The organism is Stenotrophomonas sp. STEN063 (assembly GCF_056854515.1).
Genome location: NZ_JBXFWF010000016.1, coordinates 1 through 57,366, shown reverse-complemented (window position 1 = coordinate 57,366; position 57,366 = coordinate 1). Strand labels below are relative to the sequence as shown.

Annotated in this window: 48 protein-coding genes and 2 pseudogenes (1 of these 50 only partly in view); 34 read left to right on the top strand and 16 right to left on the bottom strand. The window is 62.4% G+C overall.

Annotated features, from left to right (window positions below):
• The 6 genes in view from AC1VWL_RS06450 to xerC are tightly spaced (at most 52 nt apart) and all read left to right on the top strand, a layout consistent with a single transcriptional unit that may run on beyond the window.
• A protein-coding gene (locus AC1VWL_RS06450; RefSeq protein ID WP_296247686.1) for a S9 family peptidase crosses the window boundary here: on the top strand, positions 1-939 show its end. 1,170 nt of this gene lie to the left of the window's left edge; the window shows 939 of its 2,109 coding nt (coding positions 1,171-2,109); its start codon lies off the left edge, out of view; it ends in the stop codon at positions 937-939.
• An 18-nt stretch (positions 940-957) separates the two neighbouring features.
• Complete coding sequence (locus AC1VWL_RS06445; RefSeq protein ID WP_482986150.1) at positions 958-1,380, top strand: YbaN family protein; 423 nt, start codon at positions 958-960, stop codon at positions 1,378-1,380.
• 52 nt (positions 1,381-1,432) lie between these two features.
• On the top strand, positions 1,433-1,666 hold the full coding sequence (gene lptM / locus AC1VWL_RS06440; protein WP_296247691.1) for an LPS translocon maturation chaperone LptM: 234 nt from the start codon (positions 1,433-1,435) through the stop codon (positions 1,664-1,666).
• Entirely contained in the window at positions 1,659-2,510 is an 852-nt protein-coding gene (dapF, locus tag AC1VWL_RS06435; protein WP_482986149.1) for a diaminopimelate epimerase, read from the top strand. Before lptM ends, dapF begins: the two co-directional genes overlap by 8 nt.
• Positions 2,507-3,184 carry a DUF484 family protein gene (locus tag AC1VWL_RS06430; protein WP_282269553.1) on the top strand — a complete coding sequence of 226 codons (678 nt, stop codon included), beginning with the start codon at positions 2,507-2,509 and terminating at the stop codon, positions 3,182-3,184. Before dapF ends, AC1VWL_RS06430 begins: the two co-directional genes overlap by 4 nt.
• A gap of 16 nt (positions 3,185-3,200) precedes the next feature.
• Positions 3,201-4,079: a tyrosine recombinase XerC gene (gene xerC, locus AC1VWL_RS06425; protein ID WP_482986148.1), complete on the top strand. Its 879-nt coding sequence runs from the start codon at positions 3,201-3,203 to the stop codon at positions 4,077-4,079.
• Between the two features lie 179 nt (positions 4,080-4,258).
• On the opposite strand, the gene AC1VWL_RS06420 is transcribed toward xerC, so the two are convergent.
• The 4 genes from AC1VWL_RS06420 to AC1VWL_RS06405 are packed head-to-tail and all read right to left on the bottom strand — an operon-like array spanning position 4,259 to position 8,331.
• Positions 4,259-5,491 carry an ABC transporter permease gene (locus AC1VWL_RS06420; RefSeq protein ID WP_482986147.1) on the bottom strand — a complete coding sequence of 411 codons (1,233 nt, stop codon included), beginning with the start codon at positions 5,489-5,491 and terminating at the stop codon, positions 4,259-4,261.
• The gene (locus AC1VWL_RS06415; protein WP_482986146.1) at positions 5,481-6,416 is read right to left on the bottom strand and encodes an ABC transporter ATP-binding protein; all 936 of its coding nucleotides are present in this window, start codon (positions 6,414-6,416) and stop codon (positions 5,481-5,483) included. Before AC1VWL_RS06415 ends, AC1VWL_RS06420 begins: the two co-directional genes overlap by 11 nt.
• A 21-nt stretch (positions 6,417-6,437) precedes the next feature.
• A complete protein-coding gene (locus AC1VWL_RS06410) occupies positions 6,438-7,349 on the bottom strand; it encodes a transposase (RefSeq protein WP_482986145.1) in 912 nt (303 codons plus the stop codon).
• On the bottom strand, positions 7,333-8,331 hold the full coding sequence (locus AC1VWL_RS06405; protein WP_482986144.1) for a hypothetical protein: 999 nt from the start codon (positions 8,329-8,331) through the stop codon (positions 7,333-7,335). The genes AC1VWL_RS06410 and AC1VWL_RS06405 overlap by 17 nt, the downstream gene beginning before the upstream one ends.
• Positions 8,332-9,396: 1,065 nt before the next feature.
• Between AC1VWL_RS06405 and AC1VWL_RS06400 the strand changes: the two genes are divergently transcribed.
• On the top strand, positions 9,397-10,440 hold the full coding sequence (locus AC1VWL_RS06400) for a helix-turn-helix domain-containing protein (protein WP_482986143.1): 1,044 nt from the start codon (positions 9,397-9,399) through the stop codon (positions 10,438-10,440).
• A 93-nt stretch (positions 10,441-10,533) separates the two neighbouring features.
• Positions 10,534-11,772, top strand: coding sequence for a nuclear transport factor 2 family protein (locus AC1VWL_RS06395; protein WP_482986142.1), 1,239 nt, complete (start codon positions 10,534-10,536; stop codon positions 11,770-11,772).
• A gap of 32 nt (positions 11,773-11,804) precedes the next feature.
• On the opposite strand, the gene AC1VWL_RS06390 is transcribed toward AC1VWL_RS06395, so the two are convergent.
• On the bottom strand, positions 11,805-12,593 hold the full coding sequence (locus AC1VWL_RS06390; protein WP_482986141.1) for a hypothetical protein: 789 nt from the start codon (positions 12,591-12,593) through the stop codon (positions 11,805-11,807).
• Positions 12,594-12,937: 344 nt separating this feature from the next.
• Here AC1VWL_RS06390 and AC1VWL_RS06385 point away from each other — a divergent pair, with 344 nt between their 5' ends.
• The 5 genes from AC1VWL_RS06385 to AC1VWL_RS06365 all read left to right on the top strand — a co-directional run bounded on the left by AC1VWL_RS06385 (position 12,938) and on the right by AC1VWL_RS06365 (position 20,224).
• Positions 12,938-15,904, top strand: coding sequence for a type VI secretion system Vgr family protein (locus AC1VWL_RS06385; protein ID WP_482986140.1), 2,967 nt, complete (start codon positions 12,938-12,940; stop codon positions 15,902-15,904).
• The gene (locus tag AC1VWL_RS06380) at positions 15,901-17,325 is read left to right on the top strand and encodes a hypothetical protein (protein ID WP_482986139.1); all 1,425 of its coding nucleotides are present in this window, start codon (positions 15,901-15,903) and stop codon (positions 17,323-17,325) included. The genes AC1VWL_RS06385 and AC1VWL_RS06380 overlap by 4 nt, the downstream gene beginning before the upstream one ends.
• 6 nt (positions 17,326-17,331) lie before the next feature.
• Positions 17,332-18,387 carry a PoNe immunity protein domain-containing protein gene (locus AC1VWL_RS06375; protein ID WP_482986138.1) on the top strand — a complete coding sequence of 352 codons (1,056 nt, stop codon included), beginning with the start codon at positions 17,332-17,334 and terminating at the stop codon, positions 18,385-18,387.
• A 169-nt stretch (positions 18,388-18,556) separates the two neighbouring features.
• Positions 18,557-19,162, top strand: coding sequence for a hypothetical protein (locus tag AC1VWL_RS06370; protein ID WP_482986137.1), 606 nt, complete (start codon positions 18,557-18,559; stop codon positions 19,160-19,162).
• A 147-nt stretch (positions 19,163-19,309) separates the two neighbouring features.
• Positions 19,310-20,224: a PoNe immunity protein domain-containing protein gene (locus AC1VWL_RS06365; RefSeq protein ID WP_482986136.1), complete on the top strand. Its 915-nt coding sequence runs from the start codon at positions 19,310-19,312 to the stop codon at positions 20,222-20,224.
• A 42-nt stretch (positions 20,225-20,266) separates the two neighbouring features.
• On the opposite strand, the pseudogene AC1VWL_RS06360 reads toward AC1VWL_RS06365, so the two are convergent.
• The 5 genes and pseudogenes from AC1VWL_RS06360 to AC1VWL_RS06340 all read right to left on the bottom strand — a co-directional run.
• A pseudogene (locus tag AC1VWL_RS06360) lies at positions 20,267-20,371 on the bottom strand (topoisomerase DNA-binding C4 zinc finger domain-containing protein); the annotation flags it as partial.
• Between the two features lie 74 nt (positions 20,372-20,445).
• A pseudogene (locus AC1VWL_RS06355) lies at positions 20,446-21,094 on the bottom strand (restriction endonuclease); the annotation flags it as partial.
• Between the two features lie 180 nt (positions 21,095-21,274).
• Positions 21,275-22,288, bottom strand: a complete 1,014-nt coding sequence (locus AC1VWL_RS06350) for a cyclase family protein (RefSeq protein ID WP_482986135.1) — start codon at positions 22,286-22,288, stop codon at positions 21,275-21,277.
• 231 nt (positions 22,289-22,519) lie between these two features.
• Positions 22,520-23,425 carry a LysR family transcriptional regulator gene (locus AC1VWL_RS06345; RefSeq protein WP_303747513.1) on the bottom strand — a complete coding sequence of 302 codons (906 nt, stop codon included), beginning with the start codon at positions 23,423-23,425 and terminating at the stop codon, positions 22,520-22,522.
• 149 nt (positions 23,426-23,574) lie between these two features.
• Positions 23,575-25,119, bottom strand: coding sequence for a serine hydrolase domain-containing protein (locus tag AC1VWL_RS06340; RefSeq protein ID WP_482986134.1), 1,545 nt, complete (start codon positions 25,117-25,119; stop codon positions 23,575-23,577).
• A 309-nt stretch (positions 25,120-25,428) separates the two neighbouring features.
• Here AC1VWL_RS06340 and AC1VWL_RS06335 point away from each other — a divergent pair, with 309 nt between their 5' ends.
• From AC1VWL_RS06335 to hslU, 6 genes are all read left to right on the top strand, one after another.
• Positions 25,429-25,881: a VOC family protein gene (locus AC1VWL_RS06335; RefSeq protein ID WP_482986133.1), complete on the top strand. Its 453-nt coding sequence runs from the start codon at positions 25,429-25,431 to the stop codon at positions 25,879-25,881.
• 199 nt (positions 25,882-26,080) lie between these two features.
• On the top strand, positions 26,081-26,374 hold the full coding sequence (locus tag AC1VWL_RS06330; protein WP_482986132.1) for a hypothetical protein: 294 nt from the start codon (positions 26,081-26,083) through the stop codon (positions 26,372-26,374).
• A 138-nt stretch (positions 26,375-26,512) separates the two neighbouring features.
• The gene (locus tag AC1VWL_RS06325) at positions 26,513-26,986 is read left to right on the top strand and encodes a DUF1203 domain-containing protein (RefSeq protein WP_482986131.1); all 474 of its coding nucleotides are present in this window, start codon (positions 26,513-26,515) and stop codon (positions 26,984-26,986) included.
• 308 nt (positions 26,987-27,294) lie between these two features.
• Entirely contained in the window at positions 27,295-27,507 is a 213-nt protein-coding gene (locus tag AC1VWL_RS06320; protein ID WP_481545734.1) for a DUF3079 domain-containing protein, read from the top strand.
• Positions 27,508-27,757: 250 nt separating this feature from the next.
• Complete coding sequence (gene hslV, locus AC1VWL_RS06315) at positions 27,758-28,309, top strand: ATP-dependent protease subunit HslV (RefSeq protein WP_055772387.1); 552 nt, start codon at positions 27,758-27,760, stop codon at positions 28,307-28,309.
• Positions 28,310-28,338: 29 nt separating this feature from the next.
• Positions 28,339-29,715, top strand: coding sequence for an ATP-dependent protease ATPase subunit HslU (gene hslU, locus AC1VWL_RS06310; protein WP_481615674.1), 1,377 nt, complete (start codon positions 28,339-28,341; stop codon positions 29,713-29,715).
• 306 nt (positions 29,716-30,021) lie between these two features.
• Here the strand turns inward: hslU and AC1VWL_RS06305 are convergent, their stop codons facing one another.
• The gene (locus AC1VWL_RS06305) at positions 30,022-30,690 is read right to left on the bottom strand and encodes a TetR family transcriptional regulator (protein ID WP_482986130.1); all 669 of its coding nucleotides are present in this window, start codon (positions 30,688-30,690) and stop codon (positions 30,022-30,024) included.
• Between the two features lie 231 nt (positions 30,691-30,921).
• On the opposite strand from AC1VWL_RS06305, the gene AC1VWL_RS06300 reads away from it, so the two are divergent.
• Together AC1VWL_RS06300 and smeE are read left to right on the top strand one after the other, a co-directional pair.
• Positions 30,922-32,106, top strand: a complete 1,185-nt coding sequence (locus AC1VWL_RS06300; protein ID WP_482986129.1) for an efflux RND transporter periplasmic adaptor subunit — start codon at positions 30,922-30,924, stop codon at positions 32,104-32,106.
• Between the two features lie 12 nt (positions 32,107-32,118).
• Entirely contained in the window at positions 32,119-35,265 is a 3,147-nt protein-coding gene (gene smeE / locus AC1VWL_RS06295) for a multidrug efflux RND transporter permease subunit SmeE (RefSeq protein WP_481615671.1), read from the top strand.
• Between the two features lie 255 nt (positions 35,266-35,520).
• On the opposite strand, the gene AC1VWL_RS06290 is transcribed toward smeE, so the two are convergent.
• Positions 35,521-35,772: a hypothetical protein gene (locus AC1VWL_RS06290; RefSeq protein WP_296250912.1), complete on the bottom strand. Its 252-nt coding sequence runs from the start codon at positions 35,770-35,772 to the stop codon at positions 35,521-35,523.
• Positions 35,773-35,891: 119 nt separating this feature from the next.
• On the bottom strand, positions 35,892-36,344 hold the full coding sequence (locus AC1VWL_RS06285; RefSeq protein WP_303747502.1) for a nucleoside deaminase: 453 nt from the start codon (positions 36,342-36,344) through the stop codon (positions 35,892-35,894).
• A gap of 92 nt (positions 36,345-36,436) precedes the next feature.
• Here AC1VWL_RS06285 and ubiE point away from each other — a divergent pair, with 92 nt between their 5' ends.
• A complete protein-coding gene (gene ubiE / locus AC1VWL_RS06280) occupies positions 36,437-37,201 on the top strand; it encodes a bifunctional demethylmenaquinone methyltransferase/2-methoxy-6-polyprenyl-1,4-benzoquinol methylase UbiE (protein ID WP_282270503.1) in 765 nt (254 codons plus the stop codon).
• Between the two features lie 518 nt (positions 37,202-37,719).
• The gene (locus AC1VWL_RS06275) at positions 37,720-39,654 is read left to right on the top strand and encodes a M1 family metallopeptidase (protein WP_482986128.1); all 1,935 of its coding nucleotides are present in this window, start codon (positions 37,720-37,722) and stop codon (positions 39,652-39,654) included.
• 271 nt (positions 39,655-39,925) lie between these two features.
• On the opposite strand, the gene AC1VWL_RS06270 is transcribed toward AC1VWL_RS06275, so the two are convergent.
• Together AC1VWL_RS06270 and AC1VWL_RS06265 are read right to left on the bottom strand one after the other, a co-directional pair.
• Positions 39,926-41,239 carry an acetamidase/formamidase family protein gene (locus tag AC1VWL_RS06270; protein ID WP_482986127.1) on the bottom strand — a complete coding sequence of 438 codons (1,314 nt, stop codon included), beginning with the start codon at positions 41,237-41,239 and terminating at the stop codon, positions 39,926-39,928.
• 171 nt (positions 41,240-41,410) lie between these two features.
• Complete coding sequence (locus AC1VWL_RS06265) at positions 41,411-42,037, bottom strand: TetR/AcrR family transcriptional regulator (protein WP_481615637.1); 627 nt, start codon at positions 42,035-42,037, stop codon at positions 41,411-41,413.
• An 81-nt stretch (positions 42,038-42,118) separates the two neighbouring features.
• On the opposite strand from AC1VWL_RS06265, the gene AC1VWL_RS06260 reads away from it, so the two are divergent.
• The 3 genes from AC1VWL_RS06260 to AC1VWL_RS06250 all read left to right on the top strand — a co-directional run bounded on the left by AC1VWL_RS06260 (position 42,119) and on the right by AC1VWL_RS06250 (position 44,867).
• The gene (locus tag AC1VWL_RS06260) at positions 42,119-43,207 is read left to right on the top strand and encodes an MBL fold metallo-hydrolase (RefSeq protein ID WP_482986126.1); all 1,089 of its coding nucleotides are present in this window, start codon (positions 42,119-42,121) and stop codon (positions 43,205-43,207) included.
• 290 nt (positions 43,208-43,497) lie between these two features.
• Complete coding sequence (locus AC1VWL_RS06255) at positions 43,498-44,232, top strand: hypothetical protein (RefSeq protein WP_482986125.1); 735 nt, start codon at positions 43,498-43,500, stop codon at positions 44,230-44,232.
• Between the two features lie 65 nt (positions 44,233-44,297).
• The gene (locus AC1VWL_RS06250; RefSeq protein WP_482986155.1) at positions 44,298-44,867 is read left to right on the top strand and encodes an HAD family hydrolase; all 570 of its coding nucleotides are present in this window, start codon (positions 44,298-44,300) and stop codon (positions 44,865-44,867) included.
• Between the two features lie 262 nt (positions 44,868-45,129).
• Here the strand turns inward: AC1VWL_RS06250 and AC1VWL_RS06245 are convergent, their stop codons facing one another.
• Complete coding sequence (locus AC1VWL_RS06245) at positions 45,130-46,062, bottom strand: carbohydrate kinase family protein (protein WP_282271521.1); 933 nt, start codon at positions 46,060-46,062, stop codon at positions 45,130-45,132.
• A 275-nt stretch (positions 46,063-46,337) separates the two neighbouring features.
• Here AC1VWL_RS06245 and AC1VWL_RS06240 point away from each other — a divergent pair, with 275 nt between their 5' ends.
• From AC1VWL_RS06240 to AC1VWL_RS06205, 8 genes are all read left to right on the top strand, one after another.
• Positions 46,338-47,384 (top strand): rod shape-determining protein, encoded by a 1,047-nt coding sequence (locus tag AC1VWL_RS06240; protein ID WP_005419402.1) that lies wholly within the window; start codon positions 46,338-46,340, stop codon positions 47,382-47,384.
• 156 nt (positions 47,385-47,540) lie between these two features.
• The gene (gene mreC, locus AC1VWL_RS06235; protein WP_296250934.1) at positions 47,541-48,677 is read left to right on the top strand and encodes a rod shape-determining protein MreC; all 1,137 of its coding nucleotides are present in this window, start codon (positions 47,541-47,543) and stop codon (positions 48,675-48,677) included.
• Positions 48,674-49,159 carry a rod shape-determining protein MreD gene (gene mreD / locus AC1VWL_RS06230; protein WP_282271525.1) on the top strand — a complete coding sequence of 162 codons (486 nt, stop codon included), beginning with the start codon at positions 48,674-48,676 and terminating at the stop codon, positions 49,157-49,159. The genes mreC and mreD overlap by 4 nt, the downstream gene beginning before the upstream one ends.
• A 2-nt stretch (positions 49,160-49,161) precedes the next feature.
• The gene (mrdA, locus tag AC1VWL_RS06225) at positions 49,162-51,258 is read left to right on the top strand and encodes a penicillin-binding protein 2 (protein ID WP_482986124.1); all 2,097 of its coding nucleotides are present in this window, start codon (positions 49,162-49,164) and stop codon (positions 51,256-51,258) included.
• Complete coding sequence (gene rodA / locus AC1VWL_RS06220) at positions 51,255-52,361, top strand: rod shape-determining protein RodA (protein WP_282271529.1); 1,107 nt, start codon at positions 51,255-51,257, stop codon at positions 52,359-52,361. The genes mrdA and rodA overlap by 4 nt, the downstream gene beginning before the upstream one ends.
• Before the next feature lie 467 nt (positions 52,362-52,828).
• Complete coding sequence (mltB, locus tag AC1VWL_RS06215) at positions 52,829-53,965, top strand: lytic murein transglycosylase B (protein ID WP_482986123.1); 1,137 nt, start codon at positions 52,829-52,831, stop codon at positions 53,963-53,965.
• Positions 53,962-55,281 (top strand): septal ring lytic transglycosylase RlpA family protein, encoded by a 1,320-nt coding sequence (locus AC1VWL_RS06210; protein ID WP_482986122.1) that lies wholly within the window; start codon positions 53,962-53,964, stop codon positions 55,279-55,281. The genes mltB and AC1VWL_RS06210 overlap by 4 nt, the downstream gene beginning before the upstream one ends.
• A 92-nt stretch (positions 55,282-55,373) precedes the next feature.
• Complete coding sequence (locus AC1VWL_RS06205; protein ID WP_482986121.1) at positions 55,374-56,588, top strand: D-alanyl-D-alanine carboxypeptidase family protein; 1,215 nt, start codon at positions 55,374-55,376, stop codon at positions 56,586-56,588.
• The last annotated feature ends 778 nt before the right edge of the window (positions 56,589-57,366 follow it).

Below are 57,366 nucleotides of genomic sequence, written 5' to 3'. Positions count from 1 at the left end.
GAACCGGAAACCGAATGGCTGCGTTACAGCTACACCTCGCTGACCACACCGGCAACCACCTACGAACTCAACGTCAAGACCGGCGAGCGCCGCCTGCTCAAGCAGCAGCCGGTGATCGGCTATGACCCGAGCAAGTATGAAACCGAGCGCGTCTGGGTGACCGCCCGCGATGGCGCGCGCATCCCGGTGTCGCTGGTCTACAAGAAGGGCTTCAAGAAGGACGGCACTGCTGCCCTGTACCAGTACGCCTACGGCAGCTACGGCATGTCGATGGACCCCAACTTCAACCAGAGCGTGGTCAGCCTGCTTGATCGTGGCGTGGTCTATGCCATCGCCCACATCCGTGGCGGCCAGGAAATGGGCCGCAGCTGGTACGACGACGGCAAGCTGCTGCACAAGCAGAACACCTTCAACGATTTCGTCGACGTCACCCGCGCGCTGGTCGCACAGGGCTATGCCGCCAAGGACCGCGTCGCGGCCTCGGGCGGCAGCGCCGGTGGCCTGCTGATGGGCGCGGTGGCCAACCAGGCCCCGGGCGATTACCGGGTGATGGTTGCGCAGGTGCCGTTCGTCGACGTGGTCACCACCATGCTCGATGCCAGCATCCCGCTGACCACCAACGAGTACGACGAGTGGGGCAACCCGGAGCAGAAGCCGTACTACGACTACATGCTCAAGTACTCGCCGTACGACAACGTCACCGCGCAGGCCTATCCGTCGCTGTTCGTCGGCACCGGCCTGTGGGACTCGCAGGTGCAGTACTGGGAGCCGGCCAAGTGGGTGGCCAAGCTGCGTGACGTCAACACCGGCAGCCAGCCCATCGTGTTCCGCACCAACATGGAAGCCGGCCATGGCGGCAAGTCCGGCCGCTTCCAGCGTTACAAGGAACAGGCTGAGTCCTTCGCCTTCGTGCTGGGGCAGCTGGGCCTGGCTGACTGACGCAGCCAGGTCGTAGCGATGCCTGATATGCCGCCGCCGCGTGATCCTCACGATCCACGCACGCGCCCACCGCGCCTGCGCTGGGCGTGGTGGCTGCTGGCTTATGTCAGCCTGGGCGTGGGCATCGTCGGCATCTTCGTGCCGGGGCTGCCCACCACCGTCTTCGTGCTGATTTCGGCCTGGGCGGCCTCGCATGGCTCCGAGCGGCTGCACCGCTGGCTGCTGGACCACCCCCGCTTCGGTCGTGCCATCCGCGACTGGCAGGCGCACGGCGCGGTCAGCCGCAAGGGCAAGTGGATGGCCAGCCTGACCATGCTGGCCTGTGCCCTGATCACCCTGTGGTGCGTGCCGCTGGCCTGGGTGAAATGGACCTCGATCAGCATCATGGCCTGTGTCTGCCTGTGGCTGTGGCTGCGCCCCTTGCCCCCCGGCGAACGCTGAACGGCGCGCGGCCGCGGTTCGGACTTCGCGGTCCAGTGGCTATACTCCGGGGATGAACAAGACGTCCCGTTTCCTGATTCTCATCCCGGCGGCCTTCCTGCTGCTGGGTCTCAGTGCCTGTGGCAACAAGGGCCCCTTGGTGATGCCGCAGAAGCCGGTACCGATCGAGGAACAGGAAGTCACCCCGGCCGACCAGCCCGCCACGGAAAAGACCGACCCGGCCGCCGACAAGAAGGCCGACGAAGCCATTGAAGACGGAACCGGTGGTGCTGGCGTAAATGGGTAAGTCGGCAACAGGGCGCATGCGCTTCAGCAAGATGCATGGCGCCGGCAATGATTTCGTGGTGTTGGACCTGCGTGACGGCAGCGCGCCGCCGAATGCCGAGCAGGCAGCGCTGCTGGCCGACCGCCACCGCGGCGTGGGCTGCGACCAGATCCTGACCATCGAAGCCCCGCGCAGCGAAGGCGCGGTGGCGTCCTACCGCATCTGGAACTCAGACGGCTCCACCTCGCAGCAATGCGGCAACGGCGCGCGCTGTGTGGCCGCCTGGCTGGTACGCGACGGCGCCGCGCAGGGCGACGACTTCATCATCGACAGCCCGACCCGTACCCACGCCGTGCAGCGCCTGGCCAATGGCGAGTACGCCGTGGCCATGGGCAAGCCCGAGTTCGAGCCGGAACAGATTCCGCTGCTGGGCTTCCCGCGTGCGCGCGAGGAATACATGACTTCGCTGCAGGGCGAGAACGTGCGCTTTGGCGCCGTATCGATGGGCAACCCGCACGCTGTGCTGGAAGTCGGTTCGGTCGACGCCGCACCGGTCGAGCGCGTAGGGCCCTTGCTGCAGCAGAACCCCTCGTTCCCGGAATCGGTGAACGTCGGCTTCGCCCAGGTGATGGATGCCGGTCACGCCCGTCTGCGCGTCTACGAGCGCGGCGTTGGCGAGACCCTGGCCTGCGGCAGCGGTGCCTGCGCAGCGGCGGTAGTGCTGATGCAGCGCGGCCGCCTGCAGCGTGATGCACTGATCTCCTTGCCCGGTGGCGACCTGCGTATCCAATGGCCGGCAGACGATGCCGAGATCGTGATGTCCGGCCCGGCAGCATTCGTATTCGACGGAGAGTGGATGGGATGAACGACACAGTCGAGAAAATCGGTGCCCATGAAGTTGCAGCCTGGCTGCGGCGTCATCCGACCTTCCTCAAGCAGTTTCCCGATCTGGCACTGACCATGGTGGTGCCGCGCGACGACGGCCCGACCGCCTCGCTCGCCAGCTACCAGTTGGAAGTACTGCGCGACAAGAACCGTGAACTGTCGCGGCGCTTGGCCGACCTCGGCGCCAACGCACAGATCAACGAGCGCCTGGCCGTGCGTACCCACCAGCTGACGCTGGCGCTGATGCGCCAGACCAGCGCCGCCGACACCCTGCGTGCGATGGCCGCCTCGCTGGAAGAAGATTTCGCCGGCGACCTGGTGCGCATCGTCTCCTTCGACGACGTGCCGGAACTGGCCGAAGCACCGTGGCTGCAGGTCATCGCCAAGGACGACGCCAAGCTGGCGCCGTTCCACGACTGCCTGCAGGACGGCGAGCCCATCTGCGGCCGCCTGCAGCAGGAAAAGAACGACGTGCTGTACGGCGAGCGGGTCAACGAAGTGTCGTCCACCGCACTGTTGCCGCTGCCGGGCGTTGGCCTGATCGCGGTAGGCAGCTACGACCCCAACCGCTTCTATCCCGGCATGGGCACGCTGTTCCTGCGCATGATGGGCGAATCGCTGGTGACGGGCCTGCAGCGTTTCCGCAGCGCTTGAGTGGAGTGACGCGGCGATGAGCGCCGTCCAGGCATTCCTGTCCTATCTGCAGGTCGAGCGCCGCATGTCGGCGCACACGCTGGACGCCTACCAGCGTGACCTCGCCGCGCTCACGCAATGGTGCGAAGCGCATGAAGTATCCGACCCGCAAACCCTGCAAGGCGATCAGCTGCGCGAGTTCGTCGCCAGTGAGCACCGCCGCGGCCTGTCGGCCAAAAGCCTGCAGCGCCGCTTGTCGGCCTGCCGCAGCTTCTACGCCTGGCTGCTGAAGAACAACGTCATCGACAACAGCCCCGCCGCCGGCCTGCGTGCGCCCAAGGCACCGCGCAAACTGCCGCAGGTGCTGGACGCCGACGAAGCCGTGCAATTGGTCGAACTACCTACCGACGCACCGCTGGGCCTGCGCGACCGCGCGCTGCTCGAACTGTTCTATTCCTCGGGCCTGCGCTTGAGCGAACTCTGCGCCATGCGCTGGCGCGACCTCGATACCGCAAGCGGCATCGTGCTGGTGCACGGCAAAGGCAACCGCGAACGCACCGTGCCAGTCGGCTCGCATGCAATGAACGCATTGCAGGAATGGCGCAAGGAAAGCGGCGGCACCGGCGAGAAACCGGTATTCCCGGGCCGCAGCGGCGGCCCGATAAGTCAGCGCGCCGTGCAGATCCGCATCAAGCAACTGGCGCAACGCCAGGGCCTGTTCAAGAACGTGCACCCACATATGCTGCGGCATAGTTTCGCCAGCCATATCCTGGAATCCTCAGGCGACCTGCGGGGCGTGCAGGAGCTGCTGGGGCATGCGGATATTGCGACCACGCAGATCTATACGCACCTGGATTTCCAGCATCTGGCCAAGGTTTATGATGCGGCGCATCCAAGGGCGAAGCGGAAGAGTTGAGTATTGCAAAAATCCGTCCGTGCCAGGAGAGTGGGGGCGGCGTAAGTCTACTGATTCCGCTGTTTGTACGCTCCAGAGTTGGCTGTTGATAAATGCTGCGCAATTATCTCGGAAAATCACGGCGGGGCGCTATTTGTTTCAGATTCCGGCTGTCAGATGAAAGGAGTCCGCTTGTCGACTTACTTTCGAGCTGCACCACCAATAGCGAGTAGTACTTTGCGCCATCCTGATGAGTGGGTGCTTCCGCATCTTTTTCTCTGGGCTACCTCGCTTCCCTCTCCCCGCAATACGGCTTCGGAGAAGAATTTAATTGTAATGTGACGAAGGCCGATGGATGAGGTAATAACCAGGATTACTGAAAGCGCGACTTCCCAATTGGATGCTGTGTCCGAAATGACGCGAAGCGGCATTGCGAAAGGCATTGTTGGCGGGAAGAAGGAAAGGGCAACGATAAAGCCGTTGTCAGGTTCCTTCGCGCCGCCGAGGCAAAGAAGAAGGCAGCTCATTGGCAATAGAATCAACGTATTTCTTATTGGAGAGGTGGGGCTTGGAAGTAGTGCTGAGACAACGGAAAAGACAAGGCTCCAGAGCAGCAGGCCAAGTGCTCCGCTTGCTAGCGCCATCAATAGCTGAGGCCAGTCTCTCGCCACTGCTTGGATATGGGACATATTTACGATTCCCAGCATGGTCGCTGCAATGGTTCCATATGTGGCGTAACAGGCCATTGTCTTGAGTCCGTGCAGGCCGGCCGCGATTATCTTTCCGTCTATCCAGACCGCTGGCGTAATGGCCGCCAAAATAATTTCGCTGATTCTTCCAAACTTCTCGCCTGCTATTCCTTGCATTATTATGGCGAGGGCAGAGATGACTCCCATGACCGTCAATATCATTGTGCAGATGGAGATCGCGTAACTCCTGGAGTCGGCGGCTTCCTCGGTACCTTTTATGGTGTACTGTATCAGTTGAGGAGGGCGGGCGATCTTGTTGAATTGTTCCTCTGATATCCCTTCGCGTTGCGAGCTGATCTTTACATGGATTGGTGTAAAGCTCTCCTTAAGTGCATCCTGCCAGTGCACGGCGTTGTTTGTGTAGAGTCGATACACTGATGGTTCTTGCTCCGTCAGCAGGCCATCCAGCTCGCCGTTATCAACTTTTCTGAAGGATTCTTCTAGAGCCCCGGGGGCGACTGGGATGAAATTGAATCGCTTGGACGAGGAGTGTGTAAGCAGGTGATTGCCCGAGGTCTCAATTCCAATATTGATGCCAGTGGGTGTCGATAGCAGCATCAATGCGTCGCCGCCAAAACGAATAATCGCTATCAATACGAGGATAGACAGGCTGATGATCTCTCCCTTCATATCAAAGAACTTCATAAATTCGAAGCGCGCCACATCAAAGACTCTACGGTCCATTCTGGACTCCGGATCGGTTGGATGTTATGGCGGATATGTAAGCCTGGTGGAGGTCGGGCCGCGTGAATTCGACGTCCAAAATCGTGTCGTGGCGGCCTATTTCTGCGAGCGCCGCAGTAAAAGATTTGAGGCTTATGGTTTGGAAATCGATTGTTAATCGATTATCTCCTTGCGCCGTCAGCCTATGGGGAGGGAGATTGCTGAAGTCTGGAGCGGGGCCTTGCTTGATTAGCACAGTGATGGATCGTTGTGAGAGTTCTCGATTCTCAGTGCGGGGCTTTCCAAAGCCACTCATCATTGAGGTACGTCCGCTCTGAATGAGTGCCACGCTCGAGGCAATTCGTTCAACAAGTGCGAGCTGGTGAGCGGAAATTAGAATCGCGGTACCGGCTCCTGCGTGCTCAATCAGTATGTCAGAGACGAAGTCCTGATTTATAGGATCCAGGCCGGAAAACGGTTCATCAAGTACGAGAAGGCATGGGGAGTGCATCAGGCATGCAGCAAGTTGGAGCTTTTGCTGATTTCCTTTGGACAAGGACCTTACCTTCTCATTTCTTTTAGGATGTAAGTCGAGGCGGTGGAGCCAATATTCCAGCAACTCGGGAATTTTCGAGGTTGCAATCGCACGTAAGCGCGCCCAGTACTTCAATAGCTCGGCCACGTTGACGTCTTGGTATAGGCCGCGTTCTTCGGGTAAGAACCCAAGCTGCTCTTTCGGAAGTGCGTTGTGGATGATTTGACCACGCCATCGAACCCGCCCGGCATCCGGCCGAGTAAGGCCGGCTACGATACGAAATGTCGTCGATTTTCCAGCGCCGTTTGGCCCGATGAGCGCTACTATGCTGCCCTGCTCAACGACAAGCGATGCGTCAGCAATAGCCGCAGTATTGCCAAAGCTCTTCCTTACTGACTCAATCTGTAGCAATTCAGCACCCCTGTTCGCGATTCAATTGAGAGCTTCGATTTCCACCGTTCGAACCTGGCGCCAGCCGCGGAGAAACGCGGAGTCACTTTTGCGCACCAACGACCATATCTGTAGAGCTTCTTCTCTTCCCGAAGCAGTATTGGCTAGTGCATCAAATGCGGCGAGGCGAATGCGCTCAATCTCGTGCCTCGTGGCTATATGTCTGAGGATTTCTTTGTGCTCGTCGCTTCCCAGGGCCGCTGCTGCGCCGAATATAGAGCCTGCCGATGTGCGGTTGATGAGTGCCGCGATTTTTCCACTGTTCAAGTCAAATGCATATTGATCCATCATGGAAGCTCTTATGGAGTTCTCCATAATGTTTAGAGAAACTGAGAACGAGGCGGGTGGCAATTGGTTGTGGATATCGGTGAAGGCGCGATAGAGGAGGATCTTGCCTCTGGAGAGGTTGCTTCTTTCAATATACCGAAGGTTGACTTTTTCACCCTTAATGCCGTCGCATTCATTGTAGTCGTACTCGTAGTAATCGCTGCTATAGCCTGGGCCGTGGTAGCCAACGGTCAGGAAGTTGAAATTGTGATCGTGCGGTTTGTTGTAGAAAAATGGATCGGTGCCGCTGGTCTTTACCATTTGATCGGCGATGGCAGGCCACAGGCAGGCTCGCAAGAAGAACGGCTGCCCCCTTCGTTGTGGAGGATAAATCATGAAAACCTGTGCAGAATAGCTATTTGACGTCTGGAGGTTGCGATAATCCCTCAGTTCAGAACAAACCATTTCTGCAAGGAATTCTCTGTTGTTGGATAGCTGTTTCAGAGCTGTTGACGCGGAAGCTAATGAATCTTGGTCCATAGGTTGAATTTTGTTTTCAAACAGGAATTCGACTAGATCCCCGAGCTCGATTGAAGTGCTGTCGTCGGAATCAATTGCTATCGGCATTATTGTTCGCCTTGATCAATGCGACGGTTTGGAGGGCCGCTTCACGGACTTGCGGGTGCGGGTCGTGATCCGCCAAGTGGCTAACAAAAGGGGTTGCTGAGGAGGGGGCCATGACAAGGGCTTCCCGCATCGCATGCCATCGAACGAAATGATCTGGGTGCTCAGTTGCTATAGCGATCAGGTGGTCCACACCCATGCGCCAGTCCAGTTCTCGAACGAGAGTTGCGAGAAGCTGTGCGCGGGAGGATTTCATGTCCGCTGCAGTAAAGGAATGAAGTTTTCCTTCCATATCGTAGTGAACATTGACCGCTGTCCTCGGGGTGTTGCGAGTTGCAATGGCGAATACGACGGGAGACTCGCAGCTTGCGATGGACATTCCCGTACATCCGCCCTCAAGGAAAAGCGTGTCGCCGTCGGTGATCTTTTTATCTGGCAGCTGATGCATCTCGCGAAAGGAAAGAGGGTCTTTGCGATTAAAAGGTTCTGCTTGCCAAAGATTGAGTGTGGCATTCCCTCCTTTTATAAACCTGATGGATGAGTCCGTACCTTGCATGGTTATGCCGGACACTCTGGTCTTGTTCTTTTGTGCCTTCTTGATCCGGTGTGCGGTTGGTCCAATCGAAACCAATGAGACGCGCAGCTGGTCGCTGTCAAATAGCACAATTCCGGTGAGTGCTTCGCTGTCGATTGTTCTCGCTGTAGTGGCGTAGAGTGGCGTGCTTGCGAATCGGAGTAGTTCCTCCGAAATCAGTGCCTCGATTCGTTCCTTGGAAACTAGAGATGCCGCTTCGAATAGTTTGGCTTGCACCGCATCTGTGCTCTGTTCGCCAGTCAATGATTCAGCGATTGATCTCATCGCGTCGAGTACACCGAATGAGTTCAATCTTCCCTCCAAACCAAGCGCCTGGCTTGAGAGTCTGAAGAAAGTCCTTTGGTTGCTGAGGTTGCTGCATATGGCTAGAACTTTTTCTGGATTCTTCATCGTACTATTCGCTTCTCCGAGCCGACGCAGGTGTGAGCCTGCGCCGGCGGTTGTCTAGCGGATCTGTTGATTGATGAAGACACCAGCCACGACTCCGAGTGCAAAACACGCTGGACCAACCGAGTCATCAAACCCAGTATTGCCGTGAATCGCGACGTCTTGTGCGAGTGCTGGAAGGGTATATGTATTTAGCATTGCTAGCTCCGTTTATTGGCTAAAGGACGGCTACGATTACCATGACGACAACGGTGACTGGCTCGAGGGTCGACTCGAGTAACGGGCTGCCATTGATACCCACGTCGACCGGCAGGCTCGGTATGGGCAAGGTTATTGCGTGCTGCATTGGATCCTCCTTTCGAAAGGGGCTTTCCTGAGCGTCGCGAGCATGAGGCCAGCAGGAGGCGGTCACTGCGACGTACTTGTTTTATATGCGTGGCGAGGATTTCGCAAAGTAGGTGAAGCCGATTCTGTATACGGTGGATTCGTGCTGTTGGGGCGTGTAACTCTTGCATTTCAAGTGGTTCTCGTCACGGCGGTGGGTGATTCCCACACTAATTTGCTGGGTTATCTTTCCTGTGATTGATCCGCAGTTCTTACTCGTCCGCGCGAATTCATGGAGATCGTTCGACACCGTGCTTGTAGTGCTCGCCGCGTTCTGCGTGCCGTCTGCGTCCGAGCAGACGACGTTTATTGGCGCTGGCTCCGCATTTTTAGATCAGGCGTTGCTGGTAAATCGATGGCAGGTATGGGGGCGGAGATTGCAGAATCGGCGGAGCCAAGCCATTCAAAGGTCCGTAGCTACTTTTCTGACGAGGCGGTCGCTTGGCGTTTCACGCGAATCGAAGCGGAGTGCTCAAAACAATCGCAGGACCTGTAACTCCGCTTCCATCTGGATCGCAGCAGTGAGGGGCTTCGATTGATCAGTGGCTTTGGGCTCAATCTCAGGGTTTGCGGGCTGGTCTTGACGCCTGCCATCCCCAATGACGGCATAGCCAGAAGCGGACATACTTTTACGCGCTCAATCCAACCAGACCCATCCGCTTCCTTCCGGGCACCCACGAACCCATGCTGACCTCCTACCTGCTGTTCTTCTTCGCTGGCCTGGGTGTCTTCAACGGTGCGGCGTTGTCGCTCTACCTGCTGTGCCGAAAGCCCGTCAGAGCTGCCCAGCGTTGGTTGGCGGCCTTGGTGCTGATGCTGAGTCTGCGCACCGGTAAGTCCCTGCTGTTCTACTTCTGGCCGGACATCTCCAAGCTGGTTCTGCAGGTCGGTTTAACCGCTTGCTTTTTCATCGGTGTCTGCCTGATCGGTTTCGTGCGGGCCTGGCTTGATCCCGATGGCCTGCGAACCAAGAGCGATGCGGCAATCGCCTTGGGCCTGCTGGTGCTGGCGACTGCCTTTGGTGTCGCCTGGCCCTATACCGAGAACGTCTGGCTGTGGGCTGGTCCGGTGTGGGCGTCCATCCAGGTGATCTGGCTGGTATGCCTGCTGGTTGCAGCGGGGCTGTTCCTGCGCGGCGGCAAGCAAGGTCGGGCCGATGCGGCGCCCGGTGCGCTGAGCCGCAGCCATGTTGTCTCGGTGATCGCGGGTGTGGGGGTGATCTGGCTGGCCTATGCCACCGCGGGGCTGACCTCTTATATCGTCGGCGCGCTGTCCTTCTCGCTGGTGCTGTACCTGAGCATCAGCGTTGCACTTGCTGGACGTAAGCCTGCTCCAGTCGCCGAGCCTTACCGCGACCGCAAGATCGCGCCCAGCGAAGCCGAGGCGACGCTGCGTGCCCTGCACGCGCTGATGGCCGACGAGGGTCTGTACAAGGACGCGGGCCTGACCCTGGCCAAGCTGGCCAAGCGGCTCAACATACCCTCGGCTCGGTTGTCGCAGCTGCTCAACGACAACCTCAAGACCGCCTTCAAGCCCTACCTGGCGCAGGTCAGGATCGAGGCCGCCAAGCAGTTGCTGCGCGCGCAGGCGTCGGCATCGATGGACGATGTGGCGGAGGCGTCCGGCTTCCTGTCCACCTCCACCTTCTACAGCAGCTTCAAGAAGGTGGAAGGGACCACGCCTGCGGCGTGGCGGCAGGCTCAGTCGCGCTTGGCGGCCGACTCCTGAAACGTGTTTGGTGAGTCCGTAAACACGCTTCAGTAATTTGATTCATAAAGGAATTTCGCAGACTTCGGGGTACCCATCCTGCGGAGTCTTTTCATGTCAGTAACGCGTTCCAAGCCGGCCACTGCCGGTGTGCTATCGCTGCCAGCACGCCTCATCCGATGGTTCGCCGTGGCCAGCTTGGCGCTGTGGTTCGGCGGGCTTGCGCATGCCGATCCGGTCGCGGACCAGCGTGAGATATCGGTGGTCATCGAGGACTATCTGCGTGGCAGTTCCTACAACCAGCGCGATCGGCTCAGCCGCGCCTTTCATCCCGATGCACGGCTATACCTGAGCCAGGGCACGGACGGCATGCGCGAGGTGGGCATCGCCGAATACAGCAGCTGGTTCGGCAAGAACGCGGGGCAGTTCAATGGCCGTGTCGGCCGCCTGCTCGGCATCGAGGTGGAAGGCACCATCGCCACTGCCAAGGCGGAGATTCTGGTCAGCAAGGACCAGGCGCGCTACGTTGACCTGTTCCTGTTGAAGAAGCTGGAAGGGCGCTGGCTGATCATCAGCAAGACCGCCACCCGCGAAACCGCACCCGCCCATGGCCGCCAGGTACTGCTGGCGGTGTCGAGCGTGGACACCATGCCCGGCACCCGCCTGAGCGCCGGCAACAGCTTCTCGGAGCTGATCCATGCCTATGCGGGCTTCCGTGAGGCCGGCTACGGCGTGCAGTTCGTCAGCCCCGAAGGTGGCGCCGTGCCGCTGGCCTACATCGACACCAGCATCCGCGAGCACAAAGCCAGCATCTATGACGCCGACCTGATGTGGGCGCTGGCCAATACGCGCCGGCCCGACGAGGTGACTGCCAGCGACTACGCCGCGCTGATGTATATCGGCGGCAGCGCCGCGATGTACGGCGTTGCCGAGCATCCCGGCATGCAATGGTTGGCGGTGCGCATCTATGAGCAGCGGGGCGGCATCGTCTCGGCCGTCTGCCACGGCAGTGCTGGGCTGGTGAACCTGACCCTGTCCGACGGCACCGCGCTGGTCAGCGGAAAGCGTGTCACCGGCTATCCCGATGCCTACGAGGACATGAGCGCTGCGTACTACAAGACCTTCCCGTTCTCGATCGAGCAACGCCTGCGCGGAAGCAAAGGCCAGTTCAGCTACGGCGCACGCGGCACATCGCATGTGGAAGTTGATGGCCGGCTCATTACCGGCATGAACTGGGAATCCACCCGTGGCGTGGTGGCAGCGATCATCCAGCGCTTGGAGCCGAAGCTAAAACCGGGGTCAGAGTCGGGTTGTTTGGGGCCAGATTGCGACGCTAGGCAAGCAACATTGTGACGATGCACCGCGCACGAACCAATACGGCGCCTTCAGTCGATAGCTGGAGGTGACGCCGTGCTACTCGTTGGCGCATAGAGGCCGTCATAGCCGGGTATCACTCCAACTGCCGGCAGGTAGCCCCGCTTGTTGCCGACGTGCCGATTGTCCGGGATCGAGGTGATACCGCATTCCGGCACACAGATCCAGGCGGTGCCGGCCGGCCCGCGCACATAGAGGCTGTGTGGATTCAGGTCGGACAGCAGGTATCCGGCTGACTCATGGTCGGGTGCCGACTGTCTGCCTTTCTCGCGACTGGCATGGACGTTCCCCAGCAGCGCAATCACTGCGGGCAAGGCGTTGTGTGCTGCCCTGATGCGCGTGGCCATGCCGGCGTCCCTCGATCCCGGCATGCCATCGTCGATGGCCAGCACGCTGATTTTCGCGCCTTCAGTACGCAGTGATCGCAGCCGGTGCAACAGTTTCAGCATGGCCGCGCTGGATCGCCCGTCCTGGGGCTGGCGTGTCCAGAATTGGCTGGCTAGAAGTGCCGTCTGATCCGCATCGGAGCCCTTGCTTGTCAGGAAGTTGTCGAGGCTTTCCTGCTCTTCGATTGGAATCTCCAGCGCGACTACCACTGGATTTCCTGACGTTGCGCTGGCGCATGCCAGGTCGCCAATCAGTGCTGATGCCTCGTTGGTGCCGTGGACCTCACCCACCAGCAGCAGGCTCGCAGAGGGCATGTTCAGGGGCCAGCTGCACGCGGCGTCTTCGTTAGCACGGGCGACGTCATAAACGGCCGCAGCAAAGAAAAAGAGCAGCAGCAAGAGGAGTGACTTCATGTCGTGACCTTTTCTGTTGGAGTACCTGCGATCAGCTCGTCACTGTACACGCCAGCCGCCAACGAGCGCGCTTGGTCGAAAGCAGGGTGCGCGGTGTTATCGGCAAGGCAATCACACTTGCTCAGTTGCCGCATTAGCGGCAGACGTAAGTGCCCAATGCCTGCAGTGGCGCCCCGCCGTGAGCGAGATAAGTGGCTGACAGCGGTACTGACAGGTTTCACGAGAAATGTCTCAAAAAATGCGGTGCCATGGTTATATCAGCTATGCGCTATGGCTTAATCGGTCCGCGCTCGCGGTGACTGGAGGCATCGCGTGCATCTCGCCCTAGCTATGAGTCAGTCGATATGGATATCCGACACTCGGCACTGCTCGCCTCATTGGCGTCGTTGTCGCACCGTAATCGTTTGATCCAACTGCAGGGCCCGCATGACGGCCTGGTAGTGGAACGTTTTGAGGGCCAGGAGAGCGTCTGTGGCGACCATCGCCTGCGGATCGACTGCCTCTCCACCGATGCCTTTCTGGACATCGATCCTTGGCTCGAGCAGCCGCTGACTTTGCAACTGCGGGCAGCTGACGGCTCGCTGCGGCAATGGCATGGCTTGTGTTCCGAAGTCGCACAGCTCGGCAGCGATGGTGGTTTGGCCCGTTACCAGCTGGTGCTTGAACCGTGGACCGCCTTGCTTCGCCTGCGCCGCAACGCTGTGATCTTCCAGGACGTGGACATTCGCGGGATCTGCGAGCGGATTTTTGCCGATTACCCGCAAGCCGCGTATCGCTTCGATGTGGAAGCGTTGCCGCGCCGGCCCATCACTACGCAGTACCGGGAGACCGACTGGGAATTTGTTACACGCCTGCTTGCCGAGGCAGGCTTGGCTTGGCGCATCGAGCAGACGCAAGGCGGCGAGGGCGCACACACGCTGGTGATGTTCGGGCCGCAGGCGGAACTTCCTGACATAGGTTCGGTGCGCTTTCATCGCATTGCCGCAAGCGAATCCGCCGATGGCATCAGCGCATTTTCCGAACGTCAACAGCTGGTGGCCAACAGCAGCACGGTTGCTAGCTGGCACAGCGAGCAGATCAAAGCCGTCTCAGCGCAGGCCACTGCCACAACCGATGATCTGCCTGCGCTTGAGGTCTATGTGCAGCCACGCGCTGGCCGTTTCGCCGAATCGAGCTGGGCGCAAAGTGAAGCGCAGGCACGGCTGGATGCGTTGCGGGTGTCGCAGGTGCTGTACAGCGGTAGCAGCAGTGAGCGCCGATTGGCAGCTGGCAGTCGCTTCAGGCTTGTCCAGCATCCACAGCATGAGGCGCAGGCTTTCCAGCTGCTGGTGGTGCACCACGCGGCGGTCAACAATCTGGAAAGCGGTATTGCCGAGCTGCTGGGTCACAGCGAGCTGGAGCGCGGTAGCTACCGCAACCAGTTCGTTGCCACCGATGCTTCGGTTGCAATTCGAGCGCTGCCGCAAGATAAGCCCAGCCTGCAAGGCCCACAGACAGCACGGGTGGTTGGAATTACCGATGCCGCGCTCAGCCCCAATCGCGACCATCAGGTGCGCATCCAGTTCAACTGGCAGCGCGGCAGTGCGCCAAATCCGGGCCGCCTGAGTGACACCGGCAGCAGCCAGCCCGGGTACGCGCCCGGCGACCAGATCAGCGGCAGCTGGGTGCCGGTTGTCGAATGGGTGGCCGGGCCAAACTGGGGCACTGCATTTCTGCCGCGCATCGGCAGCGAAGTGCTGGTGGAATTCCTGCACGGCGATATCGACCAACCGCGCATCACCGGCCAGCTGTACAACGGTGAAGTCGACCCGCCGTTCGGCGGCGGTATAGATGCGCATGCCCAGCATCCCGGCGTTCTCAGTGGCCTGCACACCGAAGCACATGACGGCAGCGGCACCCAGCAATGGGTGATTGATGACACGCCCGGCCAGCTGCGTACGCGCCTACACAGCTCGCTGGCCGATAGCCGACTGGAGCTTGGCTACCTGATCCAGCACCAGAACAAAGCACGCGGCGCACTGCGCGGCGAAGGCTTCGAACTGGCAACGCAGGGCTGGAGCAACGTACATGCCGGCGAAGGCCTGCTGCTGTCAGCCAGCACCCAACAGCACGCCGCGTCCACCGTGATGGACAACGCCGAAGTCGTCGCCCAACTCAAAGGCGCCGAGCGCAGCCTGGAGCAGATGCAGCAGACGTTGCAGCAACAGCAAGTGCCCGGACTGTCGGCATGGCAGAGCACCGGCCTGCTGCGCGAGCTGGCCGACCCGCGCGCCGACGGGAGATTTGCAGGCGAGGTCAACGGGCAATCTCCGTTCAAACCCAGCGATGGGCGCAACCCCGGTGATGAGCCTGTTGAGCGTCTCGCCAAACCAATGCTGCTGGCCGAAGCGCCCAATCACATCGCATGGACCACGCCAGCAAGCGCCATCGCCTACGCAGGCCAGAATCTTCAGCTCGCCGTACAACAAGACCTGCACACCAGCAGTGGCGAAACCATCGCCACCGTCTCCGGCGGACAAGTTTCGCTGTTCGCACAAAGCGGCCCGGTGCGCGTGATTGCCGCCAATGGCCCGGTAAGCCTGCAGGCGCACGACGGGCAGTTGGAGCTGCTATCCGATCAGGCAATCACCATCACTGCTACCGATGCCCGCATCGATGTGCTCGCGCAGAGCAAGGTGGTGCTGCAGGCCGGTAGCAGTGCGATCACCTTGGAAGGTGGCGACATCACCTTCAGTTGCCCCGGGGAGTTCAAGGTCAAGGCTGGGGATCATCCGTTCCTTGGCGGTAGCGTGGCCGCCGCGTCGCTGATGCCGTTGCCAGTTGGTCTCAGTCCCAAGACGCTTGAGCTGAAGTACACCTACAAAGATCTCAAGCCAGTGGTGGGCGCGCCGTACACGGTTCTGTTCGACAACGGAACGCGCGCAGAAGGCCACCTGGACGACAAGGGTGAAGCCGTCGTGCAGAACCCACCAGGTCCTGGAAAGGTGGTGTTCGGCTATGACCAACGTGAGGCGTTCGTCCATGCCCTGCGCCCGCCCAATCCGATCTATGGCTTTGTCCCAGCATCGGTTGAGGATGCACAGCAAGCGTTGGAGCGCTACGCGCAAGCCGAGAAAGCGTACATGGATGACAACTATTTCCCTGATGAGGTGGCTGCTATCTACAACGGCGACCAGCAGTACGAAGACCTGGTCAGCGACTACGAGTACTTCGGTGAAGTCGAAGAAGACGCATGCGGCGACGGAACGCCGGGGACGCATTCCGAAGTTCTACTGGATGAAACAGGTGCGGATGCCGAGGGCAGGAAATGAGTGACAACATAGCGCTGGCGAATGCGGAAGATGACACGCTGGCTGAGATCATTTCCTGGGTGCAGGAAGTCGTGGAAGGGCGTGGCGAATCCGTTGCGCAGATGGTCGTCAGCGTGGTGCTGGGGTGCCTGCCGTTTGTCGGCCAGGCCATTGATGCCTACAACATTCTGCGCAGTCTGTATGGGCTGGTTCGCTCTCCCTCCAGTTCTGAGGGTTGGATAATGATGTCGTTGTCGCTGGTGGCCATTGTTCCAGGCTTCGGTGATGCATTGAAGAACGCATTCATCATGATGCGCAATGGCAAGATGATGGGCAGGGTGCTGGACAGTATTCCCAGCACGGTTCGCGGCAACGTCGAGCAATGGTTCCGGAAACTTGATTGGAATAAGTACACCGATGAGATGGTGGCAACGGCCAACAAGATTCTCGCCGGGATGGTCGATGTACTGGACTCCCGGGTCACAGGCTTTCTGCTAGGAAATGCCGGCGTTCAACGTTTGGTGAAGCAGCTCAAGGATCTGCAGGAAATAGCATCGAAGCAGATCGAGAGTGCCATGGATGTGCTGCGTCAAGCCCATCAACGGGCATTGCGCGACCCATTGCCCACTACCACAGCAACCACGCCACGCAGCACAACCGCGCAGCGAACCCCCACGCCGGGTAGTACGGCACCGGGCTCAGTGCGAACCACCACCTCTGGCACCGGAACGCCTGCTGCGGGTACGGCGACCGCCAGCAAGCGCCAAAGTGAGCGCTCAACATTGAGTCGTTCGAACCTGGGTGTATCGGGTGAGCACATTGCTGATTACTACTTTGTGCGTCGCCAGCGCAATCGTCGCAAAGTGAGCTTCAACGGCAATCTCTTCGAGATGCAGCAGCCAGGTCATCAGGGCATCGACCATGTATGGCATGGCTCACGCTTACCGCATGGTTATCGCGTCAGTGATACCAAGGGCACCGGCGGGCCGTTCCATAAGCTGGAGACCGCAAAGGCGGTGTTCGAAGCGCTGGAATATGGCATCGATGCCTATCTTGGTGAAGAGGATGAAGCTCGGGCGCGAGGAGCTGTTAATCCAAAGCCAACGCGAGCCGGAAAACAGATGAGTCATATGTGGATTGCGGAGAAGATATCCAGTGCTCAGTTATTGGCTGCGAGCTCAGCGGAGCTAGTTCCTAAGATTGAGATATGGAGGCGGAACGAGTTCAAGCTTGGTGTGTCGACTGATATTGATGATGACGGCGTTTTTGGTCGCAGCCTGGCGAGATGTCCGTACGACCGAAGCATTATCACTGTTGTTGGGCCAAATCATAATCTTCATGAGGGCAGGCCTGGAGGAAAAAGTCCTCGCTGTGCAAAGCCGGCGGTATGCCATCAGATTGCAACAGAATTCGTATTGCCAAATTCAATCCTTTTGAAGTGAGAGCTGGTGACTAATATTGAGAGCCCGGATTGGAAGCGCTGGTCAGAATGGAAGGTTTCTGAGCCCGGCTTCGCGCAGCGTCGTGAGGTTTACTTACGACACTCGGTCTACACACGTCGTTTTGGTAGCAAACTTGGCGGGATAGCCATGGTCACTACCGATCTCCCAAAGCACGCAGCAAAGGCGCGCAAGGGGGGGCTGATGATCTCCACGCAGCAGCGTCTGTGGGATGTCTTGGACTGGATGAGCATGCAGTACTCAGCAGGTGCTCCGGTGGAGCAGCTGGCCGAGATCTGGCCGTATGCGCTGCAGTGGGCAGAAGAGTACGGTCGCTTCGACAAGGCTTACGACGACTCGCCGGAGAACACTTCAGGCGACCGCATTCCGCATGCACCTCTGGTCTCCGAGAGCTACTGGATAGTTGCCCTCCGTCTTGTCTGCTTCGGTCTTTTGACCGGCAACGCCTCGAAGATGCCGCGAGTGATGGCGTTTCTCGACTACGTCAATGCTGAGCTTGATATCCATGATGGGTTGTTGGAGCGGTTGGTTGCCCCTTGGGCACCCGGGCGGCCGATTCCGGATACCGCAACCCGCCATCTGCCGTATCGCAAGCTGTTCAAGGTGTTTGCGGCCGCTCCGTCCGAGCGTCCTGCGCTGATGGCCACGTACCTGGACGAGTGGTATCACGCCAGCCGGCGCGAGCCCTATATCGACCAGCACGGTGAAGGTGACATCGCTTTTTACGGTTACTGGTCTTGGGAGGCGGCGGCGACCACCTTCGTGCTAGGCATTGACGACAGTAGTTATCGCGATCTGCCGTTCTATCCGAAGGATCTAGCCGATCTTGCGCGACGGATAGCAGCCGGTGAACAGGTCGAGGTCCGCGTGGAACGCGTGCCGGCAGGAAAATCATGTCCGCAGGCAGGCTGGTGGTACACCCCGGCACAAGGCACTCGCCGTTACTTCAAAAAGGACGATGTATTCCCATCCATTGAGAGCAGCGATTGGGGCGACACGTTCTGGCTGTGGGCGAGCGATCAGTCGGCACCGAGTATTGGCTGAGGGGTGGAAGTGAGCACCTTCGGCAACTGGTTCGGTGCGAACAAGCACGTCTGGCACCGCAACGCCTGCTGCGGGTACGGCGAACGCCAGAAAGCGCCAAAGTGAGCGATCAACATTGAGTCGTGCGAGCCTGGGTGTATCGGGTGAGCACATTGCGGACTACTACTTTGTGCGTCGCCAGCGCAATCGTCGCAAAGTGAGCTTCAACGGCAATCTGTTTGAGATGCAGCAGCCAGGTCATCAGGGTATCGACCATGTATGGCATGGCTCACGCTTACCGCATGGTTATCGCGTCAGTGATACCAAGGGTACAGGCGGGCCGTTCCATAAGCTGGAGACCGCAAAGGCGGTGTTCGAGGCGCTGGAATACGGCATTGATGCCTATCTCGGTGAAGAGGATGAGGCACGGGCGCGAGGGGCTGTGAATTCAAAAGAGACACAAGCTGGCAAGCAGATGAGTCATCGGTGGATAGCAAAGAACATATCCGGCGCGCAGTTGGTGCCGGGGAGCTCTACCGATCTCGTGCCAAAAATTGAGATTTGGGAAAGCAATAGCTTCAAGCTCGGGGCGTCGTCACAGCTTGGCGACGATGGTGCCATCAATCGGAGGTTAGCAAGGTGCCCCTACGATCGAAGCATAATTACTGTCGTCGGAGCCAACCACAATCTTCACGAACGTAGGGCTGGAGGAATGAATCCTCGCTGCGCCAAGGCGGTGGTGAGTCATCAGATCGCCACCGAGTTCGTGTTGCCAAGCTCGATTCTTTTGAAGTGAGGTCTGATTATTAATATCGAGAACCCAGATTGGAAATGCTGGACGAAATGGAAGGTTTCCGAGGCTGCCTTTGAGCGACGTCGCGAGCCGTATTTGCGCCATCCGGTCTACTCGGGCCGCTTTGGCAACAAGCTTGGCGGACTTGCCATGGTTACCACGGATCTACCTAAGCACGTCGCCAAGGCGCGCAAGGGCGGGTTGATGACATCCACTCGCCGTCGGCTCTGGGATACCTTGGATTGGATGAGCATGCAGTACTCCGCCGGAGCGCCTGTGGAGCAGCTGGCCGAGATCTGGCCGTATGCGCTGAAGTGGGCGGAAGAATATGGCCGCTTTGACAAGGCATACGACGACTCGCCCGAGAACATTTCAGGAGACCGAATTCCACATGTCACTATCGTGGATCAGGAGTATTGGATCGTCGCCCTCCGTCTTGTCTGCTTTGGGTTGCTGACCGGCAACGCCGCGCAGATGCCGCGGGTGATGGCATTTCTTGACTACGTCAACGCCGAGCTTGATATCCATGACGGGCTGTTGGAGCGACTGGTTGCCCCTTGGGCACCCGGACGGCCGATTCCGGATACCGCGACTCGTCACCTGCCGTATCGCAAGCTGTTCAAGGTGTTTGCGGCCGTGCCCGCTGATCGCCCTGCGTTGATGGTCACCTACCTGGACGAGTGGTATCACGCCAGCCGGCGCGAGCCCTATATCGACCAGCACGGTGAAGGTGATATTGCCTTCTACGGCTACTGGTCCTGGGAGGCGGCGGCGACCACCTTCGTGCTGGGCATCGACGATAGTAGTTATCGTGATATGCCGTTCTATCCAAAGGACCTGGCCGATCTGGCGCGCTGGATTGCGGCCGGCGAAAAGGTTGAGGCGCGGGTAACCCGTGTTCCAGCGGGGAAGTCGTGCCCGCAGACGGGCTGGTGGTATACCCCGGCACAAGGCACTCGCCGTTACTTCAAGAAGGACGATATATTCCCATCCATTGAGAACAGCGATTGGGGTGACACGTTCTGGCTGTGGGCCAGTGACCAGACCGCTCCACCGATCGGTTGATGGTCACTCGTGGCTTCGTGGCAACAGTGGAAGGTGGAGCCCTTAGCTGCTGCCTCTGCACTTTGGGAACTGGCTGCACCCAAGGAAATCCTCGCCGGTGCGTCTGTTGGTCCGTTGTACGAGCGGACTTCCACAGCGTGGGCAGGCTTGGCGCTGTGGGGAAGTATCAGCGGGCGATTGCGTCCATGTCGGTTCGCTACGTTGATCTGGCTGACGCCGTGGCGCATCCGTCTGCTGTGCGGCCTGGATCAACTCCAACAGCTGCTCTCCACTGATCAGTTCAATAGGCTTTCCTCTGGCGAATGCCGCCGCGTCCGAGGTATAGCTGCCGATGCAGACGATCTTCACTGCCTGCGCCTGATGGTGGGAAAGAAGTCCCGCCATCTCACGCACCACGCTGACGCCTACCTGTTGGCGCTTCCACTGTTTGCATTGCACCAGCGTGCGCTGCCCGTCCTTGCGCAGGATGAGATCGATGCCGCCATCGGGCCCGCCCAGCCCGGTCTCTTCCACTGCATGGCCCGGGCGACGGAATGCCTCGCCTACCAGTTACTCGAACTGGCGCCAGCCGCCGGCTGCCAGGCTTTCGAGCGTGGTGCGCGTGTCCAGGAAGCGGCGGCGTTTGCGGGCATTGAGGTAGGAGACCAGTGCCGCGATCCAGCAGATGGCGAGCAGTACCCATGCCATCGGCGCGAAGACTGGACTGGATTGTTGGGCAAAGCCTTGCGCGAGCATGCCGCCTTGAAGGGACACGAACCACTGGATGCCGTAGCGCACCAGGATGAAGCCGATGATCCCTGCGAGGATGCCTATCGGCCACGGCATGGTTGCCAATGCGCCGATAGGAGATTGTTTTGTTCTGCGTCCCATGCGACCCCCCTGTTCCAGAGGGCAACTTAGCGCTTGGATTGGGTGTTGTCAGCAGGTTGGTCGATTTGTAGGAATGCGGTGTAAGGCGCGAAGCGGGTTGTGTTGGGTGTTTGGCAGCGGGTTGCGCTGGTGGTGTTTTTGCTTCGCGGCTTACGCCGCTCCCACAAATGCGGTGGGGCGTTATCGGACTGGCAGCGCTATCGGGCGCAGCGGGGCTGCGTCACCGCCGCGGATCTTCAATGGGCCGCCGATGAAGGCGAACTCGTAGACCTTGTCGCGGGCCAGTTCGTCCAGCGCGATCAGCTCGATGATCGGTGCGCCTTGCTGGGCCAGCAGGTAGGTGTGCAGCGGGACATAGTCATCGGCCACTTCCGAGGGGAAGGTCTCGAAGCTGAGGTTGTCGGCGCCCACGATCATCGCGCCGCCATCCTCGACCAGAAAACGTGCGGCATCCAGGCCCATGCCCGGCGGGTTGGCCATATAGGCCTTGGGTTGGTTGAACAGCTGCATGCGCCCGGTGCGGATCAGCACGATGTCGCCTTGCTGCAGGCTGACCTTCTGCCGACGCAGTGCATCCTGCAGGTCCTGGCGGGTGACGCGGTAGCTGTCTGGCAGCATGTCCACGCCCTTGGCGCCGGCGACGTCGATCAGGATGCCGCGGGCAACCAGCGGTGGGAACTTCTCGATGCCGGTGACCTTCCAGCCGCGATCACCGAGGTGCTTGCTGGCCTCGAAGCCGTTCCAGATCTTGCCGTGGATGCCGAAGTGGTTGAGCGCGTCGATATGCGTGCCGGTGTGGCTGTACATCGAGAATGCGGTGCCGGTGTAGCTGCGGGTGATGTTCATTGTTTCGCCCACGCCCATCGGGTCATCGATCACCGTGCCCTGCGGCGTGTGGGTCATCCAGAACTGGTAATGCGGATCGCCGGCGTCCTGCCAGCTCGGCATGCCGACGTAGTAATCGGTGGCCAGGTCGTAGACCTTGCCGCCGCTTACCCGCGACAGGATCGCCGCACGTGATGCATCGGTGATCAGGTTGAGCCGGCCGATCTCGTCGTTCGGGCCCCAGGGGCTGACGCCGACCTGCTGGCCGGAGGGGAGTGGTACGGCCGTGGTCGACGGGTGGGCCGCCGAGGGCAGGGCGGTGGCGGCCAGCAGCAGGCCGAGTGCAGCGGTGAGGTAGCGAGTGTTCATCGGAAAAGCTCTGTGCGGGGAACGACGCGATGGCGTCGCAACAGGCACGCGGTGGCGTGCACGGGTCTCCGTTTTGCAGCAGGGCCGCCACGCGCAATGCGTCGGCTGTCGGTCGCGTTGCTGGCAAGGGCAGCGCGCCGACATCAGGCCCGGCTCAGCGGGAGAACGCAGCTTAGGTAGCTGCCGCAGCGCGAAACAGCGGCTGCCGGGCAGCTCAGTATTCGCTGGACGTCAGCAATCCAGGCCGGCGCAGCGCGGCAGGGCGTCGTGCAGGAAGTCGATGAAGGCGCGCACCTTGGGCTGCAGGTGGCGTTGGGTCGGGTAGACCGCGTAGACGATGCGCTGCGGGTAGTGATGATCCGGCAGCACCTGCTGCAGCTGGCCGCTGGCCAGGGCGGGCGCGGCCAGGAAGGAAGGCAGTGCGCCGATGCCGGTGCCGGCCACCAGCAACTCGCGCAGCAGCAGGCTGTTGTTGGCGCTGACGCGGGTCGGCTGGGTTACCGTCACCTGCCCATCGGGGCCGTGCAGCGGCCAGCTGCCGGGCGAATCAGACAGGCTGTAGGCCAGCAATGCGTGCTCACCCAACTGCGCCACGGTGGTCGGCGCTGGATGCTGTTGAAGATAGGCGGGCGCAGCGCACAGCACCTGCTGCAAGGAGGCCAGGCGGCGTGCGACCAGGCTGGAGTCGTGCAACTCGGCGCGTATCCGCAGCGAGACATCGAAGCCTTCGCCCACGGCGTCCACCACCCGGTCTTCCATCACCAGGTCCAATGCCAACTGCGGGTGCGCTGCCAGGAACCGTGGCAGCAGTGGCGACAGCGTGCTCAACGCGAACGAAAGCGGTGCATTGACCCGCAGCCGCCCGCTGACCTCGCCGCTCTGCTGGGCGATGCCGCGTTCCAGCGCATCCAGCTCATCGAGCAGGCGGCAGCACTCCAGGTAATAGGCCTGGCCGGTATCGGTCAGGCTCATGCGGCGCGTGGTCCGCTGCAGCAGCACCACGCCCAGATGCGCTTCCAGCGCACGCAGCTGCTTGCTCAAGCCCGCCGCCGACATGCCAAGGTCCTCGGCCGCACGCGCCAGGCTGGCACGCTCGACAATCCGCCGGAAGGCACGCATCAGGTTGAAGGAATCCACGGCAAGCCTCACGACAGAACGCGCACAGGGTAAAGAAAACCGGGGTCAGAGTCAGGTTTGAAGGCTGCAGGGATTTCTTTCAACAGTCCTGCGTGATGCCGATAAGACCGGGCAGCCGTGCTCGCTATCGACGTTCCGCCAGCGTAGTCCTACTCCTGTCGCGTCGCTTCATAGGTGCTGCCGCCTCGTTGCAAGGAGAAGCCGCCGGCCTTGTTGTCGGCTCCCAGCTGGAAGTCGACCGTCATGTCACTGGCGGTCATGAAGAATCGGCTTTTCGATTGTGCAAGCAGCTCCATGCGAGCGGCCCCGAACAGGTCGCTCTGGAAGTACAGCCGGTCGCCTTCGGCGGTGACATGCGCTGGCGTGCCCAGCAACTGGTAGGCGCCGGCGACGGCGGCATTGGCTGCGGGATCGGCGGCAATGGCGGCCCTCTCGACGGGCTTGAGGTCGGGCCAGCCGTATACAGTGGCAACGCTGGCCACTATCTCGTCAATCAAGCTGCCGCCGTTGTCGCTGTTGGTCATCACCACTACACCTTGCCCGGTGTGGGTGTAGCCATAGAACTGTGCGCGGAATCCATCGGTGCCACCGGAGTGCCCGAAGCGGATGCCTTCGCCCACCTTGTTGATGAACAAGCCCAGGCCGTAGTCGCCCAGTTCGGGGCGAAGCATGGTGCTGGTCATGGCGCTGGAAAGTACCTTGCCCGACGTTCCGTTTTGCGCACGCTGGATATCGATTACGAACCTGGCCAGATCGGCAGGCGTTGTCCATAGCGCAGCGGCGGCCGATTCCGGATACAAGTGCCAGTTGCCGACGACCGCCGCTCCATCACTGTGATACGCAGTGGCAGCCCGCGTTTGCCATGCAGGCGGAAGCGTCAGCGCGAAGGTACTGTCGTGCATTTCCAGCGGATCAAGGACGAGCGCCTGTAGCAGCTCAGGGAAGGGCTGCTTGCCTGCCTCGATCATCATCAGCTGAGCCACGCTGTAGCCGCCACCGGAATACTTCCAAGCGCTGCCGGGCGTGGACTCGACTCTGACTGGGTCCGAATTTGCCGGCGCTTGCCCTTCCAGTACCTGCAGCAGCGAGGGGACCGGCTTGTCCCGCGCGTAGCCATAGAAGCCATGCACGGTCATGCCGGCGCTATGGTTGAGCAGCCTGCGTAGCGTGACGGGGCTTTGCCGGGTGAACTGGTTGGCGGGAACCTGCCAGGTGTGGAGCTGCGTGTTCGCATCGACGTCGAGCGATAGCTTGCCCTGCTCGACCAGCCGCAGCGCGGCCATGGCGCTGACCGACTTGCTGATCGACCCGGCCTGGAACAGCGAGCCAGCTTGGGCAGGTGTGTGCTTGTTGGTATCGAGCTCGCCATAGGCGCGGGCCCACTCGACGCGCCCGTTGTTGATGACGGCGATGCTGACCGCGGGAACCTTGTGGAATGCCATGCGCTCGCTCAGGCGCATGGCCTGGATCGGGGCGTCTTTGACGACGACGGGTGTGAGAAGGGTTTGTTCGACCCGGGCGATGCGGGCCTGAACCTCCGGCGCGCTGTCCTGCCCCGGTGCCGCATCAGCCGGCGCGCGCGCCAGGGTGCAGGGTGCAAACAACAACAGCGTGAGCGCAGCTACAACATGGCGGACCTGGAGGCTGCGGGCGCGGCCAGACGGCGGGCTTGGGGCAGTAGCTGCGTGGTGCATCGTCAGTGGCTCGTTGGAGGTTGGGATCTGGTGTCGAGGATTAGTTGAGGGCAGGGCCCTTGGCAAGTGCAATGCGACGTGGGTGCGGATGGGGGAGAACGGCATTGTTGCGGATGAGCTTGCGTGGCCGCTGCGCCGGGGAAGCGGCCGTGGCCCCGCTGGCGCTTTGATCACGGCGGCAAGCTGCTTTCCCTCCTTACTGACGCCGTGGGCAGGAGTGCCTTGGCTTCACTGCTCAGGGTGTAGGCTCGCTCAAGGTCGCAGCTTCTGTGCTGCGCATCGTTTGGTTTCTGCAGCCGAGGAGCACGCATGACGGTCAAGCGCATGGATAACGTGGGTATCGTGGTCGCGGATCTGGATGGCGCCATAGCGTTCTTCCTCGAACTGGGACTGGTGCTTGAGGGGCGCATGCCGATCGAAGGTGAGTGGGCCGGGCGAGTTACTGGCCTACGCGACCAGCGTGTCGAGATCGCGATGATGCGCACGCCCGATGGCCACAGCAGGCTTGAGCTCTCCAGGTTCGATGCGCCGGGGATCGCCTCCGATCACCGTGGGGCGCCGGTGAATTCCCTGGGATACCTGCGCGTCATGTTCGCGGTGGAGGACATCGATGACACGCTTGAGCGGCTCAAGAAGCTGGGGGCGTCGGTGGTCGATGAGGTGGTCAACTACGAGAACACCTATCGGCTGTGCTACATCCGTGGTGTTGAAGGCATCCTGATCGGGCTTGCCCAGGAGCTAGGGCTGCGGGCAGCCGAGTGAGCGTCGTGTGTTGGTGGCAGGGGCCTGTGCCTTTCAGGTCGTGCCAGCAATCCCCACGCTCCAGCTCATCAGGCGACGACGACCTCCTGCCGAACGTAGCAACCGTTTGAACGGGGTGATATGGACGCGCTGTTTGATTGACGGCAGGTTTGAGTGCTGTGACTATCCGCCTGTTCATCATGGCTACCAGGGTTCCACCATGTCTGGCTTGCTCGGCGGGTTGATTGAAGGCGTTGTGGATGTTGTTACAGATATCTGGCTGTTGCGCAGGCAGCGCTCGGGCCGAGGTCGCTCGGCAAACTCCATTGCCAAGGATGCGACGGATATCGTGGTGTTCAATCTATGGGCGCTATTGTTCTCCGCCATCGCATTGGCCTGCTTTTCGGCGATGTTCTTTGTCATGAAGCTGCCGCTGTGGATCAGTCTGGCACCGGTGGCTGCGGTGATTGCCTATCTCGTATACCGCTGGTTTGTGTTGGTACGTGCTGAGTAGCGGATGCACAAAGTAGATGGGCGATGGTTGGGCGTGGAGTTTTCCGTCCGGTCGGCCATTGGATGCTGCGTCTGATCATGGCGAGCAGCAGCCCGCGGAGGGTGGGATGTTGCGGTTCCTTGATCCATGGAATGCAGCATGTCGTCCTTCCTGTTGAGCGGTTTGAGTCCCGCACTGTTCGCCGAGCTTTTCCAGCTTGATGATGCCGCGCTTGATGCGCGGCACATCGCTCGTGTCACTGCTACTGGGGCATCAGGATTTCCCTGCCGGGTCAGTCTCGCTGATGCAACGGAGGGAGAGGAACTGTTGCTGCTTTCGTTTCAGCACCAGGCAGCGGATTCGCCGTACCGGGCGAGTGGTCCGATTTTTGTCCGGCGCGGTGTGGCGCGTGCGGAACTGCAGGTCAATGAGGTGCCGTCGCAGGTGCAGCGTCGGCTGATGTCTTTGCGGGCGTACAGCGCGGAGGATCGGATCACGTTTGCCGAAGTCTGCGATGGAAGAGACGTTGGCGAGTGGCTGCACGATGTATTCGAAGATGCTGCTGTGGCGTATGTGCATCTGCATTTTGCACGTTATGGTTGTTTTGCGTGCCGGGCGGACCGGGTGTCGTGAACCCAGCTGTTGTTTGTAGGAGCGGCGTAAGCCGCGAAGCAGATGGTTCGTCAGGTTGCGGGTGTTTGCGCGATCTGTAGGTGCGGTGGTTTCGCGGCTTACGCCGCTCCTACAGGGTGGCTGTTGGATTGCCTGGAAGGCCTCTGCCGAGCATGGCTCGGCACTACAAGGTGGTCGGTGGGGGTCTGTGAGGAAGGCCTCTGCCGGGCATGGCTCGGCGCTACCGCGCTTGGGCTTGCTTGATTTTCGTCAAGGTGGGCATTGCCTTGGCGGCGCATGGTTGCTGTCCTGGAGTGGAGATTTCTGCGATGGCAAAGCCATTTCCGTTGAATCCCAAACATCCTGAGCGGATCTGCTGGGGCTGCGACAAGTATTGCGCGACCGATGCGCTGGCCTGTGGCAATGGCTCTGGGCGCACGCAGCATCCGGCGGAGCTGCAGGGCGAGGATTGGTATCTGGCGTGGGGTATCGAGCCGGAGCCGGGGCGGCCGGGAAGGGCGGCGCTGGAGAAGAAGTTGTAGGAGCGGCGTGAGCCGCGAGGCGGGTGATTTGTCAGGTTGCACGCTTTCCTGTGGTTCCAGTGGTGTTGGCTTCGCGGCTTACGCCGCTCCCACAAGGTGATCGGTTGGATTGCTTGGAAGGCCTCCGCCGAGCATGGCTCGGCACTACATGGGGTGTCGGTTTTCTGAATGGTGGCTGTCGCTGGTGGGGGGAGGCTTGATCGCGGCGCAGACCGGCCCCATTACCGGTGAACAGTATTCCGGAGGCCGTATGGACCCCAGTCAGAACCCGAACGTGTTTCATGCCACCACCATCTGCTGCGTGCGCCGCGGCGAGCATGTGGCGATTGCTGGTGATGGTCAGGTCACCCTGGGCCATACGGTGATGAAGGGCAATGCGCGCAAGGTGCGCCGGCTTGGCCGCGATGGCCAGGTGCTGGCGGGTTTTGCAGGTGCAGCCGCTGATGCGTTCACCTTGTTTGAATTGTTTGAAGCCAAGCTTGAAAAGCACGGCCAGCTGACCCGCGCTGCGGTGGAGCTGGCCAAGGATTGGCGCACCGATCGCCGCTACGGCAAGCTCGAAGCGCTACTGGCCGTGGCTGATCGTGAAACCTCGCTGATCATCAGCGGCACCGGCGATGTGATCGAGCCGGAGGACGGCATCATCGCCATTGGTTCCGGCGGCTCCTACGCGCTCAGTGCGGCACGGGCGCTGCTCAAGCACACCGATCTGGATGCACGTGGCGTGGCCACCGAGGCGATCAACATCGCCGGCGGCATCTGCATCTACACCAACACCAACGTCGTGGTGGAAGAGCTCTGAGCTCTTCGGCCATCAAGCGCGAGTACCCCATGAGCCACAAGATCGAAGTTTCCTCCGCCACCATGACCCCGCGCGAAATCGTGCAGGAGTTGGATCGCCACATCGTCGGCCAGCACGACGCCAAGCGCGCGGTCGCCATCGCGCTGCGCAACCGCTGGCGCCGCATGCAGCTGCCCACCGAGCTGCGCAACGAAGTGATGCCGAAGAACATCCTGATGATCGGCCCGACCGGCGTCGGCAAGACCGAAATCGCACGTCGCCTGGCCACGCTGGCCAATGCGCCGTTCGTCAAGGTCGAAGCTACGCGGTTCACCGAGGTCGGCTACGTCGGCAAGGATGTGGAGCAGATCATCCGTGACCTGGCCGATACCGCCGTCAAGCTGTACCGCGAGCAGGCCAAGGTGCGCGTGCGCACCCAGGCCGAAGAGAAGGCCGAAGACCGCATTCTTGACGCATTGCTGCCGCGTCGCAGCGTCGGCATTGGCTTTGATCCGGAAGCGGCACGCAATGAACCGTCGGCTGCCGATAACGAAACCCGCATCAAGTTCCGCCGCATGCTGCGCGCTGGCGAGCTGGACGAGCGCGAGATCGAACTGGATGTCGCCGCCAACGTCAGCATGGACATCATGACCCCGCCGGGCATGGAGGAAATGGGCCAGCAACTGAAGTCGATGTTCGCCAATCTCGGCACCGCCAAGTCGAACAAGCGCACGCTGAGCATCAAGGCGGCGCGTCCGCTGCTGATCGAAGAAGAAGCCGGCAAGCTGGTCAACGAGGACGATATCCGCGCTGCTGCGGTAGAGGCCTGTGAGCAGCATGGCATCGTCTTCATCGACGAGATCGACAAGGTCGCCAAGCGCAGCGACGCTGGTTCGTCGGGTGGCGATGTCTCGCGCGAAGGCGTGCAGCGCGATCTGTTGCCGCTGGTGGAAGGTTCCAATGTGTCGACCAAGTACGGCACGGTGAAGACCGACCACATCCTGTTCATTGCTTCCGGTGCGTTCCATCTGGCCAAGCCGAGCGATCTGATTCCCGAGTTGCAGGGGCGTTTCCCGATCCGCGTGGAGCTTGGTGCGCTGAGCAAGAATGATTTCGTGCGCATCCTCACTGAGCCGAAGGCGGCATTGACCAAGCAGTACGAAGCGCTGTTGGCGACGGAAGGCGTCAAGGTCAACTTCACTGCCGAGGCAGTGGATCGTCTGGCGGAGATCGCGTTCCAGGTCAACGAGCGGCAGGAGAATATTGGTGCGCGTCGTCTGCACACGGTGCTGGAACGCTTGCTGGATAGCTTGAGCTATGAGGCGCCGGACCGGGATGGCGACAGCATTGCGATCGACCCGGCGTATGTGGACAAGCACCTGGGTGAGCTGGTGAAGGACCCGGACCTGAGTCGCTATATTCTGTGATGGTTGGTTTGGGTTGGTGAGAAGCGGCGGCACGATGGTGCCGCCGTTTTTTTTGCGTGTGTTTTGGTTGTTGGTATTGCGAGCAAGGCCCTTGCCCAGCATGGCTCGGCACTACCTGTGACCAGCGGTGCCGCGGCCTTGGCCCTCCCTTTGCCGCAGGCAAGGGGAGGGTTGGGAGGGGTGCTTTGCTTGTGCGTCTGCATTCGCTTGCTTCGCGGCTTACGCCGCTCCTGCAAGGCTGCTGCGGCTCTGTAACCTTGCTCGGTACGGCCTCTGCCGAGCATGGCTCGGCACTACAGGGCTGGCTTAGTCTTCGTCTGGTGGTGGCAGCGGCGAAGGATCTGAGCCGGGCTCGAATACACCTGGCTTCACGTAGTGCGCCATCAGCGCGTCCAGCATCTCGCGGCTGTCACGTTCCAGGTCGAACTGGGTGGGTTCGAGCATGGCGCTGTACAGCACGCCGGTCAGGCCTGCATGCAGGATCCGCGCGCTGCTTGCGGTGTTCACGCCATCGCGCAGCTGGCCCAGGTCGCGCGCGCGCTCAAGTGCACGGCGGAAAATCGCCATCTCTTCTTCAACGCTGTCGTGTTGCAGCTGCTGCATTGCCAGGCTTTCGGCGGAAAGGTCGTTGCGCAGCATGATCTCCATCATCTCGCGCAGCTGTGGATCGTTGGCCAGTTCGCTCAAGGACACCAGCATCGCCGAACGCAGGTCCAGGATCGGCGTGTTGCGCAGGGGCGAGTAGGTCTGCTGCAGGCGCTTGATGAACGGCACGCGCTCGCGGTTGATCATCGCCTCCAGCACTTCGGTCTTGTTCTTGAAGTGCCAGTACACCGCGCCGCGGGAGACGCCCGCGCGCTCGCCGATCGCCGCCAGCGAGCTGCCGGCAACGCCGTGTTCATGGAAGCAGGCCAGCGCGGCATCGAGGATGCTTTCGCGGGTGGCTGCTGCCTCTTCTTTGGTCTTTCTGGCCATTGCTCTGTGCAAATGCTGGATGAAACCGACCTGAATTGTACGCGTTTACAAACATGCGTGTATGTATGTATATTTCCACGGCTTGCTCTGCAGGATGGCCGTGATGTGTGCGGCGGTGGCGGTTGCCACCGATGTACCCGTAACGTATGCGGTACGGAAGGATATGCCTCGGCATACCTCATGTTCCGCCCGATCCTCGAGCGCCACTTTTCCTCATTGAGCTCCTCTCCCATGCCTGCTATCAGTCGCTACCGTCTCGTCGCGCTTTCCCTCGCACTATCCGTCGCGCTCGTTGCCTGCAAGGGCGGCGGGGAGCAGCCGCAGCAGGGTGGGCCGGGTCAGGTCACCGTGGTCACGCTGAAGCCTGAAACGGTCACCTTGACCCGCGAACTGGCCGGCCGTGCCAACGGCTACCAGGTCGCCGAAGTGCGACCGCAGGTCAGTGGCATCGTCGCCAAGCGCCTGTTCACCGAAGGCAGCGTGGTCAAGGCCGGTGATGCCCTGTACCAGCTGGACGACGCCGCCTACCGCGCCCAGGCCAACAGCGCCCGCGCGCAGCTGGCCCGCGCCGAGGCCACTGCCAGTGCCGCTCGCCTGGCGGCACGCCGCAGCAGCGAGCTGGTCAAGTCGCGGGTGATCAGCGTGCAGGATGACGAGAACGCACAGGCCGCGTGGAAGCAGGCCGAGGCCGACGTGCTGGCCGCCCGCGCATCGCTGGATGCGGCCAACGTGACGCTGGGCTATGCCCGCATCACCGCGCCGATCAGCGGCCAGATCGGCAAGTCCTCGGTTACCCAGGGCGCGTTGGTCAGCGCCGGCCAGGCCGATCCGCTGGCCACCATCAACCAGCTGGACCCGATCTATATCGACGTCACCCAGTCCTCGGCCGAGCTGCTGCAGCTGCGCCGTGAACTGGCCGCCGGTCGCCTGGAGGGCGCCTCCGAGCTGCCGGTCGACATCGTGCTGGAAGACGGCAGCACCTTTGCCCACAAGGGCAAGCTGGAGTTCTCCGAAGTCAGCGTTGACCCGGCCACCGGCAGCTACGCCATGCGCGTGCGCGTCGAGAATCCGGATCAGGTGCTGATGCCGGGCATGTTCGTGCGTGCGGTGCTGGGCAGTGGCGTGCGTCCGAATGCGCTGCTGGTGCCGATGCAGGGCATTGCGCGTGATCCCAAGGGCGACACTTCCGCGATGGTGGTGGATGCCGAGGGCAAGGTTGCCGTTCGCCCGGTCAAGGTCAGCCGCACCATCGGCGACAAGTGGCTGGTCGAGGACGGCCTGAAGGCTGGCGACAAGGTCATCGTCGAAGGCCTGCAGAAGATTGGCCCGGGGATGCCGGTGCAGGCCACCGAGAAGGGTGCCGAAGCCGCCAAGCCAGCCGCCGCGCCTGCCGCGGCGCCGGCTGAAATGCAGTAAGCGGAGAACTACATGGCACGCTTCTTCATCGACAGGCCCATCTTCGCGTGGGTCATCGCCATCATCATCATGCTTGCCGGCGCGCTGGCAATGCTCAAGCTGCCGATCTCGATGTATCCCGAGGTCGCGCCGCCTGCGGTGTCCATTTCCGCCAGCTACCCGGGCGCTTCGGCCAAGGTGGTCGAGGACTCGGTGACGCAGATCATCGAGCAGAACATGAAGGGCCTGGACGGCCTGATGTACTTCTCCTCCAACAGCTCCTCCAACGGCCAGGCCAGCATCACCCTGACCTTCGAGAGTGGCACCAACTCCGACATTGCCCAGGTGCAGGTGCAGAACAAGCTGCAGCTGGCGATGCCGCTGTTGCCGCAGGAAGTGCAGCGCCAGGGCATCAATGTCGCCAAGTCCAGTTCGGGCTTCCTCAACGTGCTGGGCTTCGTTTCCGAAGACGGCAGCATGGATGAGAACGACATCTCCGACTACGTCGGTTCCAACATCGTCGACCCGCTGAGCCGCGTGCCGGGCGTGGGCTCGATCCAGGTGTTCGGTGGCAAGTACGCCATGCGCATCTGGCTGGACCCGACCAAGCTGCAGACCTACAAGGTGTCGGTTGACGAGGTCACCGCCGCGGTCAAGGCGCAGAACGCGCAGGTCGCCGTGGGCCAGTTGGGTGGTGCACCGGCCATCAAGGGCCAGCAGCTCAACGCCACCATCAATGCGCAGGACCGCCTGCAGACGCCGGAACAGTTCCGCAACATCGTGGTGCGCACCGAAAGTGACGGCTCCACCTTGAAGCTGGGCGATGTTGCCCGCGTCGAGCTGGGCGCTGAAACCTACGACTTCGTTACCCGCTACAACGGCAAGCCGGCCTCCGGCCTGGCCATCACCCTGGCAACCGGCGCCAACGCGCTGGAAACCGCCGAAGGCGTGAGCAAGACCCTGGACGAACTGAAGGCCAACTTCCCGGCCGGCATGAAGGCGGTGATTCCGTACGACACCACCCCGTTCGTGCGCGTGTCGATCAAGGGCGTGGTCAAGACCCTGCTCGAGGCCATCGTGCTGGTGTTCGTGGTGATGTACCTGTTCCTGCAGAACTTCCGCGCCACCCTGATCCCGACCATCGCCGTGCCGGTGGTGTTGCTGGGTACCTTCGGTATCCTCGCGGTGCTGGGTTTCTCCATCAACATGCTGACCATGTTCGCGATGGTGCTGGCGATCGGCCTATTGGTCGATGACGCCATCGTGGTGGTGGAGAACGTCGAGCGCATCATGTCCGAGGAAGGACTGTCGCCGCTGGAAGCCACCCGCAAGTCGATGAGCCAGATCACCGGCGCGCTGGTCGGCATCGGCCTGGTGCTGTCGGCGGTGTTCGTGCCGATGGCCTTCATGAGCGGCTCCACCGGCGTCATCTACCGGCAGTTCTCGGCGACGATCGTGTCGGCGATGGCCTTGTCGGTGCTGGTCGCCATCGTGCTGACCCCGGCCTTGTGCGCCACCATGCTCAAGCCGCTGAAGAAGGGCGAGCACCACGTTGCCCACAAGGGCATCTCGGGCCGCTTCTTCAACTGGTTCAACAACGGCTTCGACCGCACCAGTGGCACCTACCAGCGTGGCGTGCGCGGCATCCTCAATCGCCCGGGCCGTTTCATGGCGGTGTTCCTGGCGTTGGCGGTGGTGATGGGCCTGCTGTTCGTGCGCCTGCCCAGCTCGTTCCTGCCCAATGAAGACCAGGGCATCCTGATGGCGCTGGTCAACGCACCGGTCGGCGCTACCCAGGAACGTACCCTGGAGTCGATCTACAAGCTGGAAGACCACTTCCTGAAGAACGAGAAGGACGCGGTTGAATCGGTGTTCTCGGTGCAGGGCTTCAGCTTCTCAGGCATGGGCCAGAACTCGGGCATGGCCTTCGTCAAGCTCAAGGACTGGAGCGAGCGCAGTGCCGACCAGGGCGTTGGGCCGATCACCGGCCGCGCGATGGCAGCACTGGGCCAGATCAAGGACGCCTTCATCTTCGCCTTCCCGCCGCCGGCCATGCCGGAGCTGGGTATCGCCTCGGGTTACACCTTCTTCCTGAAGGACAACAGCGGCGCCGGCCACGATGCGCTGGTCAATGCACGCAACCAGTTGCTGGGCATGGCCGGCGAAAGCAAGCTGCTGGCCAACGTGCGCCCGAACGGTCTGGATGACACCCCGCAGCTGCGTCTGGACATCGATGTGGCCAAGGCCGGTGCGCACGGTCTGTCGCTGGACACCATCAACAGCACGCTGGCCACCGCCTGGGGTTCGAGCTACGTCGATGACTTCATCGACCGTGGCCGCGTCAAGCGCGTCTATGTGCAGGCCGATGACGGCTTCCGCATGAACCCGGAAGACTTCAACCTGTGGACGGTGAAGAACACCTCCGGCGAGATGGTGCCGTTCTCGGCCTTCGCCAGCCAGCGTTGGGATTACGGCTCGCCGCGCCTTGAGCGTTACAACGGTGTCTCCGCGCTGGAAATCCAGGGTGAGGCCGCACCGGGCGTAGCTTCGGGTGATGCGATGCTGGAAGTGGAAAAGCTGGCCAAGCAGTTGCCGGCCGGTTTCAGCATCGAGTGGACCGCCGTGTCCTACCAGGAACGCGAGGCCGGTTCGCAGACGCCGCTGCTGTACACGCTGTCGCTGCTGATCGTGTTCCTGTGCCTGGCTGCGCTGTATGAAAGCTGGAGCGTGCCGACCGCGGTGCTGATGGTTGCCCCACTCGGTATTCTCGGTGCGGTGCTGGCCAACACCATGCGTGGCATGGAGCGCGACGTGTACTTCCAGGTGGCGATGTTGACCACCGTGGGTTTGACGTCGAAGAACGCGATCCTGATCGTCGAGTTCGCCAAGGAGCATCTGGAGAAGGGTGCGGGCGTGATCGAAGCGACGATGCATGCGGTCCGCGACCGTCTGCGTCCGATCATCATGACCTCGCTGGCCTTCGGCCTGGGCGTGTTGCCGTTGGCAATCGCCTCCGGTGCGGGTTCGGGTGCACAGCGCGCCATCGGTACCGGTGTGCTGGGCGGCATGGTGGTTGGCACCTTGCTTGGCCTGTTCTTCATCCCGCTGTTCTTCGTGGTGGTGCAGCGCTTGTTCAACCGCAAGCAGCTGGCCAGGAACGGCGACCTGCCGCAGCAGTAACGGGCCAGGGTAGAGACAAGCAAAAGGCGCCGAAAGGCGCCTTTTGTTTTTGTTTGTGTTTTTTTTGTAGGAGCGGCGTAAGCCGCGAAGCCGGGTTTCGTCAGGTGACCCACATCCTGGTGATTTCAGCGATGCCAGCTTCGCGGCTTATGCCGCTCCTACAAACCTGGTGGGCTACCGGTGAAGCCCCTGCCGAGCATGGCTCGGCACTACCGAAATCGGGGCAAAAAAAAACCGGGCCAGGCCCGGTTTTTTTTATGCTTCGTTGACCGCCAGCTCAAGTAACTGAGCCTTCTCAACCGCGCCCAAGCGTTGGGCAAATACCGCCAGGCGGTTGCAGAGCTCGGCCTGATGTTCCGGATATGCCGCTACCAGTTCACGTTGAACCTGTTGGTAGGCATCCCAGAACGGGGCCGAGCAGCGATGTCGTGCGTACTGCTGTCGCAATTGCTCCCCAGCACGCTGGAGGGATTGGCGACTGCTGTGTTGGATGGGCGTTGTATACATCGCTTCACCTCGATGGCAGTGCCCCTGTACCCCGAGCATAACGCTGTTTTTCTTACGATCTGGCTACAGCGTCTAATTTCCCTATGAGATTAATAGGGATTTGTTCAGATAACGTCACGTTATTCGCCGATATCTTCATTCCAGACATCCGGGTTCTCGGCGATGTAGCGGCCCATCATCTCGATGCAGCTGGCGTCATTCAGGTCGATGACGTTCACGCCGTTCTCGCGCAGCCAGTCGATGCCGCCGGGGAAACTGACCGATTCCCCCACCACCACGGTACCGATATTGAACTGGCGGACCAGGCCGCTGCAGTACCAGCACGGAGCCAGGGTGGTGACCATGATGGTGTTGCGGTAGCCGCGCTGGCGGCCGGCCTTGCGGAAGGCGTCGGTTTCGCCATGGATGGATGGGTCGCCTTCCTGGATGCGGCGGTTGTGGCCGCAGCCGAGCAGGCGGCCATCGTTGTGGTACAGCGCCGCGCCAATCGGGATGCCGCCTTCGGCCAGGCCCTGGCGGGCTTCGGCGATGGCGGTTTCGAGCAGGGCGCGGTAGTCCGGGGTGGTGATCATGCAAGGTCCTTGTGGTGCCGTGGCGATCATCATAGCGGCCGGATTCAGCCTGCTGGCGGCGCAATCGGGCTGTCGGTGCGATAATCGACGCCATGAGCGAATCCCCCTACAAGACCGGCACCACCCACTTCGGCTTCCGCGATGTACCGGCCAAGGACAAGCAGAAGCTTGTCGGCCAGGTGTTCACTTCCGTGGCCGACAACTACGACCTGATGAACGACCTGATGAGTCTGGGTATTCATCGGCTGTGGAAGCGCTACTTCGTCGCTACCGCGCAGGTGAAGCCGGGCGACCGCGTGCTGGATCTGGCCGGCGGTACCGGTGACATCGCCGTGCTGCTGAAAGAGCGCATCGGCGCCGAGGGCAGCGTGGTGCTGGGCGACATCAACGCCGGCATGTTGTCGGTGGGGCGCGACCGTCTGACCAACCGCGGCCAGGTATCGGGCTTCGAGTGGGTGCAGCTCAATGCGGAGGCGCTGCCGTTCCCGGACCAGAGCTTCGACCTGGTGACGATTTCCTTCGGCCTGCGCAACGTGACCGACAAGGAAGCCGCGTTGCGCGAGATGTACCGCGTGCTCAAGGTAGGCGGGCAGGCGCGCGTGCTGGAGTTCTCGGAAGTGACCGTGGATTGGTTCAAGCCTGTCTACGATTTCCATTCGTTCAAGGTGCTGCCGAAGCTGGGCAAGCTGTTCGCGCGCGGTGATGCCGACAGCTACCAGTACCTGGCCGAGAGCATCCGCAAGCACCCGCCGCAGGAAGAGCTGAAGGCGATGATGAGCGAGGCGGGTTTTGGCCGCTGCCATTACAAGAACCTGAGTGCGGGGATTGTGTCGATTCACTCCGGTTACAAGCTTTGAGGCTTGCTTGCTGGGTGGATTGAGGAAAGGCGGCCATTGGCCGCCTTTTTCGTATGCGGGTGGTGGTGCTGGTTGTTGGTTTTGCCTTTTGCCTTTGCCTTTGCTGGTAAGGCCCCTGCCGAGCATGGCTCGGCACTACATGGGACGGCCGGTCTTGCCTCTGCATTAGCCCTTCTCCCGCTCGCGGGAGAAGGGTTGGGATGAGGGGCGCTTTTGCTCTTGCTGGTAAAGCTCCTGCCGAGCATGGCTCGGCACTACATGGGACGGCCGGTCTTGCTTCTGCGTTAGCCCTTCTCCCGCTTGCGGGAGAAGGGTTGGGATGAGGGGCGCTTTTGCTCTTGCTGGTAAAGCCCCTGCCGAGCATGGCTCGGCACTACCTTGGCCCTCGAGCGGGAGCTGATTCACGCATTCCGGCAGCTTCCGCAAAGCCTGCGGGGTGCCGCTTGCCGCACCGCCGCATCCGCCACGGTCTTTCGGGTTTAAAATCAGCGGTTATCCCCTGAACCGGTTCCAGATCAATGCGTTCTTCGTTCCTGATGCTGCCCCTGGCCGTGGCGCTCGTCGCCGGCTGTGCCAAAGAACCCGCAGCCCCCACCGTCGACCCCGTCGCCCAGAAGCCCGCCGCCGCCGTGAATACCGTCAGCCGCAGCCACGATGAAAGCTCCTACGCTGAACCCGAGAAGGTCGTCATCAAGGACGTGGCGCTGGACCTGAAGGTCGATTTCGACGCCAAGCAGATCGGCGGCACCGCCACCTATACGCTGGAGTGGAAGGACAAGGCTGCCAAGCAGCTGCTGCTCGATACCCGCGAGCTCAGCGTTGAAAAGGTCGAGGCCCTCGCCGCCGATGGCGCCGCCACCCCGCTGCAGTTCGTGCTGGCGCCGGCCGACAAGGTGTTCGGCAGCAAGCTGAGCATCGAAACCCCGGCCCAGCCGACCTCGGTGCGCATCACCTACCACACCGCGCCGACCGCTTCCGGCCTGCAGTGGCTGGAGCCGTCGATGACCGAGGGCAAGAAGCTGCCCTTCATGTTCAGCCAGTCGCAGGCGATCCACGCCCGTTCCTGGGTGCCGTTGCAGGACACCCCGAGCGTCCGCTTCACCTATAGCGCGCACGTCACCAGCCGCCCGGACGTGATGGTGCTGATGAGCGCCGACAACGATCCCAAGGCCGCACGCGATGGCGATTACGCCTTCAAGATGCCGCAGCCGATTCCGTCCTACCTGCTGGCCATCGCTGCTGGCGACCTGGTATTCGAGCCGATCTCCGAGCGTTCCGGCGTGTGGGCCGAGCCGACCATGGTCAACAAGGCCGTCAAGGAATTCGAAGACACCGAGAAGATGATCGGTGCCGCCGAGAACCTGTATGGCGAATACCGTTGGGGCCGTTACGACATGCTGGTGCTGCCGCCGTCGTTCCCGTTCGGTGGCATGGAAAACCCGCGCCTGACCTTCGCTACCCCGACCGTCATCGTTGGCGACAAGTCGCTGGTGTCGCTGGTCGCGCACGAACTGGCGCATAGCTGGTCCGGCAACCTGGTGACCAACGCCAGCTGGAAGGACATCTGGCTCAACGAAGGTTTCACCACCTACGTGCAGGGTCGCATCACCGAAGCGCTGTATGGCGCCGAGATGGCCGAGATGGAGCGCGAGATCGACCAGACCGACCTGCTCAACGAAGTGAAGGACATGAGCCCGGCCGACCAGGCGCTGGCACTGCCGCCGCTCAATGAGCGTGATCCGGACGATGCGCTGAGCCAGGTGGCTTACGTCAAGGGCGCATGGTTCCTGCAGTTCCTGGAGCAGCGTTTTGGCCGTGCGGTGTTTGATCCGTTCCTGCGTGGCTGGTTCGACGACCATGCCTTCCAGAGCGCCAACACCGACCAGTTCGTCGAGTACATGAAGAAGAACCTGCTGCCGAAGAATCCGACGGCGGTCACCGATGCCGAGCTGAAGGCATGGCTGGAAGAGCCGGGCATCCCGGCGTTCGCCAGCAAGGCCCGTTCGCGCAACTTCGCCGTGGTCGACACCGCACGCATCGCCTTCCTGGGCAGCGACGCGCTGCCGAACAACCAGGTGACCCGCGAGTGGAACACCCAGGAATGGGTGCGCTTCATCGATGGCATGGGTGAGAAGCTGCCGGTCGAGAAGCTGGCGCAGCTGGACAAGGGTTACCACTTCACCGGTACCCCGAACGGCGAAATCGCGATGCGTTGGTACCCGCTGGCAATCCGCAGCGGCTACACCGATGCACAGGCTGCTGCCGGCGAGTTCATCCAGAAGGTCGGCCGTCGCAAGCTGGTGCTGCCGATCTACGCTGAACTGCTGAAGACGCCGGAAGGTCTGGCCTTCGCCAAGGACGTGTTCGCCAAGGCCAAGCCGGGCTACCACCCGATCACCACCGCCTCGGTGGAAGCGATGATCGCCAAGGCGGAAGCTGCGCCGAAGCAGTAATCGGTTGTAGCGCGGGATAAGACAACGGCGGGCGCAAGCCCGCCGTTGTTGTTTGTGCTGTTGTTGCTTTGCTTTGCTTTGCTTTGCTTCGCTTCGCTATTGCTTTTATGCCGTCATCCTCGCGAAGGCGGGGATCGCTCTTTGCTTTGGCTTTTGATCTAAGCCAAAGCAGAAGCAAGAGCAAAAGCAAGAGCGATTCCCGCCTTCGCGGGAATGACGGCATCCAGGGCAAAGTCCAAAAGCCAAAACCAAAAGCCAAAATCAAGGGCCTTTAGTTTCCAGCCTTCCCCGCAACAACCGGCAATCCCTTCAACACCGACTTATCAATCTTCGCCGCCACTCCGACACTGCGGCCAGCAAGATTGACCACGCTGTACTGCACCGCCACGCCCAGTACCTGGGTAGCCTGCGACATATCGAGTCCATGGGACTGGCGCAGCCACTGCAGCATCCCCGACGTCGCCAGCCGCAGTGCATCGTCACTGGAGCCTGCCTGCCCCAGCGTCATGATCTGCGTCGGCGATTCCACGCGTGGCGTGGCGATGGACTGCTTCTTGATCAGTTCCACTTTCAGCACCGCGTCCAGCGATGTCTCCAGCGCCCATTGGCTGGTCTCACCGTCGCCCTGCAGGGCGTGACCGTCGCCGACGTACAGCAATGCGCCGGGTTGCTGCACCTCCAGGTAAACCGTGTTGCCTTCGACCACGGCGTTGAAATCCATGTTGCCGCCGAAGTCGCTGGTGTCGCCGGTGGAGAACGGCGGATAGCCAAAGCCCGGTGCCACCGCGAGACCGCCGAGCATCGGCTTGACCGGGATCTCGAAGTGCTTCAATGCACCGCTGGCCCCTTGCGGGCGGGCCATGCCGCGTACGCGGTCCAGTTCCCAGCGCACCGGCTTGCCCAGCGTTGCGGTCTCGGTGGCGATGCGCGGTGTCTTCAGTCGGCCAACGATGCCGTCGAGGCTGTCGGCGTAATCGCGGTTGAGTTTCAGCGAGCTGATGGTGATTGCCAGCGTGTCGCCGGGCTCGGCACCGGCGACAAAGAACGGCCCGACCTGCGGGTTGCCGAACAAGGCCCGGGTGATGCCGTGTTCGTCGACGCCACCGGAATCCAGGGTTTTGGTCCGCACCGAATCGCCAGGCCAGATCACCAGCGCCGGCGCGCGGTCGGCGCTGAAGGTATTGGAGTAATCGCTGGGCGTGAAGTCGTGCAGGCGCGGTGCCTTGTCCGGCCGCGCTGGCACCCGCCAGGCGCTGAAATCATGCGTTGCACGCGCGCTGCGGTTGTTGGTGTCCGGCTCGTCGCTGCGGCCCTGCATGCGGCTGCCATCGATGCGGCCATCGTAGTGATAGACCTGGCCGTCGCTGCCGGTGGCGGTGAACTTCAGCTGCGCGCCGTTCAAGCTGCCGCTGATCGGGTCGCCCCCCAAGGTTCCGCTGACACGCGTGCCTTGCACGTCCAGGTCCAAGGTCTGCCTGGCGCTGTTACCCCATAGGTCAGTGGCCAGTATCCATTGGTCGGCGGCGAGGGCGTGGAGCGGTAGTACGGACAACAACAGCGAAGACCATTTCAGTGAGGTGCGCACGTTGCGTGTGTCTGCGAAGGGCCCGGTGGGCGTGTTCGCGGAGTGTACGAACGGGCAGGCTGCCGTCGCAGTGTCAAAGGTAACTACATCTGTAGTCAACCTGGTCGTTCGTGCGGCGGGGGATGATTCCTGCAGCAGGCTGCTGGCTGCCGGAGTGGGCGTGCGCTGCACTCAGGGCGTGAGCGCGCGCACCGCCAGGAACATGTCCACGCAGTCGTGCATCACCCGCTGCTGCGCGCTGGCGTCCAAGGGCGTGGCACCCATCGCGATCTGTGGCCAGAACGCGAACGCCTTGACCATGCCCTGCAGCTGGTGGGCGGCGTCGGCCGGGGCGATGTCGTCGCGCAGGCGGCCGTCGGCCTGTGCGGCGCGGATCCACGTGGTCAGGCCTTCTTCCTTCTCGGCCAGCTTGTCCATCATCACCCGTGCCCGTTCCGGTGCATGCACCAGCTCGGCCATGGCCACTCGCGACAGGTCGATGAAGCTGGCGTCGCTGAGCAGGCGCAGTTTCTGCGCGACGAAGGCCAGCAACTGCTCGCGCAATGGCCGGGCCGGATCGTAGGCCAGCGCGTCCAGCGATTGGCTGGCCTCCCACAGCTGCCAGAGGATGGCGGTGAACAGCTCGTCCTTGCTGGCGAAGTGGTTGTAGACCGTGCGCTTGGACACCTCGGCGGCGGCGGCGACGCGGTCCATGCTGGTGCCGGCAAAGCCCAGTTCGCGGAACTCGGCCACTGCCGCGCGCAGGATGGCTTCGCGTTTGCGGTCGGTCAGGCGGAGAGGGCGCTTGGCGTCGGTCATCCGCTCATTTTACACCGTTCAGTTTACTTTCCTTGAGATGGAAGTAGACTCGCCAGTGTACTTTTACCGGCAAGCCCAGCCATGAAGCGTCGCCTGCCTCGTTTCCTTCTCCCCATTACGGTGTTGATCGCCATGTCCATTGGCTTGTTGACCTGCGGTGCGCATCCCGCCGCTTCCTATGACCAGTCGCCGCAATACGGCGAGGGGCGTTTCCACAACGTGGCCAAGCAGGCCCCGCTTGGTTTCGTGCGTGGCGTGAAGGTGTGGTGGCGCTTCCTGTTCGACAAGCCGGCCGATGCCACCCCGCAGGTGGCGATTCCGGTGCATGCCTTGACCCGGCAGGCGCTGCTGGACGCGCCGGACGATAGCCTGTGGCGGCTGGGCCATTCGACCATGCTGATGAAGCTGGACGGACACTTCTGGTTGACCGATCCGGTGTTCTCCGAGCGGGTGTCACCATTCTCGTTCATGGGGCCGAAGCGCTTCCATGCGCCGCCGTTGTCGATCGAGGAATTGCCAGAGATCACCGGCGTCATCATCTCGCACGACCACTACGATCACCTCGACCATGACGCGGTGTTGGCGCTGGCGCCGAAGGTGCGGCACTTCGTCACCGCGTTGGGCGTGGGCGATCGCCTGCTTGCCTGGGGCGTGCCGCAGGAGAAGATCACCCAGCTCGACTGGTGGCAGGAAACGCGAGTGGAAGGCTTGAAGATCGCAGCCACGCCTGCACAGCATTTCTCCGGTCGCGGGCTGTCCGACGGCAACCGCACCCTGTGGGCATCGTGGGTGATCGATACCGGCCGCACGCGGATCTTCTTCAGTGGCGACAGTGGCTACTTCGACGGCTTTGCGAAGATCGGTGAGCGCTATGGCCCGTTCGATCTGGCGATGGTCGAGACCGGTGCTTACGACGAACAGTGGCCCGGCGTGCATATGCAGCCGGAGCAGAGTCTGCAGGCGCACCTGGATGTACGCGGCAAGGTGATGATGCCGATCCATAACGGTACGTTTGACCTGGCTTTGCATCCCTGGACCGAGCCGTTCGAGCGGATTACCGCACTGGCGGCGGAGCAGGGCGTGGAGCTGACCGCGCCGCAGATGGGCGAGCGTCTGGATATCCGTGCGCCTGCGCCTTCAACGTATTGGTGGCGGGTGGGCGGGGAGTGAGGGCTGCGGTGGTAGTTGTTGCCGTTGATGTTGCTGTTGCTTCCAGTGCCGTCATTCCCGCGTAGGCGGGAATCGCTCTTGTTGTTGCCCTTGCCTTTGCATTTGCTGTTACGCGAAGCCAAAGAGCCAGAGCGATTCCCGCCTGCGCGGGAATGACGGCTTAAAGGCAGGGCAAAGCAAAAGCGCAGGCAAGCGCGAATGCAGAAAAGGATCGTGCCTCCCAATCACCAACATGCTCTAAAGTGAAGCCCATCGCGCTCACCACGCGCCCCGTTCACTGGAGCTGTTTGATGAAACCCCTGATCCTCGGCGCCCTTTGCGTCTTTGCCCTGACTGCCTGCAGCAACCCGGAGGCCGAGCGCCAGCAACAAGAGGCCGCCGCCGCCCAGGAGCGGGCCAAGCGCGAAGCGGACGCCGAAGGCATCGGCAAGCTGTACGACGCGGCGATCACCGCCACCGATTGGGAGAAGGCACGCATCCACGGTGCCGCCTTGCTCGATCAATTCCCCGATTCGGAAACCGCCAAGCGCATCGAGCCGGGTTTTGCCGAAGTCCGGGAGAAGGCGGCTGCGGCCAGCGAGCTACGTCGCATGCAGGCCTTGTGGAATTACAACCAGGTGCCGGTCAAGGGCGGTACCCAGCGCTCGGCGGCGATCTACAGCAAGGACCGCGTGGAAGTGGACAGCACCGGCGCCAAGCAGGTGAACCTGGTGTTCCGTGATCACCCGGAGTGGAAGCGCCACGCCTATCTGGTGCTGCAGTCCAGCGACTTCGCCAAGGCCTGCTACCGCGCCTGCCAGGTCAAGGTCAGCGTCGATGGTGCGCCGGCCCGCAACATGGCCGCGCATCGCCCGGATACCGATGAGGCCATTGCCATGTTCATCGATGACAACCGCGGCCTGTGGCGGCAGGCACGCAAGGCCAAGGTCATCGAGATCGAGTTCCCGGTGCTGGCCGGTGGCACCCGCAAGGCGGTGTTCGAGGTTGGCGGGCTGGATGGCAGCCAGATGCCGAACTGGGATTGAGGTCGGTGCTCGCTGATACGGCGGGGCGTTGCGACGTCGCCGCCAGCCGTCATTGGGTGTTCGACATGGACGGCACCCTGACCGAGCCGGTGCATGACTTCGAATTGATCCGGCGTGAGCTGCAGATCCCATCCGGCGCGGACATTCTTGAGCATCTGGCCAGCCTGCCGGCGCAGCAGGCTGCTGACAGCCATGCCTGGCTGATACAGCACGAGCGGGAACTGGCCGAAGCGTCGGTCGCGGCGCCGGGGGCGGTGGCCCTGATCCGCGCGCTGCATGCCGATGGGTGCCGCTTGGGCATCCTTACCCGCAATGCGCGTGAGCTGGCCGAAGTGACCCTGACGGCGATTGGCGTGGCGGAGTGCTTTGCCGTCGAAGAAATCATCGGCCGCTGGGAAGTGGAGCCCAAGCCGTCGCCGGCTGGCCTGCAGTTCTTTGCCGAGCGTTGGCAGGTGTTGCCGGCGCAGATGCGGATGGTCGGGGATCATTACTACGATCTCGCCACGGCGAAAGCGGCGGGTGTGCCGGGGGTCCTGGTCAATGTGCCGGATGATCCGTGGCCGGGCATGGCGCAATGGCAGCTGCGTGACTGTGCGCAGTTGCTGCAGCAGTGGCGGGCTGGAGAATCCCGGTAGAGCCGAGCCATGCTCGGCTGGGGCGTTACCGGTAAAGCCACTTGTAGGAGCGGCGTAAGCCGCGAAGCTGGCATGCCATCAGATTGCCCAATTCACCTGCAATCCAGCATCACCAGCTTCGCGGCTTACACCGCTCCTACAGATGTCATGCGGCCTACGTATGGCCGGGAAGGCCTCTGCCGAGCATGGCTCGGCACTACGGTGTCGCGAGGAATGGTCAGACGCCATCACACAAAAAAAACGGCGCCGAGGCGCCGTTTTCTTAGAGGCCGTAGCCGAATTGCTGCTTGAACTGGTCGTTGAACTCGGCGAAGTCGAAGCGCTGGTTCTGCGTGCCTGGGTGTTCCACCTTCAGCGCGCCCATCAGGTTGCTCATGCGGCCGACGGTCAGCCAGTCCATGCCCTTCTCGATACCGAAGATCAGGCCGGCGCGGAAGGCGTCGCCACAGCCAGTCGGGTCGACCACGCGGCGCTCGTGCGCCGGCGGGATGTCGAAGCTCTTTTCCGGGGTGTGGATGATGGCGCCGCGCGGGCCCTGGGTGGTGATGTAGGCCTTGGTCCGGGCGACGATGTCGGTCTCGCTCCAGCCGGTGCGCTGCTGCAGCAGGTTGGACTCGTAGTCGTTGACCACCACGTAGTCGGCCTGCTCGATGAACTCGCGCAGTTCCGGGCCGTTGAACAGCGGCAGCGCCTGGCCCGGGTCGAAGATGAAGGGAATACCGCATTCCACGAACTCGGCGGCGTTCTGGATCATGCCTTCGCGGCCGTCCGGGGCAACGATGCCGAAGGTGACGCCCGGCACGTCGCGCACGTGGTTCTCATGCGAACGCATCATCGCGCCCGGGTGGAAGGCGGTGATCTGGTTGTTGTCGTGGTCGGTGGTGATGAAACACTGCGGGGTGAACATGTCTTCCAGCACCCGTACCTGGCTCAGGTCGATGCCCATGCGCTCGAAGTGCTCACGGTACGGGCCGAAGTCCTGGCCCACGGTTCCCATCGGGATCGGGCTGCCGCCCAGCAGCTTCAGGTTGTAGGCGATGTTGCCGGCGCAGCCACCCAGTTCGCGACGCATGCGCGGCACCAGGAACGACACATTCAGGATGTGCACCTTGTCCGGCAGGATGTGGTTCTTGAACTGGTCCGGGAACACCATGATGGTGTCAAAGGCAAGGGAACCACAGATCAAAGCGGACATTGCGAACAGGCCTATACGTAAAAGGAAAAAGCCGCCGCGCACGCGCAGTCGACCCGGCGCGACTGCGCGCCAAAGTGCGTAAGGTTACCGGCTGCGGCGGCCCACGGCCACAAGCAAGGATGTACCGCAGCTGCCCGGAGTGGTTGAAAGCCCAGAATTCACTAGGATTTTCCTTGCTCGGGCGGGGGTGGGTTGATAGGCTAACTGCCCTCATTTTCTGCCCATTTTTTCGCCAACCGGCGTGGGCGCGACACCCCCTCAGGATCACTTCCCAGATGTTCAAGAAGCTGCGTGGCATGTTCTCCAATGACCTGTCCATTGACCTGGGCACGGCCAACACCCTTATCTATGTGCGCGGCCAGGGCATTGTGCTGAACGAGCCGTCGGTCGTGGCCGTGCGTCAGGACCGTGCCATCGGTGGCACCCGCTCGGTGGCTGCCGTCGGCGCCGAGGCCAAGCAGATGCTCGGCCGTACCCCGGGTCATATCACCACCATCCGCCCGATGAAGGACGGCGTCATCGCTGACTTCACCTACACCGAGGCGATGCTCAAGCACTTCATCAAGAAGGTGCACAAGTCGCGCGTGCTGCGCCCCAGCCCGCGCGTGCTGGTCTGCGTGCCGGCCGGCTCCACCCAGGTGGAGCGCCGCGCCATCAAGGAATCGGCCGAGGAGGCCGGTGCACGTGATGTGTTCCTGATCGAAGAGCCGATGGCTGCTGCGATCGGTGCCGGCATGCCGGTCACCGAGGCGCGCGGTTCGATGGTCATCGATATCGGCGGTGGCACCACCGAAGTTGCGGTCATCTCGCTGAACGGCATTGTCTATTCGGCGTCGGTGCGTATCGGCGGCGACCGTTTCGACGAATCCATCACCAATTACGTGCGCCGCAACCACGGCATGCTGATCGGTGAAGCCACCGCCGAGCGCATCAAGGTGGAGCTGGGCTGCGCCTACCCGCAGGCGGAAGTGATCGAGATGGAAATCTCCGGCCGCAACCTCGCCGAGGGCGTGCCGAAGATGATCAAGATCAGCTCCAACGAAGTGTTGGAAGCCCTGCACGAGCCGCTGTCGGGCATCGTCTCGGCGGTCAAGCTGGCCCTGGAGCAGACCCCGCCGGAACTGTGCGCCGACGTCGCCGAGCGCGGCATCGTGCTGACCGGTGGCGGCGCCCTGCTGCGTGACCTGGACCGCCTGATCTCCGAAGAAACCGGCCTGCACGTGCAGGTGGCCGACGATCCGTTGACCTGCGTTGCCCGCGGTGGCGGTCGTGCGCTGGAGCTGGTGGACATGCACGGCAACGAGTTCTTTGCGCCGGAGTGATCCGCAGGGAACAGGGGCTGGGGAATCGGTAACGGGGGGCAGAGTGCCCTGCAGCGCGTTCCGCTCTCCAGCATCCATTTCCCGGAACCCTCGGCGTGACGCCAGTCGCGCCGTTTCCATACCTGATTCTTCCTTTCCCATTCCCAGCCTTCTGTCGTGCCCCCTTACGCCGGTCCTCCCGTAGCCTCCCGTCAGGGGGATGCCAGCAGCACGCTGCGTCTGCTGGCGTACCTGGCCTTGGCCATCACCTTGATCGTGCTCGACGACCAGGGCGGGTGGATGTCGCGCCTGCGCGCCCAGGCCAATGTGCTGGTGCAGCCGATCTGGGCCCTGGCCGGTGTGCCGGGCCGGGTAGGGGCGTCGGTCAAGGACAACGCGGCCAGCCATAACCAGCTGGTCAGCGAAAACCGCGAGCTGCGCAACCAGCTGCTGATCGCCAACGCGCGCCTGACCCGCCTGCAGACCGCGGCGCTGGACAACGCACAGCTGCGCGAGCTGCTCAACGTGGCCGAGCGCAATGGCCTGGACGTGCAACTGGCGCCCATCCTCGATATCGACCTGGATCCGGTCAAACAGCGCCTGGTGCTGGATTCGGGCAGCCGCGCCGGCGTGCATGTCGGCCAGGCAGTGATCGATGCCGGTGGCCTGATGGGCCAGGTGATCGCGGTGACGCCAGCGCATTCGACGGTGCTGTTGCTGACCGATCCGGACCATGCGGTGCCGGTGGCGGTGGCACGCAATGGCGTGCGGCTGATTGTCTACGGCCGTGGCGACCGGCTGGAACTGCGTGATATTCCGCTCAGCGCGGGCGTGGAAGTGGGCGATGAGATCGTCACTTCCGGTCTGGGTGGGCGTTTCCCGGCCGGATTCCCGGTCGGCAAGATCCTGAAGCTGCGTCCGGACGACACCCACGCCTTCCTGGTCGGCGAACTGGAACCGGCGGCCAAGCTGGACCGTGGCCGCAACGTGCTGCTGCTGCGTTCGGTACCGGCGCTGCCGCAACTGCCCGACAGCACTGTCATCGAATCGGCGCCGGAAGCCGCGGCCGCGGGCGGTCCATCCGCCGCCCCGGTCAACCGCATGGGCGCGCCGGCTGCCGTTGTTCCTGCCAGCGGCAACGCCAGCACCCCTCCGGCTGCGGCGGCCACGCAGGCCCCGGCCAGCACGCCAGCGACCGAGCCGGCAGCGGCAGGCCAGGCACCCGTCCCGGCGACAACGCCAGCCAACGAATCCGCAAGCCCGGCAACACCAGTGACCACTGACAACCCGACCCCGCCGCAGGTGCGCCCATGAGTCGCCTGCGCACCAAGGGCTGGGTGATGCCGGTCAGTTTCGTACTGGCCTTGCTGCTGGCGCTGATTCCGCTGCCCGAACTGCTGTTGCCGGCGCGTCCGTATTGGCTGGCGCTGGTGCTGGCCTACTGGGTGATCGAAACCCCGGACAAGGTTGGATTGGGCTTCGCCTTCTGCATTGGCCTGCTGGCCGATGTGATGTTTGGCGGCATTCTGGGTGAGCAGGCGCTGCGGCTGGTGGTGATGGCCTTCATCCTGCAGCGCTTCCGTGCGCGCATCCGTTTCTTCCCGCTGTCGCAGCAGGCCTTGGCGATGGGCGGGCTGCTGTTCAATGACCGCGTGATCGATGCTGCCATCCACCTGCTGGTGGGCGAGCCGATGCTGCCGTGGAGCTACTGGGTGGCACCGCTGCTGGGCATGGCCTTGTGGCTGCCGCTGTATGTGCTGCTGGATGCGGTGCGGCTGGGCAAGCGCGGGCGCTGACGATGGCGCCGCGCCGCCAGCACAAGAACACGCATGCGGAGGCCGAGCAGTTCCGGCGGCGTGCCGCGATCGGCTTCCTGGGTGTGCTGCTGACCCTGGGTTTCCTCGCCGGCTGGTACTTCAAGCTGCAGGTGCTGGACCACGACATCTACGCCACCCGCTCCGAGGCCAACCGCATCAAGGCGCGGCCGGTGGTGCCGGGGCGTGGCCTGATCTACGACCGCAACGGTCGCCTGCTGGCCGAGAACGTGCCTGCCTTCCGCCTGGACGTGACCGCCGACAAGGTCGCGGACATGGATGCCACCCTGGCCGGGCTGCAGAAGATCTTCTCGCTCAGCGAGGAGGACATCGAGCGCTTCAAGCAATCGCGCAAGGCGCGCCGTGGCTTCATGCCGGTGACGTTGAAGCTGCGGGTCAGCGACGACGAGATGGCGCGCTTCGCCGTGGATCGCTGGCGCTATCCGGGCGTCGAGCTCGAGCCCTACCTGACCCGGCGCTATCCCTACGGTGATCTGTTCGGCCACATCATCGGCTACGTCGGTCGGGTCGATGACAAGGACCTGGAAGAACTGGGCGAGGGCAATGCAGCGCTGACCCACATCGGCAAGTCCGGGCTGGAGCGTTTCTACGAGACCCAGCTGCGCGGCAAGATCGGCTACGAGCAGGTCGAGACCAATGTGCAGGGCCGTGCGATCCGCACGGTCGGGCGGGTGCCGGCGCAGTCGGGCACCGATCTGCGGCTGTCGATCGATGCCGACCTGCAGCGCGCCATGGTGGCGGCGTTCGGCGAGCAGGAAGGCTCGGCGGTGGCGATCGATCCACGCACCGGCGAAATCCTGGCCATGGTCAGCCTGCCGTCGTTCGATCCCAATCTGTTCGTCAACGGCATTTCCCACGCCGATTTCAAGCTTCTCAACGAGAACCCCTCACGGCCACAGTTCAATCGATTGGTGCTGGGCGGCGTGGCGCCAGGTTCGACGGTGAAGCCCTTCCTCGGCCTGGCCGGCCTGGACAGTGGTTTGCGCAGGCCGGAAGACAAGATCCTGTCGCGCGGCATGTTCTACCTGCCCGGCGTGAGCCGTGGCTGGGGTGACGCCAACCGTGGCGGCCATGGCTGGACCGACCTGCGCAAATCCATCTCGCAGTCGGTCAACACCTATTACTACCAGCTCGGTATCGACATGGGCATCGAGCGCTATGACGACTACATGGGCAACCGCTACGGCTTCGGCCAACCCACCGGCATCGATCTGGCCGGTGAGATCGGCGGCATCCTGCCGTCGCCGGCAGCCAAGCTCAAGGCCAACAAGGAACGCTGGTATCCCGGCGATACGGTCAATGCCAGCATCGGCCAGGGCCTGTGGAAGGTGACGCCGCTGCAGCTGGTGCGCGGGGTTGGTGGCCTGGCCACCGGCCAGTTGCGCACGCCGCATCTGGTGATGGAGCAGCGCGCCGGTTTCGACCACGATTGGGCGCCGACGCAGCAGCCGGCGAGCAGGCCGATAAGCCCCAATCCGGCCAATGTGCAGGCAGTGCGCGAGGGCATGATGGGCACCATGCAGCCCGGCGGCAGTGGCTGGCGCGTGGCTGCCGGTGCGCAGTACCGCATGGCGGGTAAGACCGGTACCGCGCAGGTCATCAGCCGCAAGGGCACGGCTGCGTTGAACCCGCGCAGCCTGCCGATGCACCTGCGCCATCGCGCGCTGTTCGTTGGTTTCGCACCGGCCGAAGAACCGGTGATCGCGATTGCCATCGCGGTGGAAGGCGGTGGCTACGGTGGTTCGGCCGCCGCGCCGATCGCCCGCAAGGTGTTTGATGCCTGGTTGCTTGGGGTGATGCCCGAAGGCTTGCAGCCGCTGGATGCCGAGCGCGGCACGGTGGCGGTGGGCGTGGCGACCTTCGATACCGAAGATGCCAGCTGGCGCGCGCGCGGTGAGCTGGTAGCACCGCAGTTCGCCGATCTGCCGATCATGGTTGGTGCTCCGGCACCGCTGCCAGGCACGCCGCCGCAGCCAGTGCCCGAGGCGCTGCCCGGTGTTGCGCCGGCAGCTGCACGTCCGGCGCTGCCGGCGTCAACCTCAGCGGAGGTGCGCCGATGAGGGATTTCCTGCGCTGGGCGTTGGAGATGGGTCAGCGCCTGACCCGTGGCCTGGACTGGCCGTTGCTGTTTGCCTTGCTCGCCTTGATGGTCATTGGCCTGTCGGTGCTGGACAGCGCCGGTGGCAGTGGCCTGGTGATGGCGCAGGGCGCGCGCTTCGCGGTGGGCCTGGTGGCGATGTGGGCGATCTCGCGGGTGTCGATCCTGCGCATCCGCGCGTGGACGCCGATGATCTATGCCTTGTCGATGCTGCCACTGCTGGCGGTGTTCGTGCTCGGCACCGGCAAGTACGGACGGCAATGGTTGAACCTGGGCCTGTTCTACCTGCAGCCGGCCGAGTTGTTGAAGGTCAGCCTGCCAATGATGGTGGCCTGGTATCTCAACCGCATGCCCTTGCCACCGCGTATCCCGGTGGTGCTGGTGGCAGCGGTGATCATTGGTGTGCCGACCGGGCTGGTGATGTTGCAGCCCGACTTCGGTACCGGCGTGCTGATTGCCGCCAGCGGTGCCTTTGTATTGTTGCTGGCCGGCCTGCCGTGGTGGTGGGTGGGCGTGGGCGTGGGCGGTGTCGCCGCGGCCGCGCCAGTGGCCTGGTTCTGGCTGCTGCGGCCGTACCAGAAGGACCGCATCATGATGTTCCTCGACCCGGAGAGCGATGCGCTCGGTGCGGGTTGGAACATCATCCAGTCCAAGATCGCCATTGGTTCCGGTGGGCTCACCGGCAAGGGCTGGGGCTTGGGCTCGCAGTCGCACCTGAACTTCATTCCCGAACAGACCACCGACTTCGCGTTCTCGGTACTGAGCGAGGAGTACGGCTGGATCGGAGTGGCGGTGGTGCTGGCCTTGTATCTGTTCGTGATCGGCCGCTGCCTGTGGATCGCGGTGGATTCGCGCGATACCTACTCGCGGCTGCTGGCGGGCGCGACCGGTCTGGCGTTCTTCGTCTACATCCTGGTCAATGGCGGCATGATCTCCGGCCTGTTGCCGGTGGTGGGCGTGCCGATGCCGTTGATCAGTTACGGCGGTACCTCGGCGGTGTCGTTGCTGGCCGGCTTCGGGTTGGTGATGGCGGTACGTGCGCACCGGCCGGTGCACGGCGGCTAGCGCAATGCTGTTGCGTCGATCGTCCATTTATCCGCGGCAATATTGTGAGCTTTGATCCAGATCAAACACCTGGCTTTACCAAACCTTCACACTACGCCCCGTCACCGGCGCGCTGTCCGCGCTGTGACTGCCGGCTCGCCGTATGGGGCAGTTGGCAGGTTGGCATCTGGCGGGATGACGGGGGGAGCCGTCGTCCCGGGTCCCCCGGACGCTGACGCGAGTGTCGGTCATCTCAGCGGGATGGGGAGATGACCGACGCTCCTTTTTTTGCCTGGCCGGCTTGGCCACGATCCTTTCCGGGCCAGATTGCCGGTCCACAATCGGCGGCATCGCCTTGCCTATTCATCGAATAGCGTGAATCCGAGGGGCTTCGGTGCGGATCGGCGTAGCGTATTTTTCGCTTCAATCCTGTTGTGTTTCATGGTGTTATTGCAGGAAATTCATCTTTGACCTGCTAATCTCGCCCGATGATTAGACGCGCCCTGGTTTGTTGCCTCACCCTCGGCATGGTTGCCTGCGCAACCCAGCCGAAGACTCCTGCACCTCTGCCGGCCCCGGCGGAAACTCCGGTCAAGCCGAGTACCGGCCCGGCCGAAGCCGTACCCGAGGCCAAGACCGCGTTGCCGCCGGTCGACCTGACGCCGGTGCCATTCGAAACCGCCCGCGCCAACTTCGTGCGCGATACGGCGGCCAAATACGGCATCGACCCGGCCTATATCGAAAGCACCCTGGCGCAGGCGCAGATCCGCGAACCGATCATCGCCGCGATGTCGCGTCCGGCCGAGCGGGTCAAACCGTGGAACGAATACCGGCCGATGTTCATCACCCAGGCCCGCATCGACGGTGGTCGTGCCTTCCTGGCCGAGCACCGCGATGAGCTGATGCGGGTGCAGGAACGCACCGGCGTGCCCGCCGAAGTGATCGTCTCCATCATTGGTGTGGAAACCAGCTACGGCCGTAATACCGGCAACCACCGCGTGCTCGACGCGCTGTACACGCTGGCCTTCAAATACCCGCGTACCGGCGACCCGGCCAAGCTCGAGCGCGAAGTGCGCCGCGAACTGTTCTTCCGCGACGAGCTGGCCAAGCTGTTCGAGCTGAGTGCGCTGGAGAAGCTCGACATCACCACGCTCAAGGGCAGTTACGCCGGGGCGATGGGCATGGGCCAGTTCATGCCGTCCAGTTACCTGGACTTCGCGGCGGACGGCAATGGTGATGGCCGGCGTGACCTGTTCAACAGCTACGACGACGTCTTCTCGTCTATTGCCAATTACTTCGTCAAGAAGGGCGGCTGGATCCGTGGCGGCACCGTGGCAGTACCAGCGACGCTGCAGGCCGGCTTCGAGGAATTCAATCCCACCGACTGGACCCCGACCTATACCGTCAGCGAGCTGGCGGCACGTGGCTACCAGCCGGTCACCCCTGTGCGTGCAGTCAATGCCAAAGCCACCCCGGTGACGCTTGAAGGCAGTGAGGGCAAGCAGTACTGGCTGGGCTTCCAGAACTACTACGCGATCACCCGTTACAACATCTCCAAAATGTACGCGATGGCCGTGTTCCAGCTGTCCCAGGCCATCGCCGGCAAGGAGCTTCCCCCGGCATGAACATCAAGTGGCTGGTCCCTGCGTTGATCGTGCTCGGGCTGGCCGCCTGCAGCAGCGCCCCCAAGAAGTCGTCATCCGGTACAGCGGGTGCCAGCTCGGCATCGCGGCCGGCGACGGTGGTGCACGGGCGCGGCAGTGCACGCGGTGAATGCCCTGAGGGTTCGCCTTATGCCAAGGCGCAGGAAGACCTGTCCACCCGTGGCAACTACACCGCTGGCGGCCTGTACAAGCCCGGTGTAAGCGACTCCACGCCGAGCTATATACCCAATGTGGACTGCATTCCCGAGCCGGTGGTGACCAACGAGGCGCGCTCGGCGGTCGGCAATCGGTCGCCGTATACGGTGCTGGGCAAGCAATACCAGATCATGGACCGTGTCGATAACTACGTGGAACAGGGCACCGCCTCGTATTACGGGCAGAAGTTCCACGGCCGCCTCACCTCCAACCGTGAGGTGTACGACATGTACGCCTTCACCGCCGCGCACAAGACCTTGCCGCTGCCGAGCTTCGCGCGGGTGACCAACCTGGACAACGGCGAGTCGGTGATCGTGCGGGTCAACGACCGCGGGCCGTTCCACGAAGGTCGCGTCATCGATCTCAGCTATGCCGCCGCAGTGCGGCTGGGCATCACCCAGCGCGGCACCGGCCGGGTCGAAGTGCATGGCCTGACCCCGGGCAGCGAGAACCTGCAGGCCTCCGGCGACAGCCGTCGCGCCCGTCGTGAACGGGCTGCGGCGACGGTAGCCGCCGCAGCGCCGGCACCGCGGCCAGCAGTGGCGAGCCCCAGCCGCATGGACCAGCTGGTCGAGAAGCTGCCCGCCGCACCGGCACGCCCGGTTGCCGGCAATGCCGACCATTTCGACGCCTGGATGAAGGACAACGGCGTGCGTGTCGCTACCGGTCGCCCGGCGACCACCAGTGCTGCCAGCACGGCAGCTGCACCGGTGAGTGTCCAGGCGCTTCCCGCAGCGTCGGAACTGCTGCAGTTCACGCCGCCTACGGCCTCGGCTTCGGCCGCAGCGGCGAGGGCTGCGGCGGGTCCGCCACCGAAGACCGTACCGGCCGATCCCGCCGCGCGCGCGCTGGGCTCGATCCTGTTGCAGGTGGCCAGTTTCTCCAGCCGTGACAATGCCGCGCGGGCCTTGGGCCAGCTGGCGTCAGCGGGTATCGTCGGTGCCAGCCTCAGTGACATCGTCAGTGGTGGCCGCACCCTGTGGCGCCTGCGTGTACCGGCCAGTGACAGCAGCAATGCCACGGAACTTGCCGGACGTATTGCCGGTCTTGGGTTTGGCCTGCCGCAAGTGGTCCGCGATTAACCCCAGCACACCGGGGCGCCGCCAGCTGGCCGGTGTCGCCCTACAATGACTCCCCGAATTTTTCTTCCTCGTCCATCAGGAACCGCTGTCCGATGAAATTCCGTTTTGCCGCCGCTGCACTGGCCACCACGCTCGTCGTGGGTCTGGCCTCCGCCCAGACGCCCACCCCGACGCCCACGCCTGCACCGGCCGCAGCTGCTGCTCCGGCGCAGGTGGCGACGCCGCCGGCCCCGGTTCCGACCACCGCCACGGCATGGGTGCTGATGGATTACGCCACCGGCCAGGTGCTGGCGGGCGAGAACATCCATACCCCGCTGCCGCCGGCCAGCATCACCAAGGTGATGACGTCCTATGTGCTGGCTGCGGAAATGAAGACCGGCAAGATCAAGCCGGACGACCCGGTGATGATGAGCGAGCGCGCCTGGCGCGAAGGCGGCGCAGGCACCGATGGCAGCTACAGCGGCTTCCCGGTCAACCAGACCGCGCGTCTGGAAGACATGGAAAAGGGCATGGCGATCCAGTCTGGCAACGACGCGGCAATCGCGCTGGCCGAACATGCTGCCGGCAGCCAGGAAGCGTTCGCGGCGTTGATGAACAGCTACGCTGCCAAGATCGGCATGAAGGATTCGCATTTCGTCAACGCACATGGCCTGAACGCCGAGGGTCACCAGTCCAGCGCCTATGATCTGGCGCTGCTGGGCCGCGCTTTCGTGCGCGATTATCCGGAGACGTATGCGTACAACAAGATCAAGGAATTCACGGTAGGCAAGATCACCCAGCCGAACCGCAACCTGCTGTTGTGGCGTGACCAGAGCGTGGACGGCATCAAGACCGGCCACACCTCGGCGGCCGGTTACTGCCTGTTGAGCTCGGCGCAGCGCGGTGACCAGCGTCTGGTCGCGGTGTTGATGGGTGGTGCATCGGAGAAGCAGCGTGCTGATGACAGTCTGGCGCTGTTGAACTGGGGTTTCCGTTTCTTCGAAACCCATCGCATGTATGAGCCGGGCAAGGCGGTGACCACGCAGCATGTGTGGAAGGGCGCGGCCGATGAGGTGCAGCTGGGCGTGGCGCAGCCGATGCTGGTGAGCGTGCCGCGTGGCCGCTACAACGATCTGAAGCCGTCGATGGACGTGCCGAAGCAGTTGGTGGCGCCGATCACTGCAGGTCAGCAGATTGGTACGGTCAAGGTGTCGCTGGATGGCAAGGTGGTTGCCGAGGCGCCGCTGGTGGCTGTGCAGGCGGTGGAAGAGGGCGGTTTCTTCAAGCGTCTGTGGGATGCCTTCATGATGTGGTGGAAGTCCGAGTAAGGGCTTTCACCGGCTGAAAAGCCGAGCGGCGTTGCGGTGTTCTGTCGACTGGAGTTCCAGTCGATGGGGCGCAGCAACGCCGCTTTTGTTTTGTCTACGAAGTGGCGCAGCTCCGCTCCGACCCTTTACCAAGTGCAGCTTCGCCCCCTCCCTTTGCCGCAGGCAAGGGGAGGGCTGGGGAGGGGTAGCTTTAGCCGTTGCCATTGCCGTTGCCGTTGCCCTTGCTGTTGCTTTGGACGTTGACCCACCGGGCCCCTTCCGCAGCGACGGAGCCAGTGGGAAGAACCCGAAGGGCGACGTGCATGGATGCACGTCGTTTTTCGCCACGACAGGGATGTCGTGTCGAAAAATCCCGCTGGCGGAGCGGACCTGGAGCGCGCAGCGCCGAAGGCGGGCGAAAGCTCTGCTCTAGCTCTAGCCATGGCAACTGCAACTGCCAAGGCTTTCACTCCCCTTCGGGGAGCGAGTTACTTTTCTTTGCTTGTGCAAAGAAAAGATAACCAAAAGAAAGCACACCCTGCCTCCGCGCCCACGCCGCTGCGCGACGTGGGTTCACTCCGCTGGCAGGATTTTTCGACGATACATCCATGTCTCGTCGAAAAACGACGCACATCCGTGTGCGTCGCCCCGTTCGGGGTCTAGTCTGCCAGCTCCGTCGCTGCGGAAGAGGCCCGGTAAGTCAAAAGCTGTAGAGCAACGGCCGGAGCCGAAGCCGAAGCAAAAGCTGTGGAGCAGAAGCGCCCTCACCCCAACCCCTCTCTGTCTCTTATACACATCT

Bases quoted from the DNA above. Each gene is read 5' to 3' on its own strand.
- AC1VWL_RS06445 (WP_482986150.1), top strand. From the start codon at position 958: ATGCCTGATATGCCGCCGCCGCGTGATCCTCACGATCCACGCACGCGC.
- lptM (WP_296247691.1), top strand. From the start codon at position 1,433: ATGAACAAGACGTCCCGTTTCCTGATTCTCATCCCGGCGGCCTTCCTG.
- dapF (WP_482986149.1), top strand. From the start codon at position 1,659: ATGGGTAAGTCGGCAACAGGGCGCATGCGCTTCAGCAAGATGCATGGC.
- AC1VWL_RS06430 (WP_282269553.1), top strand. From the start codon at position 2,507: ATGAACGACACAGTCGAGAAAATCGGTGCCCATGAAGTTGCAGCCTGG.
- xerC (WP_482986148.1), top strand. From the start codon at position 3,201: ATGAGCGCCGTCCAGGCATTCCTGTCCTATCTGCAGGTCGAGCGCCGC.
- AC1VWL_RS06420 (WP_482986147.1), bottom strand. From the start codon at position 5,491: ATGGACCGTAGAGTCTTTGATGTGGCGCGCTTCGAATTTATGAAGTTC.
- AC1VWL_RS06410 (WP_482986145.1), bottom strand. From the start codon at position 7,349: ATGCCGATAGCAATTGATTCCGACGACAGCACTTCAATCGAGCTCGGG.
- AC1VWL_RS06405 (WP_482986144.1), bottom strand. From the start codon at position 8,331: ATGAAGAATCCAGAAAAAGTTCTAGCCATATGCAGCAACCTCAGCAAC.
- AC1VWL_RS06400 (WP_482986143.1), top strand. From the start codon at position 9,397: ATGCTGACCTCCTACCTGCTGTTCTTCTTCGCTGGCCTGGGTGTCTTC.
- AC1VWL_RS06395 (WP_482986142.1), top strand. From the start codon at position 10,534: ATGTCAGTAACGCGTTCCAAGCCGGCCACTGCCGGTGTGCTATCGCTG.
- AC1VWL_RS06390 (WP_482986141.1), bottom strand. From the start codon at position 12,593: ATGAAGTCACTCCTCTTGCTGCTGCTCTTTTTCTTTGCTGCGGCCGTT.
- AC1VWL_RS06385 (WP_482986140.1), top strand. From the start codon at position 12,938: ATGGATATCCGACACTCGGCACTGCTCGCCTCATTGGCGTCGTTGTCG.
- AC1VWL_RS06380 (WP_482986139.1), top strand. From the start codon at position 15,901: ATGAGTGACAACATAGCGCTGGCGAATGCGGAAGATGACACGCTGGCT.
- AC1VWL_RS06365 (WP_482986136.1), top strand. From the start codon at position 19,310: ATGGTTACCACGGATCTACCTAAGCACGTCGCCAAGGCGCGCAAGGGC.
- AC1VWL_RS06350 (WP_482986135.1), bottom strand. From the start codon at position 22,288: ATGAACACTCGCTACCTCACCGCTGCACTCGGCCTGCTGCTGGCCGCC.
- AC1VWL_RS06340 (WP_482986134.1), bottom strand. From the start codon at position 25,119: ATGCACCACGCAGCTACTGCCCCAAGCCCGCCGTCTGGCCGCGCCCGC.
- AC1VWL_RS06335 (WP_482986133.1), top strand. From the start codon at position 25,429: ATGACGGTCAAGCGCATGGATAACGTGGGTATCGTGGTCGCGGATCTG.
- AC1VWL_RS06330 (WP_482986132.1), top strand. From the start codon at position 26,081: ATGTCTGGCTTGCTCGGCGGGTTGATTGAAGGCGTTGTGGATGTTGTT.
- AC1VWL_RS06325 (WP_482986131.1), top strand. From the start codon at position 26,513: ATGTCGTCCTTCCTGTTGAGCGGTTTGAGTCCCGCACTGTTCGCCGAG.
- AC1VWL_RS06320 (WP_481545734.1), top strand. From the start codon at position 27,295: ATGGCAAAGCCATTTCCGTTGAATCCCAAACATCCTGAGCGGATCTGC.
- hslV (WP_055772387.1), top strand. From the start codon at position 27,758: ATGGACCCCAGTCAGAACCCGAACGTGTTTCATGCCACCACCATCTGC.
- hslU (WP_481615674.1), top strand. From the start codon at position 28,339: ATGAGCCACAAGATCGAAGTTTCCTCCGCCACCATGACCCCGCGCGAA.
- AC1VWL_RS06305 (WP_482986130.1), bottom strand. From the start codon at position 30,690: ATGGCCAGAAAGACCAAAGAAGAGGCAGCAGCCACCCGCGAAAGCATC.
- AC1VWL_RS06300 (WP_482986129.1), top strand. From the start codon at position 30,922: ATGCCTGCTATCAGTCGCTACCGTCTCGTCGCGCTTTCCCTCGCACTA.
- smeE (WP_481615671.1), top strand. From the start codon at position 32,119: ATGGCACGCTTCTTCATCGACAGGCCCATCTTCGCGTGGGTCATCGCC.
- AC1VWL_RS06290 (WP_296250912.1), bottom strand. From the start codon at position 35,772: ATGTATACAACGCCCATCCAACACAGCAGTCGCCAATCCCTCCAGCGT.
- AC1VWL_RS06285 (WP_303747502.1), bottom strand. From the start codon at position 36,344: ATGATCACCACCCCGGACTACCGCGCCCTGCTCGAAACCGCCATCGCC.
- ubiE (WP_282270503.1), top strand. From the start codon at position 36,437: ATGAGCGAATCCCCCTACAAGACCGGCACCACCCACTTCGGCTTCCGC.
- AC1VWL_RS06275 (WP_482986128.1), top strand. From the start codon at position 37,720: ATGCGTTCTTCGTTCCTGATGCTGCCCCTGGCCGTGGCGCTCGTCGCC.
- AC1VWL_RS06265 (WP_481615637.1), bottom strand. From the start codon at position 42,037: ATGACCGACGCCAAGCGCCCTCTCCGCCTGACCGACCGCAAACGCGAA.
- AC1VWL_RS06260 (WP_482986126.1), top strand. From the start codon at position 42,119: ATGAAGCGTCGCCTGCCTCGTTTCCTTCTCCCCATTACGGTGTTGATC.
- AC1VWL_RS06255 (WP_482986125.1), top strand. From the start codon at position 43,498: ATGAAACCCCTGATCCTCGGCGCCCTTTGCGTCTTTGCCCTGACTGCC.
- AC1VWL_RS06250 (WP_482986155.1), top strand. From the start codon at position 44,298: ATGGACGGCACCCTGACCGAGCCGGTGCATGACTTCGAATTGATCCGG.
- AC1VWL_RS06245 (WP_282271521.1), bottom strand. From the start codon at position 46,062: ATGTCCGCTTTGATCTGTGGTTCCCTTGCCTTTGACACCATCATGGTG.
- AC1VWL_RS06240 (WP_005419402.1), top strand. From the start codon at position 46,338: ATGTTCAAGAAGCTGCGTGGCATGTTCTCCAATGACCTGTCCATTGAC.
- mreD (WP_282271525.1), top strand. From the start codon at position 48,674: ATGAGTCGCCTGCGCACCAAGGGCTGGGTGATGCCGGTCAGTTTCGTA.
- mrdA (WP_482986124.1), top strand. From the start codon at position 49,162: ATGGCGCCGCGCCGCCAGCACAAGAACACGCATGCGGAGGCCGAGCAG.
- rodA (WP_282271529.1), top strand. From the start codon at position 51,255: ATGAGGGATTTCCTGCGCTGGGCGTTGGAGATGGGTCAGCGCCTGACC.
- mltB (WP_482986123.1), top strand. From the start codon at position 52,829: ATGATTAGACGCGCCCTGGTTTGTTGCCTCACCCTCGGCATGGTTGCC.
- AC1VWL_RS06210 (WP_482986122.1), top strand. From the start codon at position 53,962: ATGAACATCAAGTGGCTGGTCCCTGCGTTGATCGTGCTCGGGCTGGCC.
- AC1VWL_RS06205 (WP_482986121.1), top strand. From the start codon at position 55,374: ATGAAATTCCGTTTTGCCGCCGCTGCACTGGCCACCACGCTCGTCGTG.